This window comes from Rhizobium sp. RHZ02 (genome assembly GCF_014851575.1).
In the GTDB taxonomy this organism is placed as follows: Bacteria; Pseudomonadota; Alphaproteobacteria; order Rhizobiales; family Rhizobiaceae; genus Rhizobium; species Rhizobium altiplani.
The window spans coordinates 1-56,681 of sequence record NZ_JACUZX010000035.1; the positions used below are offsets into that span (position 1 = coordinate 1).

Consider the following 56,681-nt stretch of genomic DNA (forward strand, 5'->3'; position numbering starts at 1 on the left):
AACCGAGGCGACACACGGAAATGCCGAGACGCCTCGCGATGGGTGTTACCTTCTTCAACGAACGCAACAACACGGGAACGCAACTCGATCGGATGTGATTTGCCCATGACCGGTCTCCTTCCAGCTACGAAGGAATCACAAATCGGCCGATTCGAGAACCTGAATCAAAAAACGGGCGACGCGCTTTAGAGTTTCAATGGACGATCTGAATGCGGATCTGTTCCTTCGCCGCGTATTCGTGGCAATCGCCGGCAGCATCGCCGACGAAGATCACATCGCCATCGGAATCGAACAGGCCCCAGCAGGCTTCGTCGTCGAGGTAGACTTTTCTGACATAGCCGAAGGGTTCGGCATCGAGGACGACGCTGGGTGCATCAGGAACAGCCGCAAGTGTTCGCATGGATAACTCCATTGAGTCGTTTCTGTTTTAGTGCAAGCTTATATTGCACTTTGAAGCTGACCTGGGGCTATCCTTAGAAATCGGGATGGGAAACTGAGGTTGACGAGCGGACGGATTGGAGTCGACCGAATCACCCGAGTGGTCTGTTTCCGCCCCTTCGCCGGAGCTGAAGCGCATTGCCGCGGGCAATCAAAATCCTTATCTAGCACAGGCTGTCATCACCAAAGGATTTTCTCATGGCCGCCGATCTCAAGGCTCGTCCCCGTCCCGTTGGAGCAACCGCCGTTCTTGGTCGCACCGGCTTTCCACATGTCACCTCGGCCACCAAGGGTGAGCTCGATATCGTCACCGGCACCTCGCAACCTGGCTTCAATCCGCTCGACCTCCTCTATGCGTCGCTGTCAGCCTGCCTGGTCCTGAGCGCGCGCATTGCCGCAAGCCAGATGGGCATGCTCGACCGGATCACGGAGATCACGGCCGACGTTACTGGCGAGAAGGCAAGCGAAGGCCCGTCGCGTGTCCAAACATTCAACATCGCCTTCTCGATCAAGGGCGACCTCGATGAAGAGACGCGCCTGAAGATCGCCCATGCGGCGGAAGAAATCTGCACGGTCAGCAACACAATTCGCGGGGCGCCTGAATTCTCGACCGTCATTTCCGGCTGATAGGCTCGGTGCTGCAAATTCGCATCGGCGGGCAATAAGATTGCGCTTTTGCCTGCCCCTGTCGCTCCTCGGCTATCACGACACCATCGCTTCTGATAGGTCCGTTGCTCGCCGCCGGTCGTCAGGCGGTCAGAACGCATCGAGAGCTAATGTCGCAGGCCGCTTCCACCGTCGCAGAAACCCCCGCATCCAACCGTTTTCCCCTCGCCGCCCTGATCCTCGGCGGCGCGGCGATCGGCGGCTCGCCGATCTTCGTGCGGCTGTCGGAAGTCGGGCCGATGGCGACGGCCTTCTGGCGCGTCGCCCTGGCGCTGATCCCGATCTTCATATTCTCGCTTGCGAAGGGCAAGGATGCCGGCTCGAAGCCTGAAAAGCTATCCGACTATGCCCTGCTGGTCGTGCCGGGTGTCCTGCTCGCCATGGATCTCGCGGCCTGGCACCTCTCCATCACCATGACGTCGGTGGCCAATGCGACGCTGCTTGCCAATCTGGCTCCCGTCTTTGTCACGGTGATCGGGCTTCTGTTTTTCGGCGCAGTCGTTACCCGTGTCTTCGTTCTCGGGCTGGTATTGGCGCTTTCTGGCGTGGTTGTCCTGAAGGGCGGTCCTGCGGCGCTTGGCAATGGCGACCTCAGCGGCGATGGCGTCGCGGTCATCGCAGCCGTGTTCTATGCCGGCTACATCCTGGCAATCGGCAAGCTGCGCAGCCGGTTCGATACGGTCCGCATCATGCTCTGGAGCACGGCGTCGGCTGCTGTCTGCATCTTCCCGATCGGCTTCTTCTACGAAGGCCACATGCTACCGCCGACGGCCTATGGCTGGGCGATCGTCTTCGGTCTTGCCTTCGTCAGCCACGCGGGCGGGCAGGTGGCGATTGCCTATGCGCTCGCCTATCTGCCGGCCGCCTTCTCCTCACTGACGCTGCTGCTGCAGCCGGTCGTGGCGGCAATCCTCGCCTGGGTTCTGCTCAGCGAACCGATCGGCCCGATGCAGGCGATCGGCGGGGCAGTGGTGCTCGCCGGGATTCTGGTTGCCCGGCGAGGCTGATCTCAAATCAGGCGGCGGCCGCACGGGCGACGCGACGCGCATCGAGGATGGCGAGCGCCTCGTCGACCGTTGAGGCAAGCTCCGCCTTGTCGCTGTTGCAGGTGCCCCAGGCCTCGATGAAGCTGCTCGTCTTGCCGTAGCTGTTGTCGAGAACGCAGTGATCGGCGCCCAAGAGCACGCACATGATATGCCCGTGCATGCGATCGGTGATGACCTGGCGCGCCGAGCTCAGCAGGGCGACGCCACGGTCGAAACGCTGCTGCGCCCGTTCGCGATAGGCAAGCTCCGTCATCCGCGCGCGGCCGCCGATACGGCCGGTCAGAAGGCCCTTCAGGATCGCGGCGTGCTTCGTCTGGCGCTGGAAATCGGCAGGCTCGTCGGGCCAGTCCGATTTCACGGTACCCGGACGCAAGGTTGCTGCCGTCAGGTCCTGTGCGGTGCCGACTTCCTGGTCCTCACGCAGATTGAGCAGCAGCTCGTGCTGCGGCGTCGGTCGAGTGACCGGACCGATGCAGAAGGCCATGTCCGGGCAAAGCCGCGTTTCGCACTGGAACCAGCGCTGGGCAAATTCCAGGCTTCGCTGGTCGCGAACGAGAAGCGTGAACTGACCGTGGCGCTCGATCGCACGCGCGGTGCTGTCGACATTTGCCTGCTCCTTGAAATGGATCGTCTGCGGCATCTGGACGATCGGGCGGCCCTTGTGCTTGTCGAGCAGGCCTTCGCGGAACTGGCGGTAGCCGGCCCAGATGTCACCGAAATTGCCGCCGCCGTGCAGGAAAATGCGACCGCTGCTGATCGCGCCGAGCATCCGGTCTTCATCATAGGTCGGGATCTCGGTCACGTAGGTCGGGCGCGTACGTTTCTTGTCGAAATAGGCAAGCTCACCGAGCCAGATGGCGCTGTCGCCAATATTGTAGTGGTTCGGGAAGTCGAGAAGCGCAAAACGCTCGGACGGATCAAAGAGGTCGGAAAGGCAATTGGCGATCACGCCCTGCAGGCGGTTGATGATCGTAATATTGGATTCCATGAAATGCTCCTTGTTTACGGACACTCGGGTCCATGCAAGCGGCTAGGCTTCGGCCTGTTTGCGGAATGGGTTGAGGGACATGGCAAGCGCGATGTAAGGGCGGATGACCGAGCGGCCGAAGATCGGCAGGAACGCCAGGTAAATCAGTCCGCCCAGGCCGATGCTAAGGCCAAGCGCGAGCCAGCGGTTTTGAATGTGCTCTACGATGACCGGATGCGCGAACCACACGCAGACGGCCATCAGTGTCGCGCCGCAGAAGGGCAGGGCGACGGCCTTCAGCGTGCTTTTGGCGTCTATATGCGCGTATCGCTGAAGCACATATTGCTGATAGGGCATCGTCAGCCAGGCACGCAGCGTATAGCCCGCAGCAACGGCGACAACGCCGTAGGGGACGAGCAGCCAGGTGAGGATCAGCGTCGTCACGAGCTGCAGGGCGGCGACGGACAGGATCGATTCCGCCCGGTTGACGGCCGAGAGCGCCGACGAGGCAAAGAAGTTCGTGACGAAGGGAACCGCCATCAGCACGAGGACGGTGGCGATATCGCCGGCATTGCCCCACTTGTTGCCGAAGAGCAGCGCGATCATGTCGTTCGACAGGGCGCCGAAGCCGAGCAGCAGCGGGATGGTTCCGAGCGCGGCTGCACCGACGATCTTGTTGTAGGCGTTGCGGAAGGCCGTGTGGTCGTTCTGCAGGCGCGACAGCGTGACGAGCGATACGCTGCCGATCGGGGCCAGCACCGCTTGGCCGATCAGCTCGATCAGCCGCCAGGCAATGCGATAGCGGCCGACTTCGACCGGGCCGAACCAGCGCGAAATGAAGATATCCTGCACGCGGGCGAGCAGCATCCACATCAGCTGGGTCACGACAAGGCTGATGCTGAAGAGGAAAACGGACCGGAACATCGGCACATTGAAGCGAAACTTCGGCATCCAGGGATAGTAGAACCAGCCGAGGAGCACGGTCACGGCGGCGTTGACCGCGGTCTGCGCAACGAGCGCCCAGACGCCCCAGCCGAGAAAGGCGCAGACGACTGCGGTAATGCCTGAGAGCAGGCTGGCGGCGATTGCCTGCCCGGCGAGGCTCTTGTGGCCGAATTCACGGGCAAGGCGCGCATTGTGGATGACGGCCAGCGACGAAATCGGAAGCAGTGGTGCCAGCCAGCGCAGAATGCCTGAAACCGATGGATCGCGCACCAGATCGCCGTAGTAGGGCGCGAAGAAGAACACCAGCGAGGCAACGATGGCGCTGAAGGCGATCGTCGCCCAGAAGGCGGTATCGGCAAGCTCCTCGTCGAGATCAAGCTGGCGCGTGACCGCATCGCCGAGGCCTGCATAGGCAAGCACGCGGCCGATTTCCACGAAGAGGCTCGCAAGCGCGAAGGTACCGAAATCGCCGGGCCCGAGAATGCGTGCGAGGATGACGAAGATCACGAAGGTCGCGATTGTGCTCCAGGCCACGCGAATGACCGACCAGAGGACGGAAAGTGCGGTTTTCTTCTTAAGCTCGGCGTGCGCAATTGCCGTATCGGCCATGCATTATCCAATCGAATTTGGCTCGCGAAGAGTCGCGCGGTGATTCTGTTGGCGGCGAAGCGAAACCTCAGGCGGGCTGCTTTGCCTTCGGCGCTCGCCAGTAAGCGAGCATGCCGGTCAGGTTGTCACGAAGCTGGCTGCGGTAGGTCAGGCCAAGTTCCTCGTTGAGTTTTCGGCGCCCGATGGCCTCCATGAGCGCCTGGCGGATTTCCCAGCGCAGCATGCCGCGCATGTTCGAGCGGCGATCGAAGAGATATTTGGCGTACAGCGCTCCGTTGCCGAAGGCGTAGCCGGTCTGGAGACGTTTGATATCCGCGAGTTCACGCCGTCCATGGAAGTGTTTGACGGCAAAATCCGGCAGATATTCGACACGCACGCCGGCATTGAAGGCGCGGTGCACGTAGTCGGTGTCCTCACCGGAGCGGAAAGGGGAGCCCGCCCCGAAGCGAGTATCGAAAAAGCCGATCTTCTCGACCAGCCCATGGGGAAACGCCATGTTCGCGCCATGAATGAAGCCGCCGGCATGCAGCTCGCTGCTCAATACCGCAGGTTCCATCTCGGGCTTGATCGTGACCGGCAGGTCGCGTGTGTCGCCGAGCTCGATCCGCCCGCCGCGCATGACCATCTCGGTATCCGAGCTGAAAAGCGCTGCGAGCGTGCTGAAATAGTCGGGGAAAATCTCACAGTCGTCGTCGGTAAAGGCGAGGACACGGCCTCTCGCGGCGTTGAGGCCCGTGTTGCGGGCGATGGCGAGGCCGGGTTTCGCTTCATAGATCAAGTTGGTCTTGATCGGCGCGGTCGACGCCCATTGGCGGACGACGTCCGACGTCTCGTCCGTGGAGCCATTGTCCACGAAGACCAGTTCAAGTCTCAGATAGTCTGCCTGGCGGGCGGCAATAGAAACGGCATCCAGGCAGTTCGTTAGTCCATAGGCCCGATTTCTCGACGAGATGATCAGGCTGATGTCCACGGGCCGAGGAGGCATGCAAATTCCCCTTCTGCGATCGATGTCGAGGCGAGGATAGGGCTGGGACCCCGCTTCGGCAAGGAGCATTTTGCGCTGCAGCAAAATAGAACAGTTGGAGCAGTTCGCAGACGAATGTGGTAATTTCTTGCCTTCTGTATCGCTTAAGACAATCTAAATATAGATTTAAAAGATAAATGCTGAATTCTGGGGATAATGTAAGTGGAAATAATTCGTAGAAATTCATAATTCTAGTTTCAAAAATATATAGTATGATCAAATTGAGAAAAGATATGTAAAGATGTCGATGTATATTGTATAAAAAAATACAGCAGCGTCGAAATATATTTACACCGTATAAGTGTTGCAAACAGTCATGGCATTGCTTTCAATTTCTGGAAAAGAGACGGGCACGTATTCATGAATAACAAATAACCGAGGGCCTTTGCGCAGTGGCGTTCATTGTTGACGTTTAGCACGAAGCAGAAAGGTACAACCGTCGGGAACAGCAGACCTTTGTTCGCTATCGTCAAGCGCGAGTTTGTGAAGGCTTGTTTGTCTTTGCTTTGAAACGTTGCTTCCGAACGCCGCAAAAGGACGGAATTGCAGGCGTGTCCGCGCGCGTCGGTGCATGAATGCAGGGGAACGCAGGGCCGGTGCCGCCCCTGCGAAAAAGCCCTTCCGAGCTAGTTGATCTGCTGTGCCAGCCATTTCTGGATGATCGAAACATCAGCGTCGCCGAGATCGTGTCCGCCGGCGATGACATCAGAGTCGACGGTCGCTCCCGATTGTTTCAGCCGGGTTTCGAGGTCGCTGGCATATTTGCCGTAAGCATCCGTCTTGCCGCTGATGACCAAGAGATCCGTGCCTTTGAGATCGGCGTGCGGATAGTCCTTCAGGACCGGCATGGAGCGCAACAGCACAGCCTTGTGCACCAAATTCGGATGCAGATAGAGGAGCGAGTTGAGCAGGTTCGCGCCGTTGGAATAGCCGACATAGACGATCTTCTTCGGATCCAGGCCGTAGGACGATACGGCTCCCTCGATGAAGGCGGCAAAGGCCTCGGCTTCGTTCTTGATATCGTCCTGGTCGAAGGAGAACGGCGTGATGCGCTTGTACCAGCGCGGAATGCCTTCCTCCGTCGCCCGTCCGCGCACGCCAAGCAGCGTGGCACGCGGGGCAGCCTCGTGCAGCAGGGGCATCAACGTCGTTTCGTTGCCGCCTGAGCCGTGCAACAGCACGAAGACGCTGCCGTCAGGATCCGGCGGCGTATAAAAGCGGTGCACGAAGGGCAGGTCGCGGTAGTTGATGCGGGGCTCGCCGGGCATCGAAAATTGCGGCAGTACGACCTTCAGATCCTTGAGATCGGTGATTGGGTCCTTGGGAACGAAAAGCTTGGTGCCGAGCGTGGCCCGCGGCTCGTCCACCATCATGCCGGGCTTGTCTGTCGCCAATTCGATCAGTGTGCCGCCTGGCTCGCGGGCATAGAGCGATTCGAAATACTTGCGATCGTGCAGGTTCGTCGCCGACGCGCCGCTTTCCTTCAGGGCATCGTGCACCTTGTGAAGTTGCTTCTCGTCTACGGCGCGGAAGGCGACGTGATCGGCCGTCCCGGTACCGGGCGCGCCGGACCAGAATCCCTGGGCATTCCTGATGTCGACAATATCGCCCGATTCCGAGACAAGCCGGTCGATATTGCCGCGCGTTTCCTGGAAGCGGTAGCCGAAATGACGCTCCGCGAAGTCACGGCTTTCGGCCGGTTTCTCGGTGAGCATGGTGACGCCGCGTACCCGCTGAATGGCGTGTTCGACCGGAACACCCGCGCCGTCCCAGGTAGCGGGCGACTTCAGATCACGGGCGCCGGCGAGCTTGACGATGATATTGTCGGGGTCCTTCAGCCGCAGCACAGGTTCGCCAAACTCATCGGCCGGGCCTTCAGAGCGAAGTCCGAAACTCATGCAGCGGGTGAGCCAATAGCCGATGCTCGATGGATCGATCGCAAGCGACAGCTCACCGATCTGGCTGTGGCCGACGCGGCCGGGTGAACCGTCTTCCCATACAAGGAAGGTCACCAACGAGCCGGGGCTGCCAACGCCGTCCCCGTAGAAGAGATGAAGCTGCGTGGCGTCTTCGAATCCGGCGGTCTGCTTGACCAGCCGCATGCCGAGAAAACCCGCGTAGAAATCCACGTTTGCCTGCACCTTTCGGGTCAGGAGGGTCACGTGATGGATGCCAGATACCATTGAATACAGTCCGGATGGATTGGGAGGCGTCGCCATCGCCAGCATTAGTGCAAGTATAAACGTCATGCCGTTATAATTGGGGTTTGCCTCGAAGGTTCCGCATAAAGAACTAAGCTATCTCCACGCGCCTGCAAATTCAAACTGTCCAGTCCGTCCAACACTTCGCGGAATTGCTGAAGGGTCGGCGGCTTGAGCATGCAGGTGGATGCTGCCATCGAGCGCGCGCAGGTTTTGCTCGCGCGGCCGTGAGGCCAAGCCCCGCGCCGGCGGGTCGCCCTGCCTGCGGCAGCTTCCAGAAGGCGTCGAAGATCTTGTCCTGATAGGTGGGGTCGGTACCAGGCCCGGCTCTTCAACTGGTCGCCGTCAAGCTTGCCGGCCAAGTCGTCGAGCAGGATTTCCGCGTACATCGCGATGTCTCGCGGCGGCGATTGCAGATCGTGCGAGGCGATTGCCAGGAAGCGCCGAATGCGCTCCTCGTTTTCAGTCGATTCAATCGGTTGCTCGGACGACATGCTGCAGAACCTCCCAGTCGGGCGAGAATAGAAAGAGGGCGCCGGTTCCGCAACCGGCGCCCTCATTTCGTTTCATCTCACTAGCACTCAGCCGGCGGTCTTGCGCGGCTGGCCCTCTTCCGGAGGGATGATTTCTGCTTCGGGCTCGGCCGCAGCAATGGCCTTGCCGTGGCGACGACGCCAGTCGCCGAGGAAGAGCAGGATCGGTGCTGCGATGAAGACCGACGACGCGCCGGCAACGAGAATGCCGAAGACCATCGGGATCGCGAAGCTTGAGACCGCGCTGCCGCCCCAGATCGCCATCGGCAGCAAGGCAAGAAACGCCGTCGCGTTGGTGTAGAGGCTTCGTGCGAGCGTCTCGTTGATCGACCGGTCGATGATCTCGCGCAGCGGCATCGACTTGTAGAGGCGCATGTTTTCACGCATGCGGTCATAGACCACGACCTTGTCGTTCACCGAATAGCCGACGAGCGTCAGGATGGCTGCGATGGCTGTCAGGTTGAAGTCGAGGCCGGTCAGCGCGAAGAAACCGATCGCCTTGGTCACGTCGAGGATAAGCGTGACGATAGCGCCGACAGCGAATGGCCATTCGAAGCGATACCAGATGTAGAAAAGCATCGCCAAGCTTGCGATGACGACCGACAGAATGCCGGCCCAGGCGAGCTCGCCGCTGACCTTCGGACCGATGACATCGGTGCCGGTAACGGTTGCCGACGGGTCGATCTTGACGATCTCGGCCTTCAGCTTTTCAACGGCTGCCGTCTGGGCTTCTTCCCCACCTTCCTGACGCTGCGCACGCACCGCCATGGTGTTGTTGTCGCCGTAGGTCTGGAGGGAGACTTCGCCGAGGCCAAGGCTGTTCAAGCCTTCGCGGAAGCGGCCGAGATCGGCGGCCTCCTGCGTCTTGACCGACATCTGGATCCCGCCGCGGAAGTCGACGCCGTAGTTGAGACCCGGATGGATGAAGAGGACGACCGAGGCGATCGACAGAAGCGCCGAGACCGTCACGCCGAAGAAGCGAGCCTTCATGAACTGGATATGGCGGCCGTAAGGGTTGAACATCATCGGGATCATCGGCTTGATGTTCAGGACCTTCAGCTTACGACGGCGTGTGATCTCGATCATCGTGACGCGAACAAAGGCGACAGACGTGAACATCGAGATGATCAGGCCAAGCGCCATGGTCACAGCGAAGCCGCGGACCGGGCCGGTGCCGAACCAGAACAGGATGGCCGCTGCGATCAGCGCCGTCATGTTGCCGTCGATAATCGTCGAATAAGCGCGGCGGAAGCCGGTATCGATGGCAGCGAACGCGCTCTTGCCCTTGCGCGTCTCTTCGCGGATGCGCTCGTTGATGAGAACGTTCGCGTCGACCGCAAGACCGATACCGAGGACGACACCCGCGATACCTGGCAGCGTCAGCGTTGCTCCGACAAGCGTCAGGGCCGAGAAGGTCAGGATCGTGTGGATGAGCAGCGCGAAGTTCGCGAGGAAGCCCCACGTGCCATACAGGATGAAAATGAAGGCTGCGACAAGCGCGAAGCCGACGAGACCCGAATAGATACCCATGCGGATAGCGTCCGCGCCGAGGTCGGCACCGACGGTGCGTTCTTCGATGACGGTCAGCTTGGCAGGCAGGGCGCCGGCGCGCAGCATGGCGGCGAGCGTTGTTGCGCTGTCAGCCGAGAAGTTGCCCGAAATCTGGCCGGAGCCGCCGGTGATCGGTTCGCGGATGACAGGTGCGCTCAGCACCTTGTCGTCGAGAACGATGGCGAACGGATTGCCGACGTTCTGACGGGTGATGTCGGCGAATCGGGTTGCGCCGGCGCTGTCGAAGCGGAAGCTGACGACGGGCTCATGCGTATTCGGATCGAAGCTGACGCGCGCATCCGAAAGACGGTCACCCGAAATCTCGACGCGGTCGAGAACTGCAAAGCTGTTGCCCTGCTCATCCTTCAGCATCGTCACGCCCGGTCCCGGAGCGTTGTTCGGAGAAAGCATGTGGAAGGACATCTTCGCGGTCGAGCCGAGAAGCTGGCGAAGGCGAGACGGGTCCTGTGCGCCCGGGAGCTGCACGAGCACGCGGTTTCCGCCGATGCGCTGGATCGTCGGTTCGGCGACGCCGACCTGGTCGACGCGCTGGCGAATGACTTCAAGGCTCTGCTGGACCGCGGAATCGACATTGGCTGCAATGCCGGCCGGCGAGAAGGCGACGAGGATATTGCTGCCGCTGGTCGTAACCGAGAGATCGGACTGGCCGGCGCTGAGGCCGGTGGCAATCGCATTGCCGAGCGTCTTCAGCTGTGTGACCGCATCGTCCGTCTGTGCCGTATCCGTCAGGGTCACGACGATCTGGTTCTGATTGCGAACGACTGATTTCGTCTGGATGTTCTTCTCGCGAAGGACGCGGCGGGCATCCTGCAGGAGCGACTGCAGGCGCTCGCGGGTCAGGTCCGCTTCGTCAACTTCGAGAACGAGGTGCGAGCCCCCGCGAAGGTCGAGACCGAGCGAAACCTGGTTATGCGGCAGCCACGAGGGCAGACGCGCGAGGGTGGATTGCGGCAGTGCGTTCGGCAGAGCGATCAGAATGCCGAGGAGAATGATCACCGTATAGGTGAACACCAGCCATGGTGAATTACGCATGTTGTTGTTTATCCTTGATAACGCTTGAGCCTGCGCTCCTCGCGCTGGCGGCGTGTCTTAAAAGCAATGGAAAGCGCCGGACCGGCGCGCATTCATGCCGAGGCCGCAGGCGGGCCGTGCGAGTCGTAAGCCCTCGCATCGGCGGCGCGAAGCGCGGGATGGAAGGTTGCGAGGGGCTGCTCACCGCCAAGGCGGAGCTCGATATCAGGCGTCGCGCCAATGGCTGCTGCGCCGGGGTCGTAAGGGACATGTTTGGGAGCCGCCTTGCGCTCGGCGGTCAAAATGCCGCGGACGGTATCGCGAGCGCTCAGCTGCAGCGGCTGGCCGTCCTTGGCGGACGAGGAGACCGAGTTCGCACCGCGGCTGGGGACGATGACCAGATTGCCGCCGAACAGAAGGCCAAGATAGGCGAAGACGGCAATGACCAGCGAGATCGCAACACGACTGCCCATGCGGCGTGCGTCGAGCCTCATCTCGTGATCATCTGGATTTTCAACCTCGTACCGGCTCAACGGCGCAAAAGTCTCTCATTCTTTATCGGGAGAAGGCGTGTCCTCGACTGCAATTGTAGCAGTGTCGGCCTCATCTTCATAGCGCACACTGTCATGATGCACTTGGGCGAGCCGGTCAACCATGCCCATGGCGATTTCGCGTTCGCCCATGATAACAGTGTCTGCACCGTACTCCAGCAATTCATCCACTTCGGCGTCGGAATGCGCGCGGGCGACGATCAGGAGCGAAGGGTTGATGGTGCGCCCTTGGTCGGCAACCCTGCACGCCTCGAATGCGTTGGGGATGGCGATGACGAGACTGCGGGCGCCGGCGATGTTTGCGAGGTCGAGCAGCTCGCGCGAGGCGGCATTGCCGCTGATCGCTTCGATCCCCTGATCCCGCAGTTCGCCGATGCGGTTGCTCGAGTCCTCGATGACAAGGAAGGGCGTGCCCGATGATTTGAGGTTTTGACCGACGATGCTGCCGACACGGCCGTAACCGACAATGATTGCATGCCCGCGAAGCGCCGTCGGCTGCCTGTTCTCCTCTTCCTCTGGCTCGGGCTCTTTAGCAGGCTCTGGCACATTCGTCGCTATCGGCTCTTCGCGCTTTGTCCGCTCCAGCACGCGGCGCAACCGATCGCAGGCGTAGAACAGCAGAGGGTTGAGGATGATCGAGATCAGCGCGCCGGCAAGGATGAGGTCGCGCCCCTCCTCGGGCAGCAGACCGAGCGAGACGCCGAGTGCGGCCAGGATGAAGGAGAATTCGCCGATCTGCCCAAGGCTCGCCGAAATCGTCAGCGCCGTGCCGACAGGTTTGCGGAACAGTCGTACGATCAGGAAGGCGGCGATCGACTTGCCGACCACGATAATGAGAACGGTGGCCAACACTGGCAGCGGTTTATCGATCAGGATGTTCGGATCGAACAGCATGCCGACCGAGACGAAGAAGAGGACCGTGAAGGCATCGCGGAGCGGCAAGCTTTCCTGGGCGGCGCGCTGGCTGAGTTCGCTCTCGGCCAGAACCATGCCGGCAAAGAAGGCGCCGAGCGCCAGCGACACGCCAAACAGCTTCGAGGCACCGAAGGCAACGCCGAGCGCGATCGCAAGCACGCCGAGGCGGAACAGTTCGCGGGATCCAGTGTGCGCGATGCGGTGCATCGTCCAGGGAATGAGGCGGCCCCCGAAAACCAGCATCACCCCGACGAATATCACGACCTTGACCAGGGTCATGACGATGATGCCGCCCATGCCAAGGTCGAGGCCGAGGAGCCGGCTGATCGCGGCTGAAAGCGGCTCTGCCGTCGCATGCTCTCCACCGCCGATGCTGGCGGCTGCCGGGATCAGAACGAGCGCCAGGACCATTGCGAGGTCCTCGACGATCAACCAACCGACCGCGATCCTGCCGCGATCGCTATCGATCAGCCGTCGCTCCTGCAGTGCCTTCAAGAGGACGACTGTCGAAGCGACGGAAAGAGCGAGTCCGAAGACAAGGCTCCCTCCCGTCGGCCATCCCATGAGCGCCCCCAGTCCCCAGCCGAGTAGCGTGGCAAATCCAATCTGCACGATGGCGCCGGGTACCGCAATGCCGCGAACGGAGAGGAGGTCTTTCAGGGAGAAGTGCAGTCCGACGCCGAACATCAGCAGGATGACGCCGATCTCGGCCAGTTCAGGCGCAAGGCTTTGGTCGGCAACAAAGCCCGGCGTATGCGGGCCGGCGAGAACGCCTGCGACGAGATAGCCGACCAGAGGCGGCATTCGGAGCCTGTGGGCGAGCGTGCCGAGAATGAACGCAAGCACGAGGCCTCCGACGATTGTCGAAATCAAAGGCGTATCGTGCGGCATCATTCTCTCCCGAACTGGAAATCCCGTTTAAAACATGACATATATGGCCTATATCAACCAATATGGGTGGTTTGACATTATGGGTCAAGGCGCAAAGGAAACAATTCTGACCCCGGCATTGTGCCGGGCCGCTCGCGGATTGCTTGGCTGGACGCAGCTCGACCTCGCGGAACAGGCCGCCGTGTCGCGCAGCACCATCCGTGACTACGAAGGAAAGCATCACGATATCCATCGTGCAACCGAGGCGCAGTTGCGTCTCGCCTTCGAGCGAGGGGGCGTCGTGTTTGTGGAGGTGGAGGGGACGGGAACATGCCTTGGCCTCCCGTCTACCCCGAAGTGAGGTCCTATTTGCCGGTCAGGCAGGCCGGCGAAATCCTGTAGGAAAAGATAGTCTTGCCGCGGTAGTAGCCTTCCGTCGGCTGCCAGCTGCGGACCAGCTCAGGCGTTTGGGCGCACTCGACCGGGTGTGTCGTCACAAAAAGCACGTCGTCTGCAACGTCGCTCGGCAGCGCAAAGGTCTGCTCGTAATAGTTGTCAGGCGCGTCGACGGGCGGCTGCGCGTAGATACGGACAGGATCGTTCCTCAGCGTGTGGAACATGTCCGCCAGGAGATCGCGGCTGTCGCTGACAATGATCGAGGTGCCGGACTGCCGCGCCAGCTCGCCAGCCTCGCGGCTGATCGCGCTACGGCCGAGATAGCGCTTCATGATCTCGCTGCCGTTCGGCAGCACCAGCTGGTGCGCAAAGATCGCGGCAAGAGGAAACAGAAAACTCGCCGTGCCATTTATGGCAAGCGACAGGCGCAGGCCCTTGGGCCAGAGGCGGTCAAGCAACCACACGGCAAGGATCGTTCCCGCGATATAGGCCGTCACGCCCCAGTTGGCATAAGCCTTGGCCACCAGCGCCTGGAAGGTGATCAGCACAACGACAGGGATAGACAGCCAGATCAGCAGCTTTTCCCTAGGCTCGCTCTTGCCCTTGAGTGCGCGGACAACGGCCCAGAGCATCGCGGAGAATACGATCGGCCCGACGACGCCGAATTGCGCCGCGAAGAATTCCAGGCCGCCGGCCACATTGACGCCGAGCTTGCTCCAATGCGCGATGTTGGTGGTGTGACGGACCGTTGTTCCGTCATGGGCAAGATTCCACCAGAGATTTGGCGCAGCAACGACAAGCGCAACGATGACGGCTGTGAAAAAATCGCGCCAGGCGATGCGTGCGCTCGGAAGCAGAATGAGCGCGATCAACCCGCCGGGAACGACAAAGAGGATCGCGTACTTCGAGAGGAAGGCGCAGCCGACGGCAAATCCCATGAGGATGGAGAGGCCGACGGAACGCTTCTCGGTCAGGCCGAAATAGGCCCATAGTGCCATCGTCAGGAAAAAGAGAAGCACGACATCGGTCGAGAAGAACACAGATGACAGGGCAACGCCGGGCAGGGTGATGAAGGTCGCGCCGGTCCACCCTTCAATCCTCGGTCCGACAAAGCGGTTGGCCGTCTTCATCAGCATGATCGCGGTCGCCATGTAGATCAGCGGTCCGCTCACCCTGATCCAGTAGATCGACGTCGATCCTGCAAGCTCCGTCATGGCTCGAATGACCCAGGCGATCATCGGCGGCTTCGAGTAGTAGCCGAAATCGAGATTCTGCGACCAGAACCAGTATTGCGCCTCGTCGACGAACAGATCGGTCGTGTCGAAATGGAGGGTGATGACTCGCCAGAGCGTCACGCCAAGAACGATGAGGAGACCAAGTCTGGCAGACATGAATGCAATTCCCGCTGAACTCAAATACCGCAGTAAAGCCAAAGATTAACGCACCGGCATGCCGGTGCGTTTGACCACTCGTTACAATCTGGTTGTGGAATTTTAAAGGACGCGCAGGGCAACCTGACTGCGGGTCGCTTCGATACGGTCAAGCAGCGCAACGGCTGCGAGAACAGCGATCGAAAGAACGCACGACCCCAATCCGAAAACAATCATTGCCCAATCCTTCTGACGTCATGTCACGGTTATTTCTGGGCATATACCACAAAGCTTGCCTAGGACTGTAGCAGCGCCGCAACGCAAGCCCAGTAATTCATAGATGGTTATTGGGGCCTGCTGGAAAGTCGACATTCATAAAATACGCATTAACCTTCAGGCAAGGAATTAACCATAAACATTGCATGACACGTCGGAATGGGAAAACTTACTCGTTCCCACCAGGCATGACGCCGCACCGCCGTACCGGTCGATCCGGAATCCATCTCATCAAGCAGCTCCGAAGCAGAATCGACTGATCGGGAGGCTTCACGCCGCCGGCTGCAGCCGAGGCAAGCCACCAATCAGCAGCGTGCACGCTGCGCGGAGCAATAGTTTAATGACGGGCAAGCGCCCGGCATGTGGTTGGGGACAGGTGTTGGGGCAGGAAATGCCATCAGATCAGGCTCGAGGAGCGCAGGCAGGCAGCTTGCATGAGAGGCTGCGCTTTGCCGGTCTCGACGCCGAACACTGTGATTTGGTCCGGCGCCACCGTCTCGACCTTCAGCAGCATCTGACCGCCGGTCTGCGTGACCTTTTTCAGCGTTTTCAATCGTTTCCAGACGCGGCGCGGAATTTCGAGAGCGAACGTCAGGTCGAGCGCCTCCACGACCTGCAGGCCTCCCACTGGGATGTTCTGACCGATGCGCGCTTTGACAGCCTTTATGCTGAGCGTGTGAAGGTTCTGTCTGATTCCGAAAGCAAGATGGGTCTCGACCCGCGCTGGCATGTCGCGGGTCATGGCGTTGTTCTCGAGCATATCATCGGCGGCCTCGCAACCGAGTTGGCCGGTCGCTCCTTCCTGCCGAGCAGCCGTCGTCGGGCCAAGGAAATCTCCGACCTCATGTCGGCGATCATTCGCCTCGTGATGGTGGATGTCGAGATTGCCGTATCCTTGCGTTTCAATGCCTTGCGGGCCACCCAGCAGCGTGCGCTTGCCGATCAGCGCGCCAGTGACAAGGCGGACGTCGCACGCGTATTCGCCGATGTTATCAATGGCCTTGCCACGCGCGACCTCACGGTTCGTGCGACCATCGAGGAAGACGGCGCCCATCGGGATATCGCGCAGGCGCTCAACGGTGCGCTCGATGCCGTCCAGGCCGAATTTCAGGCGATCGCCGAAAAGACGGCGGTTGCCGGAACCTCCGTCCAGACGCTTGGCGATGCGTCGAAGCAATTCGCCGGAAACGCGTCCGTTCATGCCCAGCAGTTGCTCTCCTCTGCAGCTGCGCTTGCCGATCTGTCGGAAAGCGTTCGCCACGGCGCCGCGGGTAGCCGGGCTGCCGAGCAGGCGGCGGCCACGACCCGCGCCGCGGCCGAAGAAAGCGGCCAGGTTGTCGGGCGCGCGATTGCTGCGATGGCGGATATCGAACAGTCTGCCGAGCGGATCGGACAAATCATCGGCGCAATCGACGAGATTGCTTTCCAAACCAATCTGCTGGCGCTGAATGCTGGCATCGAAGCCGCGCGCGCCGGCGATTCCGGACGTGGTTTTGCCGTGGTCGCGCAGGAAGTACGTGCGCTAGCGCAACGCTCGGCGGACGCGGCGCGCGAGATAAAGACGCTAGTGAGCACCACCAAGTCGCAGGTGGATGCCGGCGTCCAGATGGTTGGACGTACGCAGGATTCGATTGGCAGCATCGTTCGCCAGGTCAGTGAGATCAACACGGCGATCGCGATGGTCGCTAATCAGGCCAGCGAACACGCTGCGAACCTCGATGTCGTGACAGCTGACGTGAAGGGCCTCGGCGCCCAGATGACCGATAACGCGGCTTCCGCATCGCGTTCAGCCGAAGGCGCCGACTACCTGCACAGTGTCATCGTCGAACTCGGCCAAACGATCCGCGAGTTTCGTATTGCCCGGCAGAACGCCGAGCCCGCGCGCCCCCCGCCGGTGTTCTCCCCGGCGATCGGCATCAGGCGGACCGCCGATGTCGTGGCTGACGACGAGGACTTCGGATTTGTGCAGCCGGTCGCCTCGGCCGGAGGGCGGATTGTTTACTAACGGACCGGTATATGAGCGCCGCTCACATACGTTGAGCAGTAACCAGGAGACAAGGAAGAGCTGATGGCGGCAAGGAAAACTGGGAAAACGCTGAACCTGTCAGCGGTGCTTGATCTGAACGAAGCAACCATGCTTCGCGACAAGCTCGTCTCGTTGCGCGGCAATGATCTGGCCATCGACGCGTCCGCGGTCGAACGCGTCGGAGCCCTGAGCGCGCAGGTCCTGATGGCAGCCGCCAAGACCTGGGACCAGGACAAGCTCGCCTTCACGTTCAGCAAGGTTTCGGACGCATTTCAGAAAACCATGCAGCTGATTGGTGTCGATATCCATCTGCTCGCCAAGGAGATCCGGCAATGAAGAAAAAAGTGCTTACCGTGGATGATTCACGGACCATAAGGAACATGCTTCTCGTGACCCTCAACAATGCGGGCTTCGAGACGATCCAGGCTGAAGACGGCGTCGAGGGCCTCGAGGTTCTGGAAGAATCCAATCCTGATGTCATCGTCACCGACATCAACATGCCGCGCCTTGACGGTTTCGGCTTTATCGAGGGCGTTCGCCGCAACGACAAGTATCGTGCGATCCCGATCCTGGTCCTGACGACCGAAAGCGATGCGGAAAAGAAGAACCGCGCGCGCCAGGCCGGCGCCACCGGCTGGATCGTCAAGCCTTTCGACCCTGCCAAGCTGATCGATGCCATTGAGCGTGTAACCGCTTAAACCCAGGATTTTCTCCTATGGATATGAACGAAATCAAAGAGATCTTCTTCCAGGAGTGCGAGGAGCAGCTCGCCGAACTGGAATCCGGTCTTCTGAAAATGAATGATGGCGATCGCGATCCGGAAACCGTCAATGCGGTGTTCCGTGCCGTCCATTCGATCAAGGGTGGCGCTGGCGCCTTCGGTCTGGATGATCTCGTCGCTTTCGCGCATGTCTTCGAGACCACACTTGATTGCGTTCGTTCCAACAAGCTTGAGCCGACACAGGATGTCCTGAAGGTCATGTTGAAGTCGGCTGACGTGCTGGCCGACCTGACCAATGCCGCCCGCGACGGCGGCAGCGTCGATGAAAGCCGCAGCCGCGGTCTGGTGAAGGAACTGGAAGCGCTCGCCAACGGCGAGCTGCCTACCCCGTCCGCTGGCGTGGAAGCTCCGGTGGCTAAGCCAGCGCCTGTCGCCGCCACTCCGGCCCCCAAGCCGACCGATGACAGCGGCTTCCAGCCGATCCCCTTCTCCTTCGACGATTTCAGCGGCGAGGAAGAGGTCGGCTCCGATCTGCCGACTTACGAAATCACCTTCAAGCCGCGTTCGGACCTCTATTCCAAAGGCAACGACGCGACCTTGCTGCTGCGCGATCTCTCCCGCCTCGGCGAGATGAGCGTCTACTGCAACATGGATGCGCTGCCGGGTCTCGACGAGCTCGATGCGGAAGCTGCCTACTTCTATTGGAACATCACGCTCAAGACAGACAAGGGCGAAGATGCGATCCGCACGGTCTTCGAATTTGCCGAGTGGGATTGCGACCTGCAGATCACCGCAGGCGAGGAAAAGGTGACTGCCCCCGACGCCGAAGAACTGCCGATGATCCCAGTGCCCTTCGACCTGTCGATCCTCGATGATGGCGCGACCGAGGCACCGGCCGAGCAGCCGAAGGCCGACGTGGCCGCTGCGGTTACTGCCGCCGAGACTGCTTCCAACGTCACGCAGATGGCCGCCGCCGCTGCTCGTGTCGAGAAGAAGGAATCGGCTGCCGCCGCTGCCGCAAGTGCAGCTGTCGCCGCCCAGAACAACGCCGCTGCCGGCGCTGGTCAGACCATCCGCGTCGATCTCGACCGCGTCGATCGCCTGATCAACCTCGTCGGCGAGCTCGTCATCAACCAGGCGATGCTTTCGCAGAGCGTCATCGAAAACGACACGACCGGAACGTCATCCATCAACATGGGCCTCGAGGAGCTGCAGCAGCTCACCCGCGAGATCCAGGATTCGGTCATGGCGATCCGCGCCCAGCCGGTAAAGCCGGTCTTCCAGCGCATGTCGCGCATCGTTCGCGAAATCGCCGACATGACGGGCAAGACGATTCGCCTGATCACCGAAGGTGAAAACACCGAAGTCGACAAGACGGTCATCGACAAGCTGGCCGAGCCGCTGACGCACATGATCCGCAACGCCGTTGACCACGGTATCGAAACGCCCGAAAAGCGCGCCGCCGCCGGCAAGAACGTCGAAGGCACGGTTCGCCTGACGGCGAAGCACCGCTCTGGCCGCATCCTGATCGAGCTCGCCGATGACGGCGCCGGCATCAACCGCGAGAAGGTCAAGCAGAAGGCCATCGCCAACGAGCTGATCCCGGCTGACGCCAACCTGACCGACGAAGAAATCGACAACCTGATCTTCTTGCCGGGCTTCTCCACCGCCGACAAGATTTCCGACATTTCCGGTCGCGGCGTCGGCATGGACGTCGTCAAGCGCTCGATTCAGGCGCTCGGCGGCCGCATCAACATCACCTCGAAGCCAGGGCAGGGCTCCGTCTTCACGATGAGCCTGCCGCTGACCCTTGCCGTTCTCGACGGCATGGTCGTCACGGTTGCCGGCCAGACGCTGGTTGTCCCGTTGACGGCGATCGTTGAGACGCTGCAACCGGAAGCCGCCGCGATTCATTCCTTTGGTGCAAACCATCGCCTGATCTCGATCCGTAACAGCTTCTGCCCGCTGGTCGATGTCGGTCGCATCCTGAACTTCCGTGCCACGCAGGCTAATCCTGTCGAAGGAGTCGCTCTTCTCGTCGAATCGGAAGGCGGCGGTCAGCGCGCGCTCATGGTCGATGCGATCCAGGGGCAGCGCCAGGTCGTCATCAAGAGCCTTGAGGCGAACTACACGCACGTTCCGGGTATCGCTGCGGCGACCATCCTCGGCGACGGTCGCGTGGCTCTCATCCTGGATGTCGACGCGGTCGTGGGAGCTTCCCGCGGTCAAGCGTTGAGGCAGGAAGTGTCGCTGGCAGCTGTGGGGTAAGCTATGTCGTATGCCGTAAAAAGTCTGAAGGATGGGGACCGCGAGTTGATCGCGTTCCGCATCGGGGATCAGGAATTTTGCGTGAATGTCATGTCGGTGCGCGAGATCCGCGGTTGGACGCCGGCAACGGCGATGCCGCACTCGCCCGGCTATATGAAGGGCGTCATCAATTTGCGCGGTGCGGTGCTGCCGATTATCGATCTGTCGGCTCGCCTCGGCATGCCGGCGACTGTGCCGACGGCGCGACACGTCATCATCGTAGCGCAGGTGCACCGCAAGGTCGTCGGTCTGTTGGTCGATGCCGTGTCCGACATTCTGACCGTCACTGAAGACAATGTGCAGCCGACACCGGAAATCGCATCTGAGCTGCAACGTCAGTTCGCGCGCGGCATCCTGGCGATCGACAAACGCATGATCTGCCTGCTCGAGCTCGAAGCCATTTTCCCCGAAACGGAAAGCGAAGCCGCATGAATGTTCTGAGTGCAAAAGACATGCGGCAGGGAAACCCTGACGAGGTGTTGGCAAGCGGAGAGTACCCGCTGACGCGCCGCGACCTCACGGAAATCGCTGCGATGATCTACTCGGATGCAGGCATCTTCCTGAACGAGACCAAGGCCTCGCTGGTCTACTCGCGGCTGTCGAAGCATATCCGCAATCTGGGCCTTTCCGGATTTCGGGAGTATTGCGCGCTCGTTTCTTCACCGGCGGGTGCGGCGCCGCGCCGCGAGATGCTGTCGCATCTGACGACGAACTTCACGCGCTTCTTCCGCGAGAACCACCACTTCGAGCACCTTCGGGACCATGTGCTGCCAGAACTGCTGCATCGCGCGAAGATGGGCGGTCGGGTTCGTATCTGGTCGGCTGCCTCGTCGGATGGCCAGGAACCCTATTCCATCGCGCTCACCGTCCTGTCGATGATGCCCAACGTCGCCGACTACGATTTCAAGATCCTGGCGACCGATATCGATCCGAAGATTCTGGCGATCGCCCGTGCCGGTGCCTATGACGAGAGCGCGCTCGAAACCGTGTCGCCCGCCATGCGCAAGCAGTGGTTCAGCGAGGTCGAGGTCCAGGGGCGGCGCAAGTTCCAGGTCGACGACCGCGTCAAGCGTCTGATCACCTACAACGAGCTGAACCTGATGGCGCAGTGGCCGTTCAAGGGCAAGTTCGACGTCATCTTCTGTCGGAATGTGGTGATCTACTTCGACGAGCCGACGCAGATGAAGATCTGGTCACGCTTTGCCGAATTGCTGCCTGAGGGCGGCCATCTCTATATCGGCCATTCCGAACGCGTCTCCGGCGACGCCAAGCATGTCTTCGACAATATCGGCATCACCACCTATCGCTACACGACCAAGGGCGTTGGGAGGAAGGCATGAGCGCACCGGCCAAGGTTCTCGTCGTCGACGACTCCGCCACGATGCGCGGCCTGATTACCGCTGTTCTCAGCGCCGATCCCGAGGTCAGCGTCATCGGTCAGGCAGGCGATGCGCTTGAGGCCCGCGAGGCGATCAAGAAGCTCAATCCTGATGTCGTAACGCTCGATATCGAGATGCCGAACATGAACGGTCTCGACTTCCTCGAGAAGATCATGCGGCTCCGCCCGATGCCTGTCATCATGGTCTCGACGTTGACCCATCGCGGCGCCGATGCCTCTCTGGCGGCGCTTGAGATCGGCGCGTTCGACTGCGTCGGCAAGCCGCTCCCGGGCGATGCGCGTCCCTTTGGAGATCTTGCCGAGAAGGTGAAGGCTGCCGCCCGCTCGCAGCGACGCCAGTACGCTCAGCCGGCTCCGGTTGCTCCGCCACCTGCTGTCGCTGACTTCCGCGTCGGCCGCAAGATCGTCGCGATCGGTTCGTCGACCGGCGGCGTCGAGGCGTTGATTGCGGTGCTGCAGAAGTTCCCGGCAAACTGCCCGCCGACGGTTATCACGCAGCACATGCCGCCGACCTTCACCAAGAGCTTCGCGGAACGCCTCAACCGGCTTTGCGCGCCCGTCGTGCAGGAAGCGACCGACGGTGCGCGCCTGGAGATCGGGAAAATCTATCTTGCACCAGGCGGCGAGCGCCACCTGCAGGTTGCCAACGTCCATGCGCCATGCTGCCGCCTCATCGAACGCGATCCGGTGAACGGTCACCGGCCATCCGTCGACGTGCTGTTTGACTCGGTTGCCGAACTGGCAGGCCGCAACGCGGTCGGTGTGATCTTGACCGGCATGGGACGCGACGGTGCCGCCGGCCTCTTGAAGATGCGCCACGCCGGCGCGCGTACGCTCGGCCAGAACGAAAAGACCTCAGTGGTCTACGGCATGCCGAGGGTTGCCTACGAGCTCGGCGCCGTCGAGCAGCAACTGCCCCTCAATGCCATCGGCGAAGAAATTTTGAAAATGACAGCCGCCCGAAAGGAAGGAACTGACTAATGTCTATCGCAGAGAAAATCAAAGTTCTGATCGTCGACGATCAGGTCACGAGCCGTCTGCTGCTCAGCGACGCTCTGACCCAGCTCGGCTTCAAGCAGATTACGGCCGCCGGCGATGGTGAGCAGGGCTTGAAGATCATGACCCAGCAGCCGCATCATCTTGTCATCTCCGATTTCAACATGCCGAAGATGGATGGCCTCGGCTTCCTGCAGGCTGTTCGCGCCAACCCGGCGACGAAGAAAGCCGCCTTCATCATCCTGACGGCGCAGGGTGACCGCGCACTCGTGACGAAAGCGGCCCAGCTTGGTGCCAACAACGTTCTCGCCAAGCCCTTCACGATCGAGAAGATGAAGGCGGCTATCGAGGCCGTATTTGGAGCATTGAAATGAACCTCGATGTTGCGGCCCGCCGCGTTCATATCATCCAGGGCGAATGGAAGGTCCTGAATGATCCGAGCGCGGTACTGACGACCATCCTTGGCTCGTGTGTGGCTGCATGCCTGCGAGATCCCGTGGCAGGCGTTGGAGGAATGAATCACTTCCTTCTGCCAGGGACAGGAAATATGCCGATGACGGGCGCAGACGCCACGCGATATGGCGTCCACCTGATGGAATTGCTGATCAACGGTCTACTGAAGCAAGGGGCGCGTCGCGACCGCCTGGAGGCCAAGATCTTCGGCGGGGCGAAGACGATCTCGACATTCTCGAATGTCGGCGAACAGAACGCCGCCTTTGCGGTGCAGTTCCTGAAGGATGAAGGCATACCGGTCGTCGGCTCCAGCACCGGCGGGGAGCACGGGCGCAAGCTCGAGTACTGGCCGGTCTCGGGACGCGCTCGGCAGTATCCGCTCACCGGTGCGGAAACGCAGAGAACCGTTGCGCTTGAGCAGCGTCCGGTCGCTCCGCAGAAACCCGTCGAAAACAGCATCGAATTCTTCTGAGGGCAAGGACCTTACTAATGACTGTGAATGCCATGACAGAGCAGCCGTCGCCCGCCGAAGCCCTGCCTGATGTCCTGATGCGTATCGTCGCGGAGTTGCACGACGTCGCGTACCTGATCGAGCGCATCGAACCACAGCTCCTCGACGTCGGGGGCGGCGAACTGCTGAACTCGCCGGAAAGCATGAAGGTGATGCAGGGAATTGATCTTGCCGTGCAGAAGACGCGCGGTCTTGCCGAGTTCATAGATACCATCACGGGCGAGATTCCGCAGGACTGGTCTGTCGATGTCGCAACGGCCCTGAGCCTGGTGAAGCTCAGTGAAATGCAGCGCGCTCTGAGCGGGGCGGCGCGCTATAGCAGTGTTCAGCCGCTGGCGAAGGCAGCCGGAGACTTCGACTTCTTCTGATCCGGCCTGCTCGCACCCTCCGAAACGTTCGCACAAGTTTCGGCACCTATTGTCCACATGAGGCAACAAGCCTGCTTTGTCTGGATGGTCGTGCGAGAACAGAATGAATCTGTTAAATCAATTAGTTCAAATTTTTAAGAACTTCAGTTCGCTAGGACGGAATCGCTTGCTGGCGTTGGCCGGCGTGGGTGTCGTTTCCGTGGTACTCATCCTGGCGGCGGCCTTTTTGGTCAATAAGCCGGCCCAGGAAACGCTTTATGTCGGGCTTGATACGCCCGATCTGAACCAGATCAGCATTGCGCTCGCCGAGGCAAATATCGGTTTCCAGGTCGGAACGGATGGCTCCAGCATCACAGTTCCCGCCGGTATGACCGGCAAGGCGCGTCTCCTGCTCGCCGAGCGCGGCCTCCCGAACAGCGCCAACGCCGGCTATGAACTCTTTGACAACGTGGGCTCTCTCGGCCTGACGTCGTTCATGCAGGAAGTCACGCGGGTTCGCGCGCTCGAAGGTGAAATTGGCCGCACGATCCAGTCGATCTCCGGCATTACGGCAGCACGCGTCCATATTGTCATGCCCGAGGTCGGCAACTTCCGCAAAGCCGAACAGAAGCCGACCGCTTCCGTCATGATTCGCGCAAGTGTCGCGGCCGGCCGCACCGCGGCGACTTCGATCCGCCACCTTGTTGCGTCTGCCGTTCCCGGCCTCGATGTCGCCGATGTTACCATCCTCGACTCCGCAGGCCAGTTGCTCGCTTCGGGCGACGAGGCCAGCAACAGCTCGCTGAACCGTTCTCTGAACATCGTCCAGAACGTCCAGGGCGAAGTTGAAACCAACATCGACAAGGCACTCGCGCCCTTCCTCGGCATGGATAACTTCCGCTCCAGCGTCACCGCGGAATTGAATACCGATAGCCAGCAGATCCAGGAAACTGTCTACGATCCGGAATCGAAGGTCGAGCGCTCGATCCGCACGACCAAGGAAGCCTCTCAGTCGCTGCAGAAGCAGTCCGACAACGCGACGACGGTCGAGCAGAACATCCCGCAGGCGGCACCGGACTCGGGCGGACCCAACGGTCCCGAATCGCAAGACAAGTCCGACAAGAAAGAAGAGCAGACCAACTACGAGATCAACAGCAAGACCACTGCCACGACGCGCAACAGCTACAAGATCGAAAAGCTCTCCGTTGCAGTCGTCGTTAACAAGGGGCGCATTGCTCAGATGGTCGGCGAGCCGGCGGACCAGGCAAAGATCGATGCCTATCTCGCGGAGATGCAGAAGATCGTGGCATCCGCCGCTGGCATCAACAACAATCGCGGCGACATGGTGACCGTTACGGCCATGGACTTCCTGGAGAACCAGCTTCTCGAGGAAACCGGCGGCGGCGTCCGTGTCATGGATATGCTGAGCCGCAATCTCGCAGGCATCATCAACTCGCTCGCTTTCGTCGCAGTTGCCTTCCTTGTGGTCTGGATGGGCGTCCGCCCGATGATCCGCAGCGTGACCGGCAACGGCGCCGCGGTCATCGGCGACACGTCGCCGGAAAGCGCCGGCCTCGAACTTCCCGATTTCGCTCCGGCGGGTGGCGTGGGCACCGGTGCTGCGCTCATGGATGGCTTCGGTTCGGACTTCGGGTTCGACAGCACTGAGGACCTGCTCAGCCTCGGCGACGACGACGGCAACTTCAATCGTCGCGTCAAGGAAGGCCCGGAACGCAAACTGGCGCGCATGGTCGAGATCAACGAGGAGCGCGCCGCGAAAATCCTCAGAAAATGGGCGGTCGACAACGCCGCGTAATGAAAGGCCGGGCAACCGGCCTTTTTCTTTTGCCCGTCTACTGCACCGCGATCGGCACAGTTTTGCCATCGCTCGGGCGCGCACGCGAAGATTTCTGAGGATAGGCTTGACACTGGGCTGAAATAGCTGCGCGTTTTACGCGAATCGTATTGTCAGGATTCCCCGAATCACTTTAATTTTAGAATTCATTAACAAGCGGAATTTCCGTGCGAATCAACGCACAAAGTGCGGGCGATGTAAATCCCGAGAACTCGGAGATGGCGAAGTTTACCACCTAGTGTAGTGTTGGATGGTTCGCGGAGGGGGCGCAATTTGCTCAAGGGCCGCGGATCGGGTTTCTGTCGTAGTGGTTCGCGGCCGCGGGGTTTTTGCCAATGGATATGCAGATATTGCAGGCTCTGAAGAGCGACACGCAGAAGGCAAACTTCGTTGGCATCGCAGCGACAAACCTGTCTTCGCGTGACGAACTGATCGCGCAGCTCTGCGAGATTTCGAGCACGGGGCGGTTGCAACCCGGCCTGCGCGCCCTGACCGACTATGTCGGCGCCTCGCACTACCTCCTGGCGCGGGCGGATCTGGTTCAGGAAGCGGGGCTCGATTTCGTGGTCTCGTCTGACTGGCCGTTCGATCTTGTCACCAATCTGGCGCATACCTTCGTTGGCGGCTTTGCCCGTGCGACGGAGATCGAAAAGTGTATGCAGCTGTTCCAGCCGCATTTCGCGCTCCTGCCGGATTCCGCGGATGCGCCAGACGGCGCCAGCCGCCAGTACTGTTCGTTGATGTTCAACATCGGACGCTCGCGCCTGGTGCTGATGTTCCTGTTCGATGACGGTTTCATTCTGTCGCAGGAGCGCTTGCGCGACGTGGGGCTCTTGTCCGCCTATTTCACGAGTTTCCTGCAGTGCGGCGCCGCCAAGGCCGACCGGGACTTCGAGCTGACCGATCGCGAACTGGAATGCCTTTTCTGGATCGCCGAGGGCAAAACGAGCGATGAGATTGCGATGATCCTCGGCATCTCTCGCAACACCATCAACAACTACATCACCAGTGTCATGCGAAAGACGGCGACGAAGACTCGTTCCGAGGCCATCGCATTCGCGGTCAGGAACAATCTCGTCTAAGGGGACGGCGTTATGGGGCAGTCGTCCGGTCGATCGATAGGAAATTCGGAAACAATGCGCGGCGTGCGGGTCAGCAAGGTCGCTAGTCGGTCCGACCTGTTTCCGCGTCTCATCGGCATGCAGAAGCTCGCCGACGCCCAGAATTTCGCTGTCTATCGAATCAGCGGTGCCGGCGTCCCGGGAAAGCAGCGTTTGGTCTGCGAACTGGAAAACTGGGGATCGGTGAACAGCGGCTTCAGTGGCGCATTCCTCGACGCTCATGGCGAGGCGCTACTTGATCATATCGAGAAGTCGCTTCTTCCAGTCGTATGGGCTGGCGGGCTTGATCGCGCCGCTCCGGGGCCGGCAAGCATTGCACCTTTCATGACGCGCCTGAAGGGCGGCCTGGCTCCCTTTTCCGGCATGGCGTTTCCGGTGCGCCTCGGCGCCGTTGGCAACGGCTTCGTTGTCTTTACGGGCGATGATCTCGAGCCGGCCAGCGATATGATCGTCGAACTGCACGTGAGATCGTGCCAGATCATGATCGACCTGCTTTCGCTCGACGAGCGCCGCGTGGCGGCTGCCGAAGCTCTCAGCGAACGCGAAATTGCCTGCCTGCAGCTTGCTGGAGACGGGCGCATCAGCGAAGAGATTGCAGAGAAGCTTGGTCTCTCGGTGCATACCGTCAACGCCTATCTCGGTTCGGCAACGATCAAGCTGGATTCGGTCAATCGAATCCAGGCGATCGCAAAGGCCATCCGTCTTGGATATATCAGCTGACGAGAAGCCGTGTGGGCTTTAGCCCGCCAAAGCCTGCAATGGTTCGACGTTATAGCGTGCGTCGCGCAGGCTTTGCTCGAGGAAAACAGTGTTTTCGTCGGGATCCGCCGAAGGGTTCTGGAACGCGATGTGGTTGATCTCGATGCCGGCGTGCGCCTCTGCAAGCATCAGCTGCGCATAGATCGTGACGCCGCGCGGCTTGATCTCAAGGTCGATGACCACTTCGGGCTTGCCGCCCCACTCTAGCGTGTAGCTGCCGCCATGGCCGAAATTGACCGTGCCGGGGTGGAAGAAGAGCTCGGCCGCTGACGATACGAGATCGGAAAGATTGCCGTAATACTCGAAGCGCAGAAGAGAGATGAGATCCGAGGCGTCCAGAAGCCGCAATTCCGTGGCAACGGGGCTGATGGCTTCAGCCAGGATTTTTTCACGCTGGGCAGAGTAGGGGCATTTTTTCATTCGGCTATCTTACCCGTTTGTTCTTGGCTTGCGCCGCGTAAACCCGATGGATGAGTTCCGCGACTGCCTTATAGAATACAGACGGTATGACACTATCGACCGAGACTTGCGCAAACATGGAGCGCGCGAGCGGCGGGTCTTCGAAAACGGGGATCCCATTCTTTTCCGCGATCTCCCTGATTTTCAATGCAATTAGGTCTTGCCCCTTGGCGACGACGACAGGCGCGTCGTTTTCCTCACGCACATAGCGCAGGGCGACGGCAAAGTGAGTCGGGTTGGCGATTACGAGCGTCGCGCGATCGACATTGGCAATCATGCGGCGGCGGGCACGGTCACGCATGAGCGAGCGCTGGCGGCTCTTGACGAAGGGGTCACCCTGCGACTGCTTGTTCTCTTCCTTGACCTCGTGCCGCGTCATCTTCAGTTCGGTGAACCAGTGGTAGCGCGTCCAGAAGAAGTCGGCGATGGCGACGACGGCTGTGGCGATCAGGACGACGATGGTGATCTTTTGCATCGACGTCATCATCCGCGTGAAGATCGTTTGCGGATCGGAGAACATCGCATCGATCGCGCTGAAGTATTCGCTCTTCAGCGCAAAGAACATGACGACGCCGACGATCACAATCTTCGTCAGCGATTTGCCGAACTCGATGAGGCCAGGCAGGCTGAACAGCCGCGACCATCCCTTGGCGATCGAAATGCGCGAAAACTGCGGCCGTATGCGCTCGAGCACCGGCGTTGGCAGGTTCTGCGAGATGGACGCGGCAACGCCAAACGCCATGAACAGGATGAAGGCGGGCGCGAGGAAGGCCGCCGAAACCCAGGCGAGGTGAACGAACAGGGAGAGCGCGTCCGGCCCGGTTTCGAGTTTCCATTGGTCGGGCTGCTCGAAAATGTCCTTCAGCGCCTCGCCGACCTTGCTGAGCCCACTCGGCAGGAAGAAGATGATATAGACGAAGGTGGCAAGCACGGTGGCAAACAGTGGCACCTCGCGCGAGAACGGCACGTTGCCTTTCTCGGCAGCGTCGCTTTTCTTCTTCGCTGTCGGGTCTTCTGTTTTGCTGTCCTTGTCGTCGTCGGCCAAGGCCGAAGCCCTCCATCAAAAAGAAACGGCCGCGCCAGGGCGCGGCCTTTCCTAGAAGGTATCTCCCTTTCGCCGCGGCGATCAACCGCAGCGGCCGGGAAGAGGTGCTTCGTACACAACAACAGCGGCTTAGGCCGCGGCCGAGCCTTCGCCTTCGGTCTCCTTGAGCTGGATTTGCCCGGAGTTTGCCAGGCGAATCGCTTCCTGGGCGATGGCGCGCCGGGCGATTGCGATTTCGCGCGGATTGATGCCAACGGTGCCGCTCTGCAGATCCGATTCGATCATGCGGCGCTGGCGCGGGCTGATCGATGCGAGGACGGCCTCGCGCATGTCGGCAGACGAGCCGCGCAACGCCATGGTCAGGATGTCGGACGAGATATCGTTCATGAGCATGACGCGGCTGCGCTGCGGCATGAGCATGAGGTCGTCGAAGAGGAAGATCTTCGGACGGACCTTGTTGACCGATTCGCGGCTGATCGATTCGAGCGAGGTGAGCAGGGTATCGACCTGCGGCTTGTCCATCTCGTTCATCAGTTCCGCAACCTTCGTCGAGCCGATCGAATTCTTCTCGGCGTCGATCTCTGCCAGCAGGCTTAGCACCTGCTTTTCGATGATCTGCGCGGCCTTGGGGCTGACGGCCTTGAGGTTGACGGTACGGTTCATGATGTCCGCGCGGCGGCCGTCCGGAATCTGCATCAGAACCTTGGCGCCGAATGAGGAGGGCATCATGGAGAGAATATAGGCGACAGTCTGCGGATGTTCGCGCAGGAGGAACTTGCCGATGAAGGCCGGGTCGCCTTCGCCGAGGCGATCCCAGATCGACGTCTCGTATGCCTGGAAGGTGGTGCGACGGCCAAGCAGGCTGTCGACTTCGTCGGGCGTGAGACCCTCTTCAAGGATGCTCTCGATCGCCTTGGCATTATCCATGAGGCCTGCACCCTCGGTGAACAGGTCCTCGAATTCGGCGACAAGTCCGAGCAATTCATCCGGCGGGATCGCACGCAGCGTTTGCGCCGAGCCGATGATCGTCTGCAGCTCGGCCTGCGTGAAATATTTCAACAGCCTGCCGGCGACCCCTTTCCCCATGGCGAGGAGAACGGCCGCCGCCTTTTCAGCCTGGGTCAACGGTTTCTCGGCTAGCGCGCCGCCGAAATCGTCAAAGTCCATCATGGTCTAACCTCTCCGTCCCTGCACCGGGATCAGGTTTTCTTTGTACTCAGAACTTCTATCAGTTTGACGCCGAAACGCGTGTCGTCGTTTTCCAGAACGGTGATCTCGCCGCGAGCGATCTTGCGGCCGTTCACCATGATTTCGACCGGCTCACCGATCTTCTTGTCGAGCGCGATGGTTGCGCCCTCGTTAAGGTTCATCAGGCCGGCGACCTGCATGCGGCTGCTGCCGAGCATGATCTGAACGTCGATCGGGATATCCATGATCAGGTCGAGGTTCGACTGCATGGCGCTGCCGAGCGGGGCAGGTTCGGAAGCGATCGCACCAAACGAGCTGTCGCCGAAGTTGGCAGAGCCACCAAAATCGGATGTTGCGCCGAAATCGTCGCCACCAAATGCGGGCTCTGCCGCATCTCCGAAACCGCCGCCAAAGGTTGACAGGTCGGTGCTGCCGCTAAAGGCGTCGGCCTCTCCAGCAAAATCCGGCAGGCCGCCGTCCGCGTCGGTCTTCAGGACGCCGCGCAGGTCATCGATGGCCTGATCAAGCTCGGCCTCGTTGCCCGGGAGCTCCATTGAAAGGTCACTGTTCTTGGGTGTTTTCTTCGTCGCCATGAAATCACTATTCCAGTTGAAACTTGCCTCAAGCTGCCGTGGCAGCCCGGTTGGAAAATGGGCTAATTCATCAAGTGGCGGATGAGCTCGTCATCCGAATTAATCGTATCCTTCACCCGGACGGTATAATGTTCGCCCGAACGTCCAAACTCGCAGATGTACAATTCCTTGCTGTTGGCGCTGACTTCGACGCGGACGTCGCCGCGGTCGTGGAAGGGGATGACATCGCCAGCCGCAAGTTTCGAAATGGTCCGCAGCGTCAGGTCCTGCAGACGGATCTTTGCGTCGAGCGTCACCGGCGAGCGGCGCACCTGCTCGCTGAGCTGATCACTCCATTCGGTCGATTTAGCCGACTGGCCCTTGGCCTTCGGAGCCGTCACCGTCGTCTTCAGCAGGGCAGCCTGGGGAACGATCAGCGAGAAATCCGAGGTGATGCCGGAGAGCGTGATCGACATGTTGATCGCGGCAGCGAACTCGTCGGGCTTGTCTTCGGCCGGCTTGATCCGTGTTTCGAACGCATGCGGAAACTCAAGCACTGGCTCGAAGCCGCCAGGCGCGTTCACTGCCGAACGAAGGACATTGGCGAACTTGTCGAAGGCCATGACCGCAAGCTCGAGCTCGATCACGGAGAGCAGGCGATCCGCCGGCTGCTCGACGGCGTCTGCCGCCGCACCCAGCAAGTGTTCCATCAGGGTGATGATGAAGCTGTTGCCGCAGGCAAGCGTAATGTTTGGTGACCAGTTGCGGAGCGTCGCATCGACGAGCGTCGTATTGTCGCCGAGGTTGGCGACCAGCTCGTTCTTGTGCCCGCTGTCGCAACCGAGATAGGCCACTTCGACGTCGAGGTTCGTCTCGCTCTTGATGATGTCGGGCAGAAAGACGACGTAGACTTCGCCGAATCCGCTGCAGATCTTCTCGACGGTGGCCTTGTCGCCCAGCCTGCCGGTCAGTTTGGCAAGAAGGGCTTCGCCCATGAGGGGTTTCTTGAGGGGAGCGTTCATGACCGTTTACGCCGCCTTGTTCTCGCCGCCGGGATTCATCATTTCCTGCTCGACCGCGTCGATCGAAGGACGCTCGTAGGCCGAAATTGTCTTGCGGCCGTATTCGAGCGCGACCTGCGGCACCGAGCCGTTCATGTAGGCAAGCAGGGTCTGCTTGACGATGACGTAGAGGCGATGCTGCTTGGTGCGGACGATCTTGATCTGGGAAATGATCGGCGAACACACGCAATAGGACAGGATGATGCCGAGGAAGGTGCCGACGAGCGCCGAGCCGATCAGGTGGCCGAGGACCTCAGGCGAATCGTTGATGTGCGCCATGGCCTTGATGACACCGAGAACGGCGGCGACGATACCGATCGCGGGGAAGGCGTCGCCCATGATCTGGATGGCGTGATAGGGCTTCATCTTGTCGTGAAGGATCGTGTTGATCTCTTCGTCCATCAGTGCTTCGATCTCATGCGAGCGGGCATTGCCGATGATGATCAGCCGGACGTAGTCGCAGATGAACGCCGTCAGTTCCTTATTCTTGAGGATCGTCGGCGCGGACTGGAAGATCGAGGATTCGGCCGGATTGTCGATATGGGCTTCGATCTCGTTGCGAGACTTCGTGCGAAGATCGCGCATCAGGGAGTAGAGGACACCAAGCGTATCGAGATAATTCCGTTCCTTCGGCACCGTGTGCTTGAAGGCTTCGACGAGCGCCTTGCCGGAATCCTTCACCACCTTCATCGGGTTGCCCATGACGAAGCTGCCCAGGCCGGCGCCGCCGATGATGACTAGCTCGAACGGCTGCCAGAGCGCGTCCACGTGGCCACCCATCGCCATGAAGCTGCCGACGATACAGCCGCAGGTAATCACAAATCCGATAATGATATTCATCGTCAGTCCAAACCTGATCGTTATTTTCAACTCAACGGATAGGGCTGCTGGCTTGCGTGAGGCTGATGATAGTCCCTGCAAATCAAGCTTTTGCATGCCAGCTTCGCGCAAGCATTTGCTGTCAGCTTGTCGGTGACGAATGGGCATCCGTGCCCGTTTCTGAGGTGCCGCCTCAGCGAAATTCGTGGTCGAACCGACTGCAAACACCCGGATTTCGTACCGTTCATCGCCAATGCAGGAGTCTATCGGGATGCAATCCGGTCTTTATGTTTCTTTGTCGTCGCAGATCGCACTCGAACGTCGCCTCACCACCATCGCCGACAACATGGCGAACGTGAACACGACGGGCTTCCGCGGGACGGAGGTGAAATTCGACGAGATGCTCGGCGAGACCGGCAACAAGATCAATGCGAAGATCGCCTATGTGTCCCAGGGCAACGACTATCTCTCCGGCGATACTGGCGAGTTCGAGCACACCGGAAACATGCTCGACTTCGCGATCAAGGGGGATGCCTGGTTCTCGGTCGACACGCCGGCCGGCAAAGTTCTGACCAAGGATGGCCGCTTCACGATGAAGGAAAACGGCGAGCTCGTTTCCGTTCGAGGTTACCCTGTTCTCGACGCCGGCGGTGCGCCGGTGACGCTCAACACGGCTGCTGGCGAACCGAAGGTCGGCTCTGACGGATTGATCTACCAGGACGGCAAGCAGGTCGGTTCGCTGGGTCTCTTCGAGGCCGATATCAGCAAGGGCTATCTACGCTACGAGAATAGCGGCATCATGACGACCGAGCAGCCACGCGCCGTCACCGATCGTTTCAATGTCGGTGTCCGGCAGGGCTATCTCGAAAATTCCAACGTCAACGCGATGCGCGAAATTACGCAGCTGATCGAAGTCAATCGCGCCTTCGAGAGTATGACGTCGCTCTCGAAGGACAGCGAGACTTCGTTCAGCGAGGCGATCAAGACGCTCGGCGGCAGCCGCTGAACGGGGCCTGAAGCATGAGCAATACGCCGCTCACCGAATCCGACCTTTCGCCGAAGCTCACGCATCTCGCGGGGCTCGTGTCGCGCTATTCGAGCCCCGAATTCCTGGTCGCCCCCGGCGGTCACGTCCAGACGATCGCGGCCGGCCACTACACCGTGACCGGCCTGTCGCGCCATGTGCGGCTCGGAGAATTCGTCGCCCACAAGTCGCCGACCGGCATCCACCTCGGCGAAGTGGTTCGCGTCGAGCCTGAACTGACCTATGTCTGCCCGATCGAGCCGGGCGAGCCGATCGGCATCCATGATACGGTCATCCGCAAGGGTGCATTCCGCATCTCTCCGGCGGACAGCTGGTGCGGGCGCACCATCAACGCGCTGTGCGAGCCGATCGATGGCCTCGGTCCCATTGTCGAGGGGCTCGGCCGCCGCTCCATTTCGAACACGGCGCCGCCGTCCATGACGCGGAAGCGCGTGGAGACAGGCTTCAAGACGGGCGTTCGCGCTATCGACATTTTCTCGCCGCTCTGCCTCGGCCAGCGCCTCGGCATTTTCGCAGGCTCGGGCGTCGGTAAGTCGACGCTGCTGTCCATGCTGGCCCGTGCGGATGCTTTCGACAAGGTCGTCATCGCGCTTGTGGGTGAACGTGGCCGCGAAGTGCGCGAATTCATCGAGGACACGCTTGGCGACAACATGAAGAAGGCGATCGCCGTCGTCGCGACGAGTGACGAGAGCCCGATGCTGCGCAAGATGGCGCCGCTGACAGCGGTCACCATCGCCGAGCATTTCCGCGATCAGGGCGACAACGTGCTCTTGATCGTCGACAGCGTTACCCGATTTGCCCACGCGATCCGCGAGGTCGCGACTGCGTCGGGTGAACCGCCGATCGCCCGTGGCTATCCCGCCTCGGTCTTCACCGAGCTGCCGCGCCTGCTGGAGCGTGCCGGACCCGGACCGGAGGGGACCGGAACGATCACCGCGATCATTTCCATCCTCGTCGATGGTGACAACCACAACGACCCGATCGCCGACTCGACGCGCGGCATTCTGGACGGCCACATCGTCCTGCAGCGTAGTCTGGCGGAGGAAGGGCGTTACCCACCGATCGATCCGCTGGCCTCGATCTCGCGTTTGGCGCGCAAGGCCTGGACCCCGGATCAGGAGAAGCTGGTGTCTCGCCTGAAGACGCTCATCCACCGCTTCGAGGAAACACGCGACCTGCGCCTGATCGGCGGCTATCGCCCGGGCGCCGATCCTGATCTCGATATGGCGGTCAGGCAGGTACCGATTATTTACGATGTTTTGAAACAGTCGCCCGGCGATAGCGATTCGAGGGATGCCTTTGCCGATCTGGCCGGCGCCCTGAAAGCCGCGGCCGGCATCGGCGGCCAGCCGAGTATCCGCAGGTAGAGAGGCGCGACGTGACAGATTTCGATGACGATGAGAAGATCGCCCCGCTGAAGCCCCTGGGGCGCAAAACCGTCTTTCTCGACCGCGCCCTGACAATTACCGGCCTTACCCTGGCGGCGGCGTCCGCCTTCTTTCCGTGGTACGTCTTCTTTAACGAGGACAAGTTCGGCATCAATGTCGCGCAGGGCGACCGGACACGCGACCTTCCCGACTGGCCGGCACGAAACGTCTTCAGCGTTTCGCCCCTCGCGATGGCCAACAAGAACCGATACGACAAGAAGCCCGAGATCCCCGTCGATCCGCTGACGACCGCGACGGTCTCCAACATTGGCAAGGAAGACGATAAGGGTCCGCCGGCCGAGGATCAGCCGTTCCCCGGTAAATCCGGCTTTCGCCTCCTTCACGTGGCAAACGGCCGTGCCTTGATCGAAGATACCTCAGGCATGTACGTCGTTCAGGTGGGATCCATTCTGCCGGACGAAAGCCGGTTGGCGACGCTGGAGGAACGTGATGGCAAATGGGTCATCATCACCTCCAAGGGCGATGTCTATCAGCATAATTGAGCGTGCACCGCTCTCAAGCGCATCAGTCGAAGGCTCCACCGGATACGGTCGGAGCCTTCGTCCCGTTATGGGAGTGCGCGCCCGGCAGCCACGGAATGTCGGACCGCATTCTCCGTAAGTCTGACGCAAGATTACCGTCCTAGGTTCGCCCCAGTAAAAACGGAGAGTTCCCATGCAACCGATTCAACTTTTCGACTTGGCGTCGCGGCAGGCCGAATGGCTGACGATCCGTCAGGAGGTTGTGGCCGGCAACATCGCGAACGCGAATACGCCGAAATATCGCGCCAAAGACATCACGCCTTTCCAGGCCACCCTCGACCGGTCGGACATTACTATGGCGCGCACGAATGCTGCGCACCTGACCGGCAACGATCTCGGCACGAAAAGCGACATCGACGTCAAGGACGCGGCCCTTGACCAGGAGATCGGCGTGCAGGAGTCCGGCAACACGGTCGGTCTCGCCGAGGAACTCACGAAGTCCGGTGAAATCAAGCGTCAGTACGATCTGAACACGTCGCTCGTAAGCTCGTTCAATCGACTGATGCTGATGACAGTGAAGAGCTAAGATCATGGATCCTTTGTCAGCAGCACTCAAAATCGCGGGATCCGGGCTTGAAGCGCAATCGACGCGCCTTCGCATCGTGTCCGAAAACATCGCCAACGCACGCTCGACCGGCGACACGCCCGGTGCCGATCCCTACCGTCGCAAGACCATCACCTTCGGCGAAGCGGTCGATCGCGCCAATGGCGTCACGACCGTCAACGTCAAGAAGTTCGGTGTCGACGAATCGAAGTTCATCACTGAATTCGACCCCTCCAATCCGGCTGCGGACGAGAAGGGCATCGTCAAGCTCCCGAACGTCAACATGCTGGTCGAGATGGCCGACATGCGCGAAGCAAACCGTTCGTATGACGCCAACCTGCAGACCATCAAGCAATCCCGCGACCTGATTTCGTCGACAATCGACCTTCTGAAGAGCCAATAATCATGATCAACAACGTCAATAGCGTCAGCTCCCTGTCGATGACCCGCGGCCTTGCCGCCATCGAGAAGGACCGCTCCACAGCTTCATCGGCGGCAGAAAGTGCTGCAAACGACGGCGGCTTTGGCGCGGTTCTCACCAATGTTGCGACGGGCGCCGTCAATACCCTCAAGAATGCAGAAAGCATGTCCTTTGCCGGCATCAAGGGCACCGCGACGACGCGTGAAGTCGTCGATGCCGTCATGCAGGCACAGCAGACCCTTCAGACTGCGATCGCCATTCGCGACAAGGTCGTTTCGGCCTTTCTCGACGTTACCCGCATGCAGATGTAATTGATTTGAGGACGAAGCCATGAGAGCGCTTGCCATTGCTGCGACGGGTATGGATGCCCAGCAGACCAATCTTGAAGTCATCGCCAACAACATCGCGAACATCAACACGACCGGCTTCAAGCGCGCTCGCGCTGAATTCACGGACCTGTTGTATCAGACCGAGCGCGCCAAGGGCGTTTCGAACCGCGCGAACCAGGCGATCGTACCTGAAGGTGCGAACATCGGTCTCGGCGTCCAGACGGCCGCCGTCCGCAACCTGCACATCCAGGGCGAGCTTTCGCAGACCGGCAACGACCTCGACGTAGCGCTTATTGGTCGCGGCTTCTTCCAGATCCAGGCGCCCGATGGCACGACGCTCTACACGCGCGCTGGCGCGTTCAATAAAAACGAGACTGGCCAGATCGTCACCACCGACGGTTACCTGGTAGCGCCTAATATCACGATCCCGCAGGGTTCGACGCAAGTGACCATCAGCCGCTCGGGCGAAGTTTCGGCGAAGCTGCCGGGCGACACCGATCCGACCGTGCTCGGCCAGCTGCAGATCGCCGACTTCGTCAACGAGGCCGGCCTTCAGCCTCTCGGCGACAACCTCTTTCAGCAGACACCTGCGTCGGGCGATCCCGTGGTCGGCACGCCCGACGAAGAAGGCTTCGGCTACATGAAGCAGGGCTACCTCGAATCGTCGAACGTCGACCCGGTGAAGGAAATCACCGAACTGATATCGGCGCAGCGCGCCTATGAAATGAACTCCAAGGTCATCACCACCGCCGACGAAATGGCCTCCATCGTCAGCAAGAACCTGAAGTAATCGGGAAGGGCCGAAACATGATGTTTTGCCGGGTCAAAGGTATCCTCGGATGGGCGGCAGCCGCCGCCGTTGCGATCACCGCATTTGCCATGCCGCAGGCAGCAGCCGCTGCCGGCATGGGATATGCCGTCGTTCCGACGACGACCATCTACCCCGGCGAAACCGTTTCCGGCGCCCAGCTCCAGGAAGTGGAAGTGACCAACCCCAACCTCAAGGGCGACTATGCAAAGTCGATCCGCCAGGTCGAAGGGATGATTTCGAAGCGCACGCTCCTGCCGGGGCGCACGATCTCCGTCTCGGCGCTGCGAGAGCCCTATACCGTGACGCGCGGCTCCTCGACCCGTCTTATCTTCACGCTCGGCGCGATGACGATCTCGGCGGCCGGCTCGCCGCTCGAGGATGGTATGACGGGGCAGCTCATCCGCGTTCGCAACATGGATTCCGGCGTGATTGTCAGCGGCACCGTGCTCGCAGACGGCACCATACACGTGGCCGCAAAATGAAGATGTTTTTTCGCCTATTCGTAGCCCTCGCGTTTCTGTCTCCGAATGTCCTGGCCGTCACGCCCGCTGCGGCGATGAACTCGCGCATCAAGGACATTGCCTCCCTGCAGGCCGGACGCGACAACCAGCTGATTGGCTACGGTCTGGTCGTCGGTCTTCAGGGCACCGGCGACGGTTTCCGCGCTTCCCCGTTTACCGAGCAGTCGATGCGCGCCATGCTGCAGAACCTCGGCATCTCCACGCAGGGCACCCAGTCCAACGCGAAGAACACCGCAGCTGTCATGGTGACAGCAAATCTGCCACCCTATGCCAGTCCCGGCAGCCGCATCGACGTGAACGTCAGTTCGCTTGGCGACGCGACTTCGCTGCGCGGCGGCACACTGATCATGACGTCGCTGTCGGGCGCCGACGGCCAGATTTACGCTGTCGCGCAGGGCTCGGTCGTGGTCTCGGGTTTCACCGCCCAGGGCCAGGCCGCGACGGTAACCGAGGGTGTGACGACCGCTGGACGGGTGCCGGGCGGCGCCATCATCGAACGTGAACTGCCCTCGCGCTTCAAGGATTCCGTCAATCTCGTCCTGCAACTGCGCAACCCGGACTTCTCGACGGCGATCCGCATTGCCGATGTCGTCAATGGCTATGCTTCCACTCGCTTCGGCGGCCCGGTAGCAGAAGCCAAGGACGCGCAGGAGGTCATCGTCCAGAAGCCGAGAACGGCGGATCTGACGCGCCTGATGGCCGATCTGGAGAATCTTATCGTCGAGACTGACACGCCGGCCAAGGTCGTGGTGAACGAGCGAACGGGAACGATCGTCATCGGCGCGGACGTGCGCGTGTCGCCGGTTGCCGTCAGCTATGGTACTCTCACTGTCCAGGTAACCGAGACACCGCAGATCATTCAGCCAGAGCCGTTCTCGCGCGGTGTGACCGCCGTGCAGCCGCAGACCGACATCGCTGCGCAGAAGACGGGCGGCAAGGTTGCTCTGCTGGATGGGCCTGATCTCAGGACGCTCGTGGCGGGTCTCAACAATATCGGCGTCAAGCCGGATGGCATCATTGCCATCCTCCAGGGCATCAAATCAGCCGGCGCGCTGCAAGCGGAGCTCGTCCTGCAATGATGAAGAATATGGCCTTGTCAGACTTGCTTCAGCGGCTTGCACTGCCTGCGATGGCCGTCGTGGCGTTGTCCATTCCCGGCGCCTTCGCACAGGAACAGCCGTCGCCGAGGGGTGAAATGACATCGCAGGAGGAGATCAAGCAGTTCTGCACGAACATTGCCGATCCCGCGCGCGACCAGCGCTATCTGCTGCAGAAGCAGGAACTCGAGAAGCTTCGCGCCGACGTCGATTCCCGCATTGCGGAAATGAGCAAGCGCAAAGAGGAATATCAGGACTGGCTGAAGCGCCGTGATGATTTCCTCAAGCAGGCCGAAGCGGGCCTCACCGATATCTATAAGAAAATGAAACCGGACGCAGCCGCATCACAGCTGCAAGAGGTGAAGATCGAAGTGGCGGCCGCCGTCATCATGCGGCTGAACGCGACCCAGTCGAGCTTGATCCTCAATGAGATGGATCCGCAGAAGGCCGCGGTCATCGCCAATATCATCGCCAGCGCGTCCGATCCCAATACGTCGAAGGACCCCTCATGAACATGCGTTTCCCGGTCGCGATCGCCGCCGTCGCCCTTCTTGCAGGCTGCGCATCGCCGCAGGCTGTCAATGAGATCGGTCGCGCCCCAGCCATGAGCCCGATCGGCAGCGGCCTTGCTTATGGCCAGACGCCGCAGATGGCGCTTTATCCGAAGCAGCCGCGCCAGGTCGCGCAGGGCTATTCTCTCTGGAGCGACTCGCAGGCCGCCCTCTTCAAGGATGCGCGCGCGCTGAATGTCGGCGACATCCTGACCGTCGATATCCAGATCAACGACAAGGCGAAGTTCGAGAACGACACCAGCCGCAGCCGGACCAACTCGAGCGGCCTGAACTGGGATGTGAACGCCAACGTCATGGGTTGGAATCCTCAGTCGAAGACCGATGTGACCTACGGTTCGGATACCAGTACCGACGGCAAGGGCAAGATCGACCGGTCCGAGACGCTGAAGCTCATGGTCGCCGCCGTCGTCACCGGTATCCTCGAGAACGGCAACCTCGTGATCAGCGGTTCTCAGGAGGTTCGCGTCAACCAGGAGATCCGCATTCTCAACGTTGCCGGTATCGTGCGCCCGCAGGACGTGAACTCCGACAACCAGATTTCCTACGAGAAGATTGCTGAAGCGCGCATCTCCTACGGCGGTCGCGGCCGCCTGATGGAAGTACAGCAGCCGCCGCGCGGCCAGCAGGCCGTCGATCTCTTCTCGCCGCTCTGAGGCACACATCATGGCAGAGACAGAAACCGCTGGGGGCCAGTCGAAAAAGGCCACAATAATGACGATCGTCGGGCTTGCGGTCCTGACGCTGCTCGGCGCCGGCGGCGGCTGGGTGGTCGGTGACATGGTCGCGCCCAGCATCAAAGGCGCCGAGCAGGCGGAACAGGCCAAGGCAGCCAAGGACGAGGCCGCGCAGAAAAAGGAAGGCGAGGCGGGCCTGCCTCGCATTTCGACGGAAGCCAACAACATCGTTCAACTCGAGCCCATCACCACGAACCTTGCCTATCCCTCAGAAAGCCTAGTTCGCCTGGAAGTCGCGCTGCTCTTTAACGGCCCGCCGGACGTCAAGGTCGCCGAGGATGTCCATCAGGACATCCTCGCCTATGTCCGTACGGTTTCGCTGCAGCAGATCGAGGGACCGCGAGGCTTCGAATATCTTAAGGATGACATCCAGGAGCGTGTTGACCTTCGCGCGCAAGGGCGCGTATCGAAGGTCATGTTCAGGACCTTCGTCGTCGAATGATTCGATTCATATTGTTATTCGCTGCCATGATGGCGGCACCGGAGCTGGCCCATGCGCAGCAGCTCCCATCAAACCTTTTGAACTTGCCGGTCGACGGTTCGGTTGCGGCATGGATCATCAGAACATTCGGCCTGTTGACCGTTCTTTCGGTCGCTCCGGGCATCCTGATCATGGTGACGAGCTTCCCGCGCTTCATCATTGCATTCTCGATCCTGCGATCGGGAATGGGCCTGTCTTCCACGCCCTCCAACATGATCCTCCTGTCGCTCGCGTTGTTCATGACTTTCTACGTCATGCAGCCCACGTTCGATCAGGCATGGCAGACCGGCGTCCAGCCGCTCCTGTCGAACCAGCTCGACGAGCAGCAGGCGGTGGCGCGTATCGCCGAGCCCTTCCGGGGATTCATGGCGAACAACACCCGCGACAAGGATCTGGCGCTTTTCGTGGATCTGGCGCGCGAGCGTGGCCAAACTGTCGAGACCGGCGAGAAGATCGACTACCGCGTCCTCATTCCGGCTTTCATGATTTCGGAAATCCGCCGCGGCTTCGAGATAGGCTTTCTCGTCGTCCTTCCTTTCCTGGTCATCGATCTGATCGTCGCCACCATCACCATGGCAATGGGCATGATGATGCTGCCGCCGACCTCGATCTCGCTGCCATTCAAGATTCTCTTCTTCGTGCTCATCGACGGCTGGAACCTGTTGGTCGGAAGTCTGGTCCGCTCGTTCCACTGACGAGGTTTCGCGGCTTCACACTCCACACAACAAAAGGCCCGCTGGCGTTCACCGGCGGGCTTTTTGTTGTGTGGGGCTTCCATCTAGTCGAAGCTGAAGAATGGCTCCGTGCGCGGCGGCAGGGCCGGAACGTCGATGTGGTCAGGGTCCAGTCCCATCTTGGCGCGCTCCACCATGACCTCGTAGGACTTCTCGAGGTGGAGCGTGAAGCGTTCCGCATCGAACAGCGGCATGATGCAGGCGTTCTGGCGAATGCGCTGCTTGTAGTCGGCAATGCGCTCCGGGCTGCTCGCGAGCTCGACGGCCATGTCCTCGTAGGCCTTGATGTCGGCGGCGACGAGTTCCGGCAAGCCGATTGCGTTGAGCAGACTCTCGGTGACGCGGGAAGCGAAATTGGTGCCCTTGACCGTCAGGACTGGCAGGCCACCCCAGAGCTGTTCGGAAGTGGTTGTGTGGCCGTTGACCGGGAAGGTGTCGATACCGAGGTCCGCCATCTGCTGGCGATCGATGTGCTCTTCGTAGGATACGCGGGGGCAGAAGATCACTCGCTTCGAATCGATCCCCCTCCTGTTCATATAGTTCCGCAAGTTGGCCTCGGTACGCGGTGACGAAAGCATAAGCCAAAGTACGCTGTTCGGCGTGCGCTTGAGAATGTTGCACCAGACGTCGAGTATGTCCGCGTTGATCTTGCGGTTTGCATTGAACGAGGCAAAGACGAATGCATCCTCCGGCAAACCGACCTCAGCGCGTGTTGTTGGCCTCGGCTTCGGACGGTTGGCGGGATCATTGGGCTGATAGCTGTCCGGCATGCGCACCAACTTCTCGTAATAGTGCGCTTCACTGCCCTCGGGCAGCACGAAGCGATCGCCGATCGAGTAGTCAAGATCGATGTCCGTTACCGTGCCCGGGAAGCCAAGCCATGTCGCCTGTATTGGCGCCCCGCCATAGTTTAGTATTCTGGACCGTCCGCCGAGTGTGTGCCCCTTGAGATCAATCAGGATGTCGATCTGCCGCTCACGAATGGCTTGTGCGGCTTCTTCATCGGTCATGTCCCGGACGATGCATACTTCGCCCCACTGTGAGCGATCGACAGTGCTGGCCTCATGTTCCAGGTGTTTCTCCGCGGTATGGCAGAAGAGCGTCACCTCGAACTTGTCTCGGTCATGCAGCTCGAGGACGCGGCGCAGCAACTTCATGGTCGCATGCCCAACCCAAAAGTCCGAGGAGAGATAACCGATCCGAATTTTGTCTCCCCATGAATGGGGAACGGCTTTGCGCCGCGCGGCTGCCTCCTTCAGGGGAAGCGAAGGAGTGTGGGAGGCGCGCGCATTGAGCGCCTCGTTGCCACACCAATGGAGGTTGTAGAAAGGGTTGTCGCGTTCCAGGAAGCCCAGGTCGCCCTTTTCGAGCATTCGCTGCACGGACTGAAACTCCCTTGCGACCAAATCGAAATCGCACACCTCGCGCGCGAAAACGAGCAGGAGCAGCCGGAGCGATATGATCTCCGGAAACTTCTTGAAGAGATTGCGGATAAGCGTCTCGTTGGTCGCATCCAGAATGTCGTCGCCGACCATTCGCACGGCGAGGCGCGCATGGTCCGGGTTGCTGCTCTTGGAAATGACGTCGCGGTAGGGACTAACGAGATCTTTTCGGCCCTGCTTCAGATGAATGTTAACAAGCACGCTGGCAAGGTCGACGTCGGACCTAGCGAGAGACATGAGACGAAGTGCGTAAAGCAGGGCCTGCTCCTCGTCGCCGCAAGCAAAATACAGAAGCGCGGCTTCGCGCGTGTAAAGCGACTCCTTGTTGCTGTCGAGTTCGCCCGCCAACGCATAGGCACTTGCCGCCTCCGATTTGAAGCCGAGTTTCAGCAGGTTCTTGGCAAGCAGGACGTACGTTTTTACATCCTTCTGCGTGTTGATGATTTGGTTCAGCGCTTCAAGCGACTTGAGATACTGTCCCTTTTGGTAGTCTTTCGAAGCCGCTGCAAACGAAATATTGGTATTCAAGAGCCCACCCCATTCGGAATTTTGTCGACGAGCGCCAAGGCCACGCGCGCGCAGGCCATATTGCGCCTAGTTTTGCTCTATCTAGACACACCAAGCTTGCTTGAAGCCGACGTGTTCCGCTGGGTCGGGCGCCTATGGGTGTTTGGACACCGTTAACCACATCGTGGACCTGACGCCGTTTCATCAGCCGTTTTAATGAGTTGGCAATGAATGGCTGCAAAATTGTTCCCGACATGACGGGTTTGGTTGCTCAAGAGAAACGGCACCGAGTGGCATGAAGCTGGTCCGTCATCGCCGGTATAGAAGTCCGGTATGTCCTCCTTTTGTATTTTGTTTTTGGGGACAGACTTATGACAAGCATTAACACCAACAACTCCGCCATGGCGGCACTCCAGACGCTGCGCAACGTCAACAAGGGCTTGAATAACACGCAGAACGCCGTTTCGTCTGGCCTGCGCGTCGGCAAGGCTGCCGACAACGCTGCCTACTGGTCGATCGCCACGACGATGAAGTCGGACAACAAGGCCCTTTCGGCTGTTTCCGACGCCCTCGGCATGGGCGCCGCCAAGCTCGACACCGCATATACGGCTGTCGACAGCGCCATCGACGTCGTCGGCGAGATCAAGGCAAAGCTCGTTGCAGCCAGCGAAGCTGGTGTCGACAAGACCAAGCTTCAGGACGAAATCACCCAGTTGCAGGCACAGCTCTACAGCGTTGCCCAATCCGCTTCGTTCAACGGCGAAAACTGGGTCAACAACGCCGGCGGTACCGTCAACGTCGTTTCCTCCTTCGTCCGCGGCACCGGCGGCACGGTCTCGATCAAGACCACCGACTATGTGCTCGGCACGGCCAACACCCTGTTCAACGGCACGACCACCGGCGGCATTCTTGGTGGGACCGGCGCAAGCTCCGGCCAGTCGGTCTACGGCTTCACGATCGGTACTAGCACGACCCAAGGCGACATCGACAACCTGCTGACGGACGTCGAAACCACGCTGAAGAACATGACCACCCTCGGTTCGCAGCTCGGTTCGCTCCAGACTCGCGTCGACATCCAGTCGGACTTCGTGTCTTCGCTCAGCGACTCGATCGACTCCGGTATCGGCCGCCTGGTCGACGCCGACATGGAAGAAGAGTCCTCCAAGCTCAGCGCCCTGCAGACCCAGCAGCAGCTGGCGATCCAGTCGCTGTCGATCGCGAACTCCTCTTCGCAGAACATCCTCTCGCTGTTCCGCTAATAGCCCGTACGGCAGATTGAAGAAAGCTTGCGGCCGGGTCATTCCCGGCCGTAAGTGTTTTAATTTCCAGTTAACGAACGATCCGTAACTAGCGGATATTTTTAATAAATTTCCCCATACGGGTTCAGGATTTCTTAACCATGATGCCGTCATATGGGCCTATCGAAACGGCGAGTTGATTGCGCAGTACGAAGCGATCAACAGGCATGACGCTGACCGCCGTTCCCGGTAGAAAGTCCGGAATGTCCCTTCACATCAATTCTGCCAAAGGGGCAAATCAATGACCAGCATTCTGACCAACAACTCCGCAATGGCGGCACTCCAGACGCTGCGCAACGTCAACAGCAATCTGGCGGACACGCAGAACGCCGTTTCGTCTGGCCTGCGCGTCGGCAAGGCTGCCGACAACGCTGCCTACTGGTCGATCGCCACGACGATGAAGTCGGACAACAAGGCCCTTTCGGCTGTTTCCGACGCCCTCGGCATGGGCGCCGCCAAGCTCGACACGGCCTACACGGCTGTCGACAGCGCCATCGATCTCGTCGGCGAGATCAAGGCAAAGCTCGTTGCAGCCAGCGAAGCTGGTGTCGACAAGACCAAACTTCAGGACGAAATCACCCAGCTGCAGGCACAGCTCTACAGCGTTGCCCAATCCGCTTCGTTCAACGGCGAAAACTGGGTCAACAACACCGGCGGTACCGTCAGCGTCGTTTCCTCCTTCGTCCGCGGCACCGGCGGCACGGTCTCGATCAAGACCACCGACTATGTGCTCGGCACGGCCAACACCCTGTTCAACGGCACGACCACCGGCGGTATTCTTGGTGGGACCGGCGCAAGCTCCGGCCAGTCGGTCTACGGCTTCACGATCGGCAACACCACGACCCAGGCCGCAATCGACAACCTGCTGACGGACGTCGAAACCACGCTGAAGAACATGACCACTCTCGGTTCGCAGCTCGGTTCGCTGCAGCAGCGCGTTGATATCCAGACCGAGTTCGTCTCCTCGCTCAGCGACTCGATCGACTCCGGTATCGGCCGCCTGGTTGACGCCGACATGGAAGAAGAGTCCTCCAAGCTCAGCGCCCTGCAGACCCAGCAGCAGCTGGCGATCCAGTCGCTGTCGATCGCGAACTCCTCTTCGCAGAACATCCTCTCGCTGTTCCGCAGCTAATAGCAGGAGCGCCCGCGGGCGCTTCAAACCGATCGAAGCCGCGCTCCCCCGAGCGTGGCTTTTTTATGTTTGTTAACTCGGCGTTAACCAAACTCATGTTTTCTGCCGTCAACGAAACGGTATGTTAACCAAGCTTAAGAAGCGGTTAGCGGGCATGAAGCTGATTGCCGTTCCCGGTGGCGGACCGGAGTGTCCTTTTCAATATTTGCCAGCCAAGGACCAATAATTTCATGACCAGCATTTTGACGAACGTCGCGGCAATGTCCGCCCTCCAGACCCTCCGCGGCATCAATGGCAGCCTGGAAGAAACGCAGAGCCGTGTTTCGTCAGGCTACCGCGTCGCGGAAGCCAAGGACAACGCTGCCTATTGGTCTATTGCGACGACGATGCGCTCGGACAACAAGGCGCTGTCGGCCGTCTCCGACGCGCTTGGCCTCGGCGCGGCGAAGGTCGATACCGCATATTCCGCCATGGATAGCGCCATCGATATCGTCAGCGAGATCAAGGCCAAGATCGTAGCCGCAACGGAAAAGGGCGTCGACAAGACCAAGGTTCAGGACGAAATCGCGCAGCTGCAGCAACAGTTGCTGAGTGTTGCGCAATCTGCTTCCTTCTCCGGTGAAAACTGGGTTGCAGGCAATACAACGAAAAGCGTGGTCTCCTCGTTCGTCCGCGACGCGAATGGACAGGTGTCCGTCCAGACGACAGAATATTTCCTCGATGACTCGACCAGCGGCAACGTTCTGTTTGGCATGACGACAACCGGAGCAATCGACACTGCGACTGGTATCATCGGAACCTCCTCGGGCAGCGTTGGCTCGATCTTCAGCATGGACATCACGAGCTTCAGCGACAGCGATATTAACCTGGCATTGACCACCGTGGAAAACGGCCTCAGCGCGCTGACGAAGGCGGGTTCGCAGCTCGGTTCGATCTCCACCCGTATCGATCTTCAGGAAAGCTTCGTTTCGAACCTCAGCGACTCGATCGACTCGGGCGTCGGACGCCTCGTTGACGCTGACATGGAAGAGGAATCGAGCAAGCTGACCGCGCTGCAGACGCAGCAGCAACTGGCGATCCAGTCGCTGTCAATCGCCAACAACAGCGCACAGAACGTCCTCACGCTGTTCAAGGGCTAAGAACGCCGCCAGCCACGAAGTGAGACCGAAAGCCGCGTCGCGAGATGCGGCTTTATCTTTGTTTTTGAAGCGATAATCAAGGTTGCGCGAGGCTTGCGGCACCGACGCCGTAGCCCTTGCGCCGGTCCGGAGCCTTGGTTACCTTCGCTTAACAGTTGATTTGTTTTAGCGACAAACCGGCCTGGAGGATCCAGTCGGGGGCATGACGCCAGCTCAGTCGCTGCCGCTCGCCGGCCTGTCCCGTTTCCCTATTCAGAGCCAGAAAATGACATACAAAATTACCAGCTCGGCACAGGTGAACGCCCTCGCGGCGCTGCGCATCATCAACAAGGACGCCGCAACGGTTCAGCAGCAGGTTTCGTCGGGTTACCGCGTCGAAACGGCTGCGGACGACGCAACCTATTGGTCCTTTGCAAGCGTCATGCGCTCGGACAGCAATTCGCTGCAGAACATTCACGACGCGCTCGGCGTCGGCGCATCGAAGGTCGATACTGCCTATACCTCGATGGACAGCCTGATTGACCAGTTGGGCGAGATCCGCAAGACGCTGCTGACGGCGAAGGAAGCCGGCGTCGACAAGACGAAGCTTAATACCAGCCTCAGCGAGTTGAAGGGACAACTGCAGACGACGGTTCAGTCGACCAGCATCGCCGGCGAGAACTGGCTTCTTAACCGAGATGCCACGCTTCCGACCTCGCGATCCGTGATCGGCGGTTTCGTGCGCGGCGCGAGTGGTGAATACCAGATGCAAACCATCGATTTTCCGGCGGACCAGACCGTCATGATCGATATGACGGACGCCAATCGCGGACTGCTCACGAAAACGGTAGATGCGAACACCCTGAATTCCGACGGCACTGCGACGGCGCGCAACTATTATCTGCTTAGCGCCGGCTCGACGACGCCGGCGACCGCAACGGAAATAAAGCTCGATAGCAATACGACGTCCGCACAGGTGGACGATATGATCGCAGTGGTCGATTCCCTGTTGTCGACACTGACGGAGACCGCGGCTGGCCTCGGCACGATGAGCGCGCGTATCGGCGATCGCGTTGCCTACACCGCGGACATGTCTGACTTGATCGACAAAGGTGTCGGCGCACTCGTTGACACCGACATGGACGAAACGGCGACCCTTCAGAAGGCGTTGCTTGCGCAACAGCAGATGGGCATTCAGACGATCTCGATCCTGAACACAGCCGCCAGCAAAGTACTGCTACTGCTGCAATAGTGAGGTGAGGCGCGGGTGAGCTTGTTGGGCCTCACCCTTCATCCTCGCGCAAGTTTGATTGCCTAGTTTCGATACAAAGGCGCAGTGCGGAAACCGTGCCTGATGAGTTGTCAGTTCATGATGGGGCGCGGCATGTCGCAGTCTTCTGCAGCGAGAGGGTGGATTCGGTGAGCGCGCTGCTTTCTCGGTATCTCAAGGATTTTGGAGAACCGGCCGTCGCCGCTCCCGTCGTGGATGCGGACGATTTCGCGAACGACTTTGGCGGCTTTGCCGATCTTGCCTCAGAGCCTGTCGTCGATCTCGAAGCAGAGCGCCACAATGCTCACGCCGAGGGCTATGCGGAAGCGACCGCCGTGTTGACGGAGAAGTATGAACTGGAAGCGCAAACGGTCGCCTTTGTTCACCAGCGCGAGGTCGAAGAGCTTCGCGACCGCTACGAGGTTGAGACTGCGGCGCTGGTCGCCTCCCGGCTTGATGCCATGGCGAGCGCGATTGCCGAGCTTGTCAGCGCGACTGTCGCAAGGGCGCTGGCCCCCGTAATGACCGATGTCCTGTCGCAGAAGGCTGCCGTCGATCTCGCCGGCATTCTTCGCGAGGCGGTATTGGAAGGCGATGTCGGCACCGTGACCGTCAAGGGACCTGCCCGGCTGTTCGATGTGTTGAAGGGTACTCTTGGCGAAAAGGCAGGTCTTCTGCGCCACCTTGAAACCGGCGATGTCGACCTGACTGTCGAATTTGGCGACGCGGTCCTTGTGACGCGCATGTCGGCCTGGGCGACGAGCTTGAAGAAAGTTCTGGAATGAGTGAGAGCGAAAACCACCATCACGGCAAGAACGAGATCATCATCGTCAAGCGGCATGGCGGCGGCGATCACGATGGGGCGCATGGCGGCGCCTGGAAGATCGCCTACGCCGACTTCATGACGGCCATGATGGCGTTCTTTCTCGTCATGTGGCTGGTCAACGCCGCGAACGAGGAAACCAAGGCCTCCGTCGCGACCTATTTCAATCCGATCAAGCTCTCCGACGAGAAGCCCACGCAAAAAGGCCTGAAGAAGCCTGTCGATCAGGCGGATGGCGATCAGAAGCAGGAGAAGTCGAAGGAAAAGGAGGACAAGCCCAACGAGGGCGCGGCGGCGGCAAACGGCGACGACCAGACCTCGACATCCGGCGACCAAACGAACTACTCCGAAGCCGACTTCTTCGAGAATCCCTATTCGGTCCTGGCAGAAATTGCGCAGGAGGTCGGCCAGCAGGCAAACGTCAGCGCCAAGGGTGAGGGCGGCGCGAGCGACTCCGGCCCTGCAACCGGAGCCGACGGTGGCCAGGCTTATCGTGACCCGTTCGATCCCGACTTCTGGACGAAGCAGGTCGAAGTTACCCATGCCAACAAAAGGCAGCCGGCTTCGAAAGATGTTCCTGCTGATGAAGCAGCGGACGCCACGGAAGTTGCGAAGGCCGAATCCGGGAACCCGGCGGATCTGACGAAAGCGGCGGACGCCGGCGAGAGTCAGGACGCACAAGCCGCAGCGACAGCAGAGGACAAGCCGCAAGCCGAGGCGCAAAAAGCCGTTGGGCAGAAGAAGGCCGAGGACCTGCAAAAGGAAATCGCGCAGCAGATCAGCGGCGTGGCCGGCAAGCTCGCCGAAGGCCTCACGGTTACGGCGTCGGAAGGCGGCCTCTTGGTCAGCATCTCCGATCAGAGCGACGATTCCATGTTCAATATCGGGTCGGCCGTTCCGCGCAAGGAAATGGTGCTCGCAATGGAAAAGATCGGTGAGATCCTGAAGAGCAAGCCGGGCGCAGTCGCCATCCGCGGTCATACGGACGGCCGTCAATACAAGGGTGAAAACGAGAACTGGCGCTTGTCCATGGATCGTGCCCAGGCGGCCTACTACATGGTCGTTCGGGGCGGACTCGACGAAAAACGCGTCTCGCAGGTTTCGGGCTTTGCCGATCGCATGCTGAAGGAGCCGGCCGATCCGTTCAATGCTGCCAACCGGCGCATCGAGATATTGCTGCAGGCGGATCAGGGATAATCCATGGTCCGTCACCACCAACGTCTTCTGCTTTTGCTTTTGGGGCTTGCGGTGAGCCCTGCTACCGGCGTGCACGCGGAAGATCAGGAGGACATTGTCCCTTACAAGATGCTCCGGTCGCTGCAGTTCGTGCAGGATTCCGTCGTGCTCGGGGATCACTCGGCTGCCGAGATGCAGCGCTTCATGCTCGGGACGATCGATCAGCGTATACGCACGATCGATCCATCGGTTTTCGATGATGAGCGTAATGTCGATGCGGCGCTAATCTACGCGATGAGCGGTGGTAATCCGGAGACCCTCGAATATCTCGTCGCGCGCGACGTGAACGGTCACTTCGACAACCGGGTCAGCGACGTCCTGCGGAAATATCTGAGCGGCAAAGGCCTGCTTGTTGCAAAGAGCCTTGTCGAGACCGCAAACGAATACAAGGACAAGAAAATCGGTCCCTATCTGGCGCTGGTGGGCGGCAACGTCACCATTGCCAAGAGTCCAGTGGAAGCGCTGAAGCTGTATGATCAGGCTCGCCTCTATGCGCCGGGTACGATCGTCGAGGAGGCGGCGCTACGCCGCTCCGTGTCTATCTGCGTCGAAGCAGGGATGGTGGATAAGGGTCTCGACTACTCGCAGCGCTACGTGCGTCGTTTCCTGCATTCGCCATATGCCAGCCAGTTCGCGGATCTTTTTGTCAGCCTGCTGGTCAATCACGATCATGAGGTGAAGCCGGACGACGTTGTTAACATCCTCTCCTTCATGGACGAGGCCAGGCAGCGCGAGGTCTACCTCCGTATCGCCCGCGCGGCGGCGATCGCCGGCAAGGGCGATCTCGCACGGATGGCCGCGGCGCGCGCCCAGACGCTTGCAGGCGATTCTGATAACGCCTTTGGAGCGCTGGCGGACTTCTACGGCGGCATGGCGGCGATCCCGACCGACAAGATCGATGCGGCCACGAAGAACATCGAATCCATCCCCGAGCAGGAGTTGTCGCCGCGCGACCAGGCCCTAAGAGCCGCGGCAAAAGCTATTGCGGAACAAGTGCTTCGTCCGCCTGAACCGGCAAGCTTGACGCAAGCGACGACCCCTAAATCTAATGGCCAAGAAATTACTTCTGAACAGGCTGAAGCGGATCAGGGGGAGGTACCAAACCCAGTTCCAGGTCCCGTTGTGGGAGAAGCGGCGGGGGGGCCGCCGTCCGATGTTGGGGGACAGCAGGACGCCGACCCGTCATTCAACGCATTCGTGACGTCAAGCCGATCGCAGTTGGATGAGATCGACGGCCTCTTGAGCAAAGAGAGTAATTGAGATGATGGACATCAGTGTTTTGGGGGGAGCATCCGGAGCAGGGGCTGCCTCTGGCATTGGCCGCCAGACGGGCAGCGGTGGCGATGCGGATGCAGGCGGGTTCTCCGATGCCCTGAACAAGGCAAGCGGCGGAAAGCATGACTCCGCCGAACAGTCCACGGCCGGCCAGCAGGCAGGCGACGGCACCGATGGCAGTACATCCACTGCGCCGCGACGCCCAAGCACTCAGCCATTGATCGATCTCGGCAGCACATCTCTCGCTGCGCAGGCGCAGATGAAAGAGAAAGCGTCTGGTTCGGCGGACAAAGAAACGAAGACGACGGAACATAACGGCAAGCCTAAGGGCAAGCACGCTGATGAAGCCGATTTGCAGGATCTTTCGGATAGGCTGGATGATGACGCTGTAACGGTTCGAAAGGGCGCCAAGGAGACGAAGGCCGACGGTGCCGACGACCAGAAGGTCGCCCCGGACGATAGCGCGCTGTCTGATGTCCTGAGCTTACTCAAGCAAGTCCCGACGGACGGAACTGCGGCTGCAGCGTTCGCGGCGATGGCAGGCGCGAAGCCGGAAGGCAAGGTATCGACAGAACCGAAAGAAAAGTCCGTTGCCAGCGTCAAGGCCAAGGATGAGATGTCTGTTGACGCAGGTCTGACCGGCGTCGATACAACCGCGGACGTCCAGTTACCCGGCACTGAGGCCGAAGGCGGTATCGACGCGACGACATTCCGGCTGACCCGTGCCGATGGCCGTGGTCAGTCCATGGACATGCATCTTGGCGTTGACACGGATGCCGCCGAGTCCGGCGGCAAGGCTAACATCGAGAGCGTCTCTGTTCTGGATTCGCGCCGCTACATCGGCCTTGCGCAGAACACCAATTCTGCCGCCGTGACGGCCGCCATATCCGGTGATCAGGAATGGGCGCACGCCATGCAGGCGAGTTCTTCGCTGTCGAACGCCGCTGAGTGGACGAGCACCGGCAAGGTGGTGAATACACTCAAGATCCAGATGAATCCGATCGAACTCGGTCTCGTCACGGCGACGATGCGGCTGCAAGGCGACGCGCTCAACGTCGATTTGAAGGTCGAGACACCAGCTGCCTACCGGCAGCTCAAGGAAGACCACGGGAAGATCATCGAGGCATTGCGCAGCCAGGGCTTCGCGATCGACAACGTGACGATCAGCATGGCGCCGGTCGACCGTTCGGACACGGGCAACCAAGCGACCGCACAGGGCCAGCAGCAGGGCCAGGCGTTTGCCCAGCAAGGCCAAGGCGGGGAGGCGCGTGAGCGCCAAAATCACTCAGGACAGCGAACTGGCGGAGGCTTCAATGACTCGGGCGAAAGCGGTGTTGAAAGCACTTCTTCTGGCGCCGCTGGCAGTAGTCGCACTGGCGACGTCTACCTCTAGCGCTGAAGCGTCGAACAGCGCCTGCGAGGTGGAGATTCAAGCCGCCGCACTGAAATACGGTATTCCGGAAGGCATACTCTATTCCGTGGGTCTGACCGAAACCGGGCGCAAGGGATCCCTCTACCCTTACGCGCTGAACATCGAAGGCAAAGCCTTCTTTCCGCCCTCCGAGCAGGATGCTCTGAGGCAGGTCGATGTGGCGCGCCGATCGGGCGCGAAGCTCATCGACATCGGCTGCATGCAGATCAACCAATACTACCATGGTGAGAATTTCCGGTCCGCGGAAGAGATGTTCGACCCCCGCCGCAATGTGGAATACGCGGCAAGGTTCCTGCGCAATCTCCACGACCGACACGAAACCTGGACGATGGCAGTGGCCCGCTATCACGCCGGTCCCAACAATGACCCTGCCCAGAAGCAATATGTCTGCCGGGTCATCGCCAATCTGGTCGCCACCGGCTACGGAAAATGGACTCGCAATGCGAGCACCTTCTGCCAAAATTGATTCAATCAAAACTAGCAGAAAACAGAACAAAACAGAAATGTGTCATATTGTGGCGAGAATCTGTCTCAATATGGCAAGGCAAGTCACATTTTAGACCTTGTTAACTTTTCCACGAAATTTTTGTGTGCATAATTTCGGACCGCTACTACATCTAGATCAAATCGCGCCTCAATTCTTAATCAACTATTAATTCCTGCCAGTAAGTTCCTACAGCTTGTCCCGGAATCGCGCGATTCGTACCCATAGAGCATCGAGGTACCACAAGTGATTCGGAGGCGGACGAATGATCGTAGTGGTTGATGAGCGTGAGCTCGTGAAAGATGGTTACACTTCACTTTTTGGGCGGGAAGGCATTCCTTCCACAGGGTTTGATCCACGTGAATTTGGCGAATGGGTTCAGACGGCGGCGGACGCTGATGTCGCGGCCGTCGAGGCGTTCCTGATCGGGCAGGGGCAGCAGACTTTCGAGCTGCCGCGCGCGATCCGTGACCGTACCATGGCGCCGGTTATCGCAGTCAGCGATCAGCCGTCGCTGGAAAACACCCTTGCACTTTTTGATTGTGGCGTCGATGACGTCGTGCGCAAGCCTGTGCATCCCCGCGAGATCCTGGCTAGAGCTGCCGCCATTCGGCGCAGACTGAAAGCGATTTCCAGCCACACGGATATCGGTGCGATCCGCGTGTTCTCCGACGGCCGCGATCCGGAAATTCACGGTGAGGTTTTTGCGCTCCCCCGTCGCGAGCGTCGCATCCTTGAGTACTTGATTGCAAACCGCGGTCGTCGTGTCACCAAGACGCAGATCTTCAACGCGATCTACGGGATTTTCGACGACGAAGTCGAAGAAAACGTGGTTGAAAGCCATATTTCCAAGCTGCGCAAGAAGCTCCGGAAGAAGCTGGGCTTCGATCCGGTCGATTCGAAGCGCTTCCTTGGCTATTGCATTGACTGGAACTGATTTTTTCAGAACGGGCCGCGTTGCCTGAACCTGGTCGCTGCATTCTCGCGACATTGGTTCAACGCCAGACAGCCTCACGCAAGGCCCACCAAATACTCTCAAGCCTACTAGGGGAATCGAGGTTTTCAGATGAGCATTTTTGGCAGCATGAAGACGGCCGTGTCCGGCATGAACGCCCAGGCAAACCGCCTCAGCACCGTCGCCGATAACATCGCGAACGCAAACACGACGGGCTACAAGTCCGTTTCGACCGCTTTCTCGTCGCTGGTCCTGCCATCGACCTCGGGTAACTATAATTCGGGCGGCGTCCAGACATCCGTTCGCCAGTCGGTTTCGGAACAGGGCGACATCTCCTACACGACATCAGGCTACGACCTGGCGATCTCGGGCGACGGCTTCTTCATCGTTCAGAGCCCGGACGGCGTTCCGGTTCTGACCCGCGCCGGCGATTTCACCAAAGACCCCGAAGGCAACCTGGTCAATTCCGCCGGCTTCAAGCTGATGGGTTATTCTTACGACGCTGGCGCGCCGGCCGTCGTCGTCAACGGTTTCTCGGGACTCGTGCCGATCAACGTCAACCAGTCCGGCTTGACGGCCATCGCTTCGACGACCGGTACCTTTACCGGCAACTTGAACTCCAATGCCAACGTCGCAACTGGCAACCTTCCGTCTTCCAACACGGCGCCGATCACAGCTGACACGAAGCAGATGTCGATGGTTGGTTACGACAAGCTCGGCAACACGGTTCAGTACGATTTCTACTTCACCAAGACGGCCGTGACGACGCCCCCGCCGGCAGCTCCGGGTGTTGCGAGCACGTGGGAGGTTGCAGTCTTCCGTCATGACGATGCGGCAACAGGTGGAACCTCATCATTTCCGTACACTTCGACGCCGGGTCCGGCTCTCGTTGGCTCGACAAATTTGACGTTCGATGCCAACGGCAAGATGGTCAGCACTGGCGCCCTCACCATCGCCGATCCCGTCACCACCGGTTCGATCGCCATGGACCTCAGCGGTTTCACGCAGCTCGCCGCTGATTTTGCAGGTAGCGGCACGCCGAACGGCCAGGCCGCCAGCCCGGTCAAGGATGTCACGATCGATAAGGACGGCACGGTATATGCCAAGTATGCGGATGGCACGTCGAAGCCGCTCTACCGCATTCCGCTAGCGACCGTCGCCAGCCCGGACAACATGACGCTGATGAGCGGCAACGTTTATAGCGCAAACGGCCAGTCCGGCGTGACGGTCACCGGCTTCCCGCAGACCAACGGTTTCGGCACGATCCAGGCGGGAGCACTTGAAAGCTCGAACGTCGACCTCGCCGGCGAACTGACCGAAATGATCGAGTCGCAGCGCAGCTACACTGCCAATTCCAAGGTGTTCCAGACGGGGTCCGACATCATGGACGTCCTCGTCAACCTCAAGAGATAAGTAGGGTTC

The 56,681-nt window shown here is 60.1% G+C and carries 56 protein-coding genes; 40 read left to right on the forward strand and 16 right to left on the reverse strand.

The window, feature by feature from the left end:
* Positions 1–193: 193 nt before the first annotated feature.
* Positions 194–400: a hypothetical protein gene (locus tag IB244_RS28995; protein ID WP_018117010.1), complete on the reverse strand. Its 207-nt coding sequence runs from the start codon at positions 398–400 to the stop codon at positions 194–196.
* 236 nt (positions 401–636) lie between these two features.
* On the opposite strand from IB244_RS28995, the gene IB244_RS29000 reads away from it, so the two are divergent.
* Positions 637–1,065: an OsmC family protein gene (locus IB244_RS29000; RefSeq protein WP_025660328.1), complete on the forward strand. Its 429-nt coding sequence runs from the start codon at positions 637–639 to the stop codon at positions 1,063–1,065.
* 149 nt (positions 1,066–1,214) lie between these two features.
* On the forward strand, positions 1,215–2,111 hold the full coding sequence (locus tag IB244_RS29005; RefSeq protein ID WP_025660327.1) for a DMT family transporter: 897 nt from the start codon (positions 1,215–1,217) through the stop codon (positions 2,109–2,111).
* Positions 2,112–2,118: 7 nt separating this feature from the next.
* On the opposite strand, the gene IB244_RS29010 is transcribed toward IB244_RS29005, so the two are convergent.
* From IB244_RS29010 to ybaL, 7 genes are all read right to left on the reverse strand, one after another.
* Entirely contained in the window at positions 2,119–3,138 is a 1,020-nt protein-coding gene (locus tag IB244_RS29010; protein WP_025660326.1) for a polysaccharide pyruvyl transferase family protein, read from the reverse strand.
* Positions 3,139–3,180: 42 nt separating this feature from the next.
* Complete coding sequence (locus IB244_RS29015; protein ID WP_018859717.1) at positions 3,181–4,671, reverse strand: lipopolysaccharide biosynthesis protein; 1,491 nt, start codon at positions 4,669–4,671, stop codon at positions 3,181–3,183.
* Between the two features lie 67 nt (positions 4,672–4,738).
* Positions 4,739–5,656 (reverse strand): glycosyltransferase family 2 protein, encoded by a 918-nt coding sequence (locus tag IB244_RS29020; RefSeq protein WP_025660324.1) that lies wholly within the window; start codon positions 5,654–5,656, stop codon positions 4,739–4,741.
* A 665-nt stretch (positions 5,657–6,321) separates the two neighbouring features.
* Positions 6,322–7,944, reverse strand: coding sequence for a VOC family protein (locus tag IB244_RS29025; RefSeq protein WP_025660323.1), 1,623 nt, complete (start codon positions 7,942–7,944; stop codon positions 6,322–6,324).
* 533 nt (positions 7,945–8,477) lie between these two features.
* Complete coding sequence (secD, locus tag IB244_RS29030) at positions 8,478–11,033, reverse strand: protein translocase subunit SecD (protein ID WP_169681171.1); 2,556 nt, start codon at positions 11,031–11,033, stop codon at positions 8,478–8,480.
* 92 nt (positions 11,034–11,125) lie between these two features.
* Positions 11,126–11,506, reverse strand: coding sequence for a hypothetical protein (locus IB244_RS29035; RefSeq protein ID WP_025660320.1), 381 nt, complete (start codon positions 11,504–11,506; stop codon positions 11,126–11,128).
* Between the two features lie 54 nt (positions 11,507–11,560).
* The gene (ybaL, locus tag IB244_RS29040) at positions 11,561–13,369 is read right to left on the reverse strand and encodes a YbaL family putative K(+) efflux transporter (RefSeq protein WP_025660319.1); all 1,809 of its coding nucleotides are present in this window, start codon (positions 13,367–13,369) and stop codon (positions 11,561–11,563) included.
* 34 nt (positions 13,370–13,403) lie between these two features.
* Between ybaL and IB244_RS29045 the strand changes: the two genes are divergently transcribed.
* Positions 13,404–13,709 carry a helix-turn-helix transcriptional regulator gene (locus IB244_RS29045; RefSeq protein WP_018859710.1) on the forward strand — a complete coding sequence of 102 codons (306 nt, stop codon included), beginning with the start codon at positions 13,404–13,406 and terminating at the stop codon, positions 13,707–13,709.
* Between the two features lie 4 nt (positions 13,710–13,713).
* Here the strand turns inward: IB244_RS29045 and IB244_RS29050 are convergent, their stop codons facing one another.
* Positions 13,714–15,135 (reverse strand): ArnT family glycosyltransferase, encoded by a 1,422-nt coding sequence (locus IB244_RS29050; RefSeq protein WP_018859709.1) that lies wholly within the window; start codon positions 15,133–15,135, stop codon positions 13,714–13,716.
* Positions 15,136–15,781: 646 nt separating this feature from the next.
* Here IB244_RS29050 and IB244_RS29055 point away from each other — a divergent pair.
* The 13 genes from IB244_RS29055 (at position 15,782) to visR (ending at position 27,846) form a co-directional block, all read left to right on the forward strand.
* Positions 15,782–17,395 (forward strand): globin-coupled sensor protein, encoded by a 1,614-nt coding sequence (locus IB244_RS29055; RefSeq protein ID WP_169681173.1) that lies wholly within the window; start codon positions 15,782–15,784, stop codon positions 17,393–17,395.
* 63 nt (positions 17,396–17,458) lie between these two features.
* The gene (locus IB244_RS29060) at positions 17,459–17,752 is read left to right on the forward strand and encodes an STAS domain-containing protein (RefSeq protein ID WP_018859706.1); all 294 of its coding nucleotides are present in this window, start codon (positions 17,459–17,461) and stop codon (positions 17,750–17,752) included.
* Positions 17,749–18,114, forward strand: coding sequence for a chemotaxis response regulator CheY1 (gene cheY1 / locus IB244_RS29065; RefSeq protein ID WP_007530053.1), 366 nt, complete (start codon positions 17,749–17,751; stop codon positions 18,112–18,114). The genes IB244_RS29060 and cheY1 overlap by 4 nt, the downstream gene beginning before the upstream one ends.
* 17 nt (positions 18,115–18,131) lie before the next feature.
* A complete protein-coding gene (locus IB244_RS29070; RefSeq protein WP_025660317.1) occupies positions 18,132–20,405 on the forward strand; it encodes a chemotaxis protein CheA in 2,274 nt (757 codons plus the stop codon).
* 3 nt (positions 20,406–20,408) lie between these two features.
* Positions 20,409–20,876, forward strand: a complete 468-nt coding sequence (locus tag IB244_RS29075; RefSeq protein ID WP_018117028.1) for a chemotaxis protein CheW — start codon at positions 20,409–20,411, stop codon at positions 20,874–20,876.
* Positions 20,873–21,784: a protein-glutamate O-methyltransferase CheR gene (gene cheR, locus IB244_RS29080; protein ID WP_018859704.1), complete on the forward strand. Its 912-nt coding sequence runs from the start codon at positions 20,873–20,875 to the stop codon at positions 21,782–21,784. Before IB244_RS29075 ends, cheR begins: the two co-directional genes overlap by 4 nt.
* Positions 21,781–22,824: a protein-glutamate O-methylesterase CheB gene (cheB, locus tag IB244_RS29085; RefSeq protein ID WP_025660316.1), complete on the forward strand. Its 1,044-nt coding sequence runs from the start codon at positions 21,781–21,783 to the stop codon at positions 22,822–22,824. Before cheR ends, cheB begins: the two co-directional genes overlap by 4 nt.
* Positions 22,824–23,213, forward strand: a complete 390-nt coding sequence (locus tag IB244_RS29090) for a response regulator (protein WP_007530058.1) — start codon at positions 22,824–22,826, stop codon at positions 23,211–23,213. Before cheB ends, IB244_RS29090 begins: the two co-directional genes overlap by 1 nt.
* Positions 23,210–23,764 carry a chemoreceptor glutamine deamidase CheD gene (gene cheD / locus IB244_RS29095; protein ID WP_018117031.1) on the forward strand — a complete coding sequence of 185 codons (555 nt, stop codon included), beginning with the start codon at positions 23,210–23,212 and terminating at the stop codon, positions 23,762–23,764. Before IB244_RS29090 ends, cheD begins: the two co-directional genes overlap by 4 nt.
* A gap of 17 nt (positions 23,765–23,781) precedes the next feature.
* Positions 23,782–24,171 carry a hypothetical protein gene (locus tag IB244_RS29100; RefSeq protein ID WP_062369605.1) on the forward strand — a complete coding sequence of 130 codons (390 nt, stop codon included), beginning with the start codon at positions 23,782–23,784 and terminating at the stop codon, positions 24,169–24,171.
* 103 nt (positions 24,172–24,274) lie between these two features.
* A complete protein-coding gene (gene fliF, locus IB244_RS29105; protein ID WP_169681175.1) occupies positions 24,275–25,966 on the forward strand; it encodes a flagellar basal-body MS-ring/collar protein FliF in 1,692 nt (563 codons plus the stop codon).
* Between the two features lie 374 nt (positions 25,967–26,340).
* Positions 26,341–27,087 (forward strand): transcriptional regulator VisN, encoded by a 747-nt coding sequence (gene visN / locus IB244_RS29110; protein ID WP_018859700.1) that lies wholly within the window; start codon positions 26,341–26,343, stop codon positions 27,085–27,087.
* Between the two features lie 12 nt (positions 27,088–27,099).
* Positions 27,100–27,846, forward strand: a complete 747-nt coding sequence (gene visR / locus IB244_RS29115; protein WP_169681177.1) for a transcriptional regulator VisR — start codon at positions 27,100–27,102, stop codon at positions 27,844–27,846.
* Positions 27,847–27,864: 18 nt separating this feature from the next.
* Here the strand turns inward: visR and IB244_RS29120 are convergent, their stop codons facing one another.
* The 6 genes from IB244_RS29120 to motA all read right to left on the reverse strand — a co-directional run bounded on the left by IB244_RS29120 (position 27,865) and on the right by motA (position 33,050).
* The gene (locus IB244_RS29120; RefSeq protein ID WP_018117036.1) at positions 27,865–28,305 is read right to left on the reverse strand and encodes a hypothetical protein; all 441 of its coding nucleotides are present in this window, start codon (positions 28,303–28,305) and stop codon (positions 27,865–27,867) included.
* Positions 28,306–28,309: 4 nt separating this feature from the next.
* Entirely contained in the window at positions 28,310–29,389 is a 1,080-nt protein-coding gene (gene flhB, locus IB244_RS29125; protein ID WP_018117037.1) for a flagellar biosynthesis protein FlhB, read from the reverse strand.
* Positions 29,390–29,518: 129 nt separating this feature from the next.
* Positions 29,519–30,559 carry a flagellar motor switch protein FliG gene (gene fliG, locus IB244_RS29130; protein ID WP_018859697.1) on the reverse strand — a complete coding sequence of 347 codons (1,041 nt, stop codon included), beginning with the start codon at positions 30,557–30,559 and terminating at the stop codon, positions 29,519–29,521.
* A gap of 29 nt (positions 30,560–30,588) precedes the next feature.
* Positions 30,589–31,170: a flagellar motor switch protein FliN gene (gene fliN / locus IB244_RS29135; RefSeq protein WP_169681179.1), complete on the reverse strand. Its 582-nt coding sequence runs from the start codon at positions 31,168–31,170 to the stop codon at positions 30,589–30,591.
* A gap of 62 nt (positions 31,171–31,232) precedes the next feature.
* Entirely contained in the window at positions 31,233–32,171 is a 939-nt protein-coding gene (locus IB244_RS29140; RefSeq protein WP_113472020.1) for a FliM/FliN family flagellar motor switch protein, read from the reverse strand.
* A 6-nt stretch (positions 32,172–32,177) separates the two neighbouring features.
* The gene (motA, locus tag IB244_RS29145; protein ID WP_018859694.1) at positions 32,178–33,050 is read right to left on the reverse strand and encodes a flagellar motor stator protein MotA; all 873 of its coding nucleotides are present in this window, start codon (positions 33,048–33,050) and stop codon (positions 32,178–32,180) included.
* Between the two features lie 250 nt (positions 33,051–33,300).
* Between motA and flgF the strand changes: the two genes are divergently transcribed.
* The 13 genes from flgF to fliP all read left to right on the forward strand — a co-directional run bounded on the left by flgF (position 33,301) and on the right by fliP (position 42,248).
* Complete coding sequence (gene flgF / locus IB244_RS29150) at positions 33,301–34,035, forward strand: flagellar basal-body rod protein FlgF (RefSeq protein ID WP_018859693.1); 735 nt, start codon at positions 33,301–33,303, stop codon at positions 34,033–34,035.
* A gap of 14 nt (positions 34,036–34,049) precedes the next feature.
* Positions 34,050–35,441 (forward strand): flagellar protein export ATPase FliI, encoded by a 1,392-nt coding sequence (gene fliI, locus IB244_RS29155; RefSeq protein ID WP_169681181.1) that lies wholly within the window; start codon positions 34,050–34,052, stop codon positions 35,439–35,441.
* Positions 35,442–35,452: 11 nt separating this feature from the next.
* Entirely contained in the window at positions 35,453–36,004 is a 552-nt protein-coding gene (locus IB244_RS29160; protein ID WP_192306554.1) for a flagellar protein, read from the forward strand.
* Between the two features lie 172 nt (positions 36,005–36,176).
* Positions 36,177–36,569 (forward strand): flagellar basal body rod protein FlgB, encoded by a 393-nt coding sequence (gene flgB / locus IB244_RS29165; RefSeq protein WP_018859690.1) that lies wholly within the window; start codon positions 36,177–36,179, stop codon positions 36,567–36,569.
* A 4-nt stretch (positions 36,570–36,573) separates the two neighbouring features.
* Positions 36,574–36,990 (forward strand): flagellar basal body rod protein FlgC, encoded by a 417-nt coding sequence (gene flgC / locus IB244_RS29170; RefSeq protein WP_018116161.1) that lies wholly within the window; start codon positions 36,574–36,576, stop codon positions 36,988–36,990.
* Positions 36,991–36,992: 2 nt separating this feature from the next.
* Positions 36,993–37,319: a flagellar hook-basal body complex protein FliE gene (locus IB244_RS29175; protein ID WP_018859689.1), complete on the forward strand. Its 327-nt coding sequence runs from the start codon at positions 36,993–36,995 to the stop codon at positions 37,317–37,319.
* Positions 37,320–37,338: 19 nt separating this feature from the next.
* Positions 37,339–38,127 carry a flagellar basal-body rod protein FlgG gene (flgG, locus tag IB244_RS29180; protein ID WP_018859688.1) on the forward strand — a complete coding sequence of 263 codons (789 nt, stop codon included), beginning with the start codon at positions 37,339–37,341 and terminating at the stop codon, positions 38,125–38,127.
* A gap of 17 nt (positions 38,128–38,144) precedes the next feature.
* A complete protein-coding gene (gene flgA / locus IB244_RS29185; protein ID WP_025660307.1) occupies positions 38,145–38,630 on the forward strand; it encodes a flagellar basal body P-ring formation chaperone FlgA in 486 nt (161 codons plus the stop codon).
* On the forward strand, positions 38,627–39,748 hold the full coding sequence (locus IB244_RS29190; protein ID WP_018859686.1) for a flagellar basal body P-ring protein FlgI: 1,122 nt from the start codon (positions 38,627–38,629) through the stop codon (positions 39,746–39,748). The genes flgA and IB244_RS29190 overlap by 4 nt, the downstream gene beginning before the upstream one ends.
* Positions 39,745–40,278 carry a MotE family protein gene (locus tag IB244_RS29195; protein ID WP_018859685.1) on the forward strand — a complete coding sequence of 178 codons (534 nt, stop codon included), beginning with the start codon at positions 39,745–39,747 and terminating at the stop codon, positions 40,276–40,278. Before IB244_RS29190 ends, IB244_RS29195 begins: the two co-directional genes overlap by 4 nt.
* The gene (gene flgH, locus IB244_RS29200; protein ID WP_025660305.1) at positions 40,275–40,991 is read left to right on the forward strand and encodes a flagellar basal body L-ring protein FlgH; all 717 of its coding nucleotides are present in this window, start codon (positions 40,275–40,277) and stop codon (positions 40,989–40,991) included. Before IB244_RS29195 ends, flgH begins: the two co-directional genes overlap by 4 nt.
* 10 nt (positions 40,992–41,001) lie before the next feature.
* Complete coding sequence (fliL, locus tag IB244_RS29205) at positions 41,002–41,514, forward strand: flagellar basal body-associated protein FliL (RefSeq protein ID WP_018859683.1); 513 nt, start codon at positions 41,002–41,004, stop codon at positions 41,512–41,514.
* Complete coding sequence (gene fliP, locus IB244_RS29210) at positions 41,511–42,248, forward strand: flagellar type III secretion system pore protein FliP (RefSeq protein ID WP_018859682.1); 738 nt, start codon at positions 41,511–41,513, stop codon at positions 42,246–42,248. The genes fliL and fliP overlap by 4 nt, the downstream gene beginning before the upstream one ends.
* Positions 42,249–42,331: 83 nt before the next feature.
* Here fliP and IB244_RS29215 read toward each other — a convergent pair whose 3' ends face one another.
* On the reverse strand, positions 42,332–44,257 hold the full coding sequence (locus IB244_RS29215) for a glycosyltransferase family 41 protein (RefSeq protein ID WP_112649598.1): 1,926 nt from the start codon (positions 44,255–44,257) through the stop codon (positions 42,332–42,334).
* Positions 44,258–44,607: 350 nt separating this feature from the next.
* Between IB244_RS29215 and IB244_RS29220 the strand changes: the two genes are divergently transcribed.
* The 11 genes from IB244_RS29220 to IB244_RS29270 all read left to right on the forward strand — a co-directional run bounded on the left by IB244_RS29220 (position 44,608) and on the right by IB244_RS29270 (position 56,672).
* Entirely contained in the window at positions 44,608–45,495 is an 888-nt protein-coding gene (locus IB244_RS29220) for a flagellin (protein WP_192306556.1), read from the forward strand.
* Between the two features lie 280 nt (positions 45,496–45,775).
* Positions 45,776–46,666, forward strand: coding sequence for a flagellin (locus tag IB244_RS29225; protein ID WP_192240782.1), 891 nt, complete (start codon positions 45,776–45,778; stop codon positions 46,664–46,666).
* 230 nt (positions 46,667–46,896) lie between these two features.
* On the forward strand, positions 46,897–47,805 hold the full coding sequence (locus IB244_RS29230) for a flagellin (protein WP_169681187.1): 909 nt from the start codon (positions 46,897–46,899) through the stop codon (positions 47,803–47,805).
* Between the two features lie 265 nt (positions 47,806–48,070).
* Positions 48,071–49,036 carry a flagellin gene (locus IB244_RS29235; RefSeq protein ID WP_192306558.1) on the forward strand — a complete coding sequence of 322 codons (966 nt, stop codon included), beginning with the start codon at positions 48,071–48,073 and terminating at the stop codon, positions 49,034–49,036.
* A 167-nt stretch (positions 49,037–49,203) separates the two neighbouring features.
* The gene (locus tag IB244_RS29240) at positions 49,204–49,839 is read left to right on the forward strand and encodes a hypothetical protein (RefSeq protein WP_025659528.1); all 636 of its coding nucleotides are present in this window, start codon (positions 49,204–49,206) and stop codon (positions 49,837–49,839) included.
* Positions 49,836–51,074 carry a MotB family protein gene (locus IB244_RS29245; protein ID WP_192306560.1) on the forward strand — a complete coding sequence of 413 codons (1,239 nt, stop codon included), beginning with the start codon at positions 49,836–49,838 and terminating at the stop codon, positions 51,072–51,074. The genes IB244_RS29240 and IB244_RS29245 overlap by 4 nt, the downstream gene beginning before the upstream one ends.
* Positions 51,075–51,077: 3 nt before the next feature.
* Entirely contained in the window at positions 51,078–52,373 is a 1,296-nt protein-coding gene (motC, locus tag IB244_RS29250) for a chemotaxis protein MotC (RefSeq protein ID WP_192306562.1), read from the forward strand.
* A gap of 1 nt (position 52,374) precedes the next feature.
* Complete coding sequence (locus tag IB244_RS29255; RefSeq protein WP_192306564.1) at positions 52,375–53,781, forward strand: flagellar hook-length control protein FliK; 1,407 nt, start codon at positions 52,375–52,377, stop codon at positions 53,779–53,781.
* Entirely contained in the window at positions 53,723–54,286 is a 564-nt protein-coding gene (locus tag IB244_RS29260; RefSeq protein ID WP_025659524.1) for a lytic transglycosylase domain-containing protein, read from the forward strand. The genes IB244_RS29255 and IB244_RS29260 overlap by 59 nt, the downstream gene beginning before the upstream one ends.
* 283 nt (positions 54,287–54,569) lie before the next feature.
* Positions 54,570–55,241 (forward strand): transcriptional activator Rem, encoded by a 672-nt coding sequence (gene rem, locus IB244_RS29265; protein ID WP_018856802.1) that lies wholly within the window; start codon positions 54,570–54,572, stop codon positions 55,239–55,241.
* Positions 55,242–55,370: 129 nt separating this feature from the next.
* The gene (locus tag IB244_RS29270) at positions 55,371–56,672 is read left to right on the forward strand and encodes a flagellar hook protein FlgE (RefSeq protein WP_018856803.1); all 1,302 of its coding nucleotides are present in this window, start codon (positions 55,371–55,373) and stop codon (positions 56,670–56,672) included.
* The last annotated feature ends 9 nt before the right edge of the window (positions 56,673–56,681 follow it).

What these genes read in the sequence shown, in the direction of transcription:
- IB244_RS28995 (WP_018117010.1), bottom strand. Translation starts at nt 400, where the DNA reads ATGCGAACACTTGCGGCTGTTCCTGATGCACCCAGCGTCGTCCTCGAT.
- flgH (WP_025660305.1), top strand. Translation starts at nt 40,275, where the DNA reads ATGAACATGCGTTTCCCGGTCGCGATCGCCGCCGTCGCCCTTCTTGCA.
- IB244_RS29140 (WP_113472020.1), bottom strand. Translation starts at nt 32,171, where the DNA reads ATGAACGCTCCCCTCAAGAAACCCCTCATGGGCGAAGCCCTTCTTGCC.
- IB244_RS29190 (WP_018859686.1), top strand. Translation starts at nt 38,627, where the DNA reads ATGAAGATGTTTTTTCGCCTATTCGTAGCCCTCGCGTTTCTGTCTCCG.
- fliL (WP_018859683.1), top strand. Translation starts at nt 41,002, where the DNA reads ATGGCAGAGACAGAAACCGCTGGGGGCCAGTCGAAAAAGGCCACAATA.
- cheB (WP_025660316.1), top strand. Translation starts at nt 21,781, where the DNA reads ATGAGCGCACCGGCCAAGGTTCTCGTCGTCGACGACTCCGCCACGATG.
- IB244_RS29075 (WP_018117028.1), top strand. Translation starts at nt 20,409, where the DNA reads ATGTCGTATGCCGTAAAAAGTCTGAAGGATGGGGACCGCGAGTTGATC.
- IB244_RS29220 (WP_192306556.1), top strand. Translation starts at nt 44,608, where the DNA reads ATGACAAGCATTAACACCAACAACTCCGCCATGGCGGCACTCCAGACG.
- rem (WP_018856802.1), top strand. Translation starts at nt 54,570, where the DNA reads ATGATCGTAGTGGTTGATGAGCGTGAGCTCGTGAAAGATGGTTACACT.
- cheR (WP_018859704.1), top strand. Translation starts at nt 20,873, where the DNA reads ATGAATGTTCTGAGTGCAAAAGACATGCGGCAGGGAAACCCTGACGAG.
- IB244_RS29020 (WP_025660324.1), bottom strand. Translation starts at nt 5,656, where the DNA reads ATGCCTCCTCGGCCCGTGGACATCAGCCTGATCATCTCGTCGAGAAAT.
- IB244_RS29230 (WP_169681187.1), top strand. Translation starts at nt 46,897, where the DNA reads ATGACCAGCATTTTGACGAACGTCGCGGCAATGTCCGCCCTCCAGACC.
- fliF (WP_169681175.1), top strand. Translation starts at nt 24,275, where the DNA reads ATGAATCTGTTAAATCAATTAGTTCAAATTTTTAAGAACTTCAGTTCG.
- flgB (WP_018859690.1), top strand. Translation starts at nt 36,177, where the DNA reads ATGCAACCGATTCAACTTTTCGACTTGGCGTCGCGGCAGGCCGAATGG.
- secD (WP_169681171.1), bottom strand. Translation starts at nt 11,033, where the DNA reads ATGCGTAATTCACCATGGCTGGTGTTCACCTATACGGTGATCATTCTC.
- IB244_RS29015 (WP_018859717.1), bottom strand. Translation starts at nt 4,671, where the DNA reads ATGGCCGATACGGCAATTGCGCACGCCGAGCTTAAGAAGAAAACCGCA.
- IB244_RS29090 (WP_007530058.1), top strand. Translation starts at nt 22,824, where the DNA reads ATGTCTATCGCAGAGAAAATCAAAGTTCTGATCGTCGACGATCAGGTC.
- visN (WP_018859700.1), top strand. Translation starts at nt 26,341, where the DNA reads ATGGATATGCAGATATTGCAGGCTCTGAAGAGCGACACGCAGAAGGCA.
- cheY1 (WP_007530053.1), top strand. Translation starts at nt 17,749, where the DNA reads ATGAAGAAAAAAGTGCTTACCGTGGATGATTCACGGACCATAAGGAAC.
- ybaL (WP_025660319.1), bottom strand. Translation starts at nt 13,369, where the DNA reads ATGCCGCACGATACGCCTTTGATTTCGACAATCGTCGGAGGCCTCGTG.
- IB244_RS29010 (WP_025660326.1), bottom strand. Translation starts at nt 3,138, where the DNA reads ATGGAATCCAATATTACGATCATCAACCGCCTGCAGGGCGTGATCGCC.
- IB244_RS29235 (WP_192306558.1), top strand. Translation starts at nt 48,071, where the DNA reads ATGACATACAAAATTACCAGCTCGGCACAGGTGAACGCCCTCGCGGCG.
- visR (WP_169681177.1), top strand. Translation starts at nt 27,100, where the DNA reads ATGGGGCAGTCGTCCGGTCGATCGATAGGAAATTCGGAAACAATGCGC.
- fliG (WP_018859697.1), bottom strand. Translation starts at nt 30,559, where the DNA reads ATGATGGACTTTGACGATTTCGGCGGCGCGCTAGCCGAGAAACCGTTG.
- IB244_RS29050 (WP_018859709.1), bottom strand. Translation starts at nt 15,135, where the DNA reads ATGTCTGCCAGACTTGGTCTCCTCATCGTTCTTGGCGTGACGCTCTGG.
- IB244_RS29175 (WP_018859689.1), top strand. Translation starts at nt 36,993, where the DNA reads ATGATCAACAACGTCAATAGCGTCAGCTCCCTGTCGATGACCCGCGGC.
- IB244_RS29100 (WP_062369605.1), top strand. Translation starts at nt 23,782, where the DNA reads ATGACTGTGAATGCCATGACAGAGCAGCCGTCGCCCGCCGAAGCCCTG.
- IB244_RS29000 (WP_025660328.1), top strand. Translation starts at nt 637, where the DNA reads ATGGCCGCCGATCTCAAGGCTCGTCCCCGTCCCGTTGGAGCAACCGCC.
- flgF (WP_018859693.1), top strand. Translation starts at nt 33,301, where the DNA reads ATGCAATCCGGTCTTTATGTTTCTTTGTCGTCGCAGATCGCACTCGAA.
- motA (WP_018859694.1), bottom strand. Translation starts at nt 33,050, where the DNA reads ATGAATATCATTATCGGATTTGTGATTACCTGCGGCTGTATCGTCGGC.
- flgC (WP_018116161.1), top strand. Translation starts at nt 36,574, where the DNA reads ATGGATCCTTTGTCAGCAGCACTCAAAATCGCGGGATCCGGGCTTGAA.
- flgG (WP_018859688.1), top strand. Translation starts at nt 37,339, where the DNA reads ATGAGAGCGCTTGCCATTGCTGCGACGGGTATGGATGCCCAGCAGACC.
- cheD (WP_018117031.1), top strand. Translation starts at nt 23,210, where the DNA reads ATGAACCTCGATGTTGCGGCCCGCCGCGTTCATATCATCCAGGGCGAA.
- flgA (WP_025660307.1), top strand. Translation starts at nt 38,145, where the DNA reads ATGATGTTTTGCCGGGTCAAAGGTATCCTCGGATGGGCGGCAGCCGCC.
- IB244_RS29070 (WP_025660317.1), top strand. Translation starts at nt 18,132, where the DNA reads ATGGATATGAACGAAATCAAAGAGATCTTCTTCCAGGAGTGCGAGGAG.
- IB244_RS29255 (WP_192306564.1), top strand. Translation starts at nt 52,375, where the DNA reads ATGATGGACATCAGTGTTTTGGGGGGAGCATCCGGAGCAGGGGCTGCC.
- IB244_RS29245 (WP_192306560.1), top strand. Translation starts at nt 49,836, where the DNA reads ATGAGTGAGAGCGAAAACCACCATCACGGCAAGAACGAGATCATCATC.
- IB244_RS29225 (WP_192240782.1), top strand. Translation starts at nt 45,776, where the DNA reads ATGACCAGCATTCTGACCAACAACTCCGCAATGGCGGCACTCCAGACG.
- IB244_RS29060 (WP_018859706.1), top strand. Translation starts at nt 17,459, where the DNA reads ATGGCGGCAAGGAAAACTGGGAAAACGCTGAACCTGTCAGCGGTGCTT.
- IB244_RS29025 (WP_025660323.1), bottom strand. Translation starts at nt 7,944, where the DNA reads ATGACGTTTATACTTGCACTAATGCTGGCGATGGCGACGCCTCCCAAT.
- fliN (WP_169681179.1), bottom strand. Translation starts at nt 31,170, where the DNA reads ATGGCGACGAAGAAAACACCCAAGAACAGTGACCTTTCAATGGAGCTC.
- motC (WP_192306562.1), top strand. Translation starts at nt 51,078, where the DNA reads ATGGTCCGTCACCACCAACGTCTTCTGCTTTTGCTTTTGGGGCTTGCG.
- fliP (WP_018859682.1), top strand. Translation starts at nt 41,511, where the DNA reads ATGATTCGATTCATATTGTTATTCGCTGCCATGATGGCGGCACCGGAG.
- IB244_RS29045 (WP_018859710.1), top strand. Translation starts at nt 13,404, where the DNA reads ATGACATATATGGCCTATATCAACCAATATGGGTGGTTTGACATTATG.
- IB244_RS29055 (WP_169681173.1), top strand. Translation starts at nt 15,782, where the DNA reads ATGCCATCAGATCAGGCTCGAGGAGCGCAGGCAGGCAGCTTGCATGAG.
- IB244_RS29270 (WP_018856803.1), top strand. Translation starts at nt 55,371, where the DNA reads ATGAGCATTTTTGGCAGCATGAAGACGGCCGTGTCCGGCATGAACGCC.
- fliI (WP_169681181.1), top strand. Translation starts at nt 34,050, where the DNA reads ATGAGCAATACGCCGCTCACCGAATCCGACCTTTCGCCGAAGCTCACG.
- IB244_RS29005 (WP_025660327.1), top strand. Translation starts at nt 1,215, where the DNA reads ATGTCGCAGGCCGCTTCCACCGTCGCAGAAACCCCCGCATCCAACCGT.
- IB244_RS29195 (WP_018859685.1), top strand. Translation starts at nt 39,745, where the DNA reads ATGATGAAGAATATGGCCTTGTCAGACTTGCTTCAGCGGCTTGCACTG.
- IB244_RS29035 (WP_025660320.1), bottom strand. Translation starts at nt 11,506, where the DNA reads ATGAGGCTCGACGCACGCCGCATGGGCAGTCGTGTTGCGATCTCGCTG.
- IB244_RS29120 (WP_018117036.1), bottom strand. Translation starts at nt 28,305, where the DNA reads ATGAAAAAATGCCCCTACTCTGCCCAGCGTGAAAAAATCCTGGCTGAA.